The organism is Streptomyces sp. NPDC093149, assembly GCF_044754145.1.
Classification (GTDB): domain Bacteria; phylum Actinomycetota; class Actinomycetes; order Streptomycetales; family Streptomycetaceae; genus Streptomyces.
In genome coordinates this window covers 1-56,875 of sequence record NZ_JBIVON010000012.1, presented here as the reverse complement: position 1 = coordinate 56,875, position 56,875 = coordinate 1, and the positions used below count along the sequence as shown (strand labels likewise).

The 56,875-nt window shown below is 71.5% G+C and carries 47 protein-coding genes and 2 pseudogenes (1 of these 49 cut by a window edge); 15 read left to right on the top strand and 34 right to left on the bottom strand.

Annotated elements, in window-relative coordinates:
• The 8 genes and pseudogenes from ACIQCZ_RS30475 to ACIQCZ_RS30440 form a co-directional block, all read right to left on the bottom strand.
• Positions 1–422 carry the 5' portion of an ABC transporter permease gene (locus ACIQCZ_RS30475; RefSeq protein ID WP_402286831.1) on the bottom strand. The gene continues 628 nt to the left of window position 1, outside the view, so only the first 422 of its 1,050 coding nucleotides appear in the window; the start codon lies at positions 420–422; its stop codon lies off the left edge, out of view.
• Positions 419–1,945, bottom strand: a complete 1,527-nt coding sequence (locus tag ACIQCZ_RS30470; protein WP_402286828.1) for a sugar ABC transporter ATP-binding protein — start codon at positions 1,943–1,945, stop codon at positions 419–421. Before ACIQCZ_RS30470 ends, ACIQCZ_RS30475 begins: the two co-directional genes overlap by 4 nt.
• Before the next feature lie 239 nt (positions 1,946–2,184).
• A complete protein-coding gene (locus ACIQCZ_RS30465; RefSeq protein WP_351083038.1) occupies positions 2,185–3,366 on the bottom strand; it encodes an ROK family transcriptional regulator in 1,182 nt (393 codons plus the stop codon).
• A 200-nt stretch (positions 3,367–3,566) separates the two neighbouring features.
• Complete coding sequence (locus ACIQCZ_RS30460; RefSeq protein WP_402286825.1) at positions 3,567–4,232, bottom strand: NUDIX domain-containing protein; 666 nt, start codon at positions 4,230–4,232, stop codon at positions 3,567–3,569.
• Positions 4,229–4,357, bottom strand: a complete 129-nt coding sequence (locus ACIQCZ_RS30455; protein WP_402286823.1) for a hypothetical protein — start codon at positions 4,355–4,357, stop codon at positions 4,229–4,231. Before ACIQCZ_RS30455 ends, ACIQCZ_RS30460 begins: the two co-directional genes overlap by 4 nt.
• Before the next feature lie 32 nt (positions 4,358–4,389).
• Positions 4,390–5,175, bottom strand: a complete 786-nt coding sequence (locus ACIQCZ_RS30450) for a DeoR/GlpR family DNA-binding transcription regulator (protein ID WP_402286820.1) — start codon at positions 5,173–5,175, stop codon at positions 4,390–4,392.
• 102 nt (positions 5,176–5,277) lie between these two features.
• Positions 5,278–5,478, bottom strand: a pseudogene (locus tag ACIQCZ_RS30445) (GntR family transcriptional regulator); the annotation flags it as partial.
• A gap of 57 nt (positions 5,479–5,535) precedes the next feature.
• On the bottom strand, positions 5,536–6,486 hold the full coding sequence (locus tag ACIQCZ_RS30440) for a beta-ketoacyl-ACP synthase III (RefSeq protein WP_402286817.1): 951 nt from the start codon (positions 6,484–6,486) through the stop codon (positions 5,536–5,538).
• A 187-nt stretch (positions 6,487–6,673) separates the two neighbouring features.
• On the opposite strand from ACIQCZ_RS30440, the pseudogene ACIQCZ_RS30435 reads away from it, so the two are divergent.
• Positions 6,674–6,852: pseudogene (locus ACIQCZ_RS30435) on the top strand (Fe-S-binding domain-containing protein); the annotation flags it as partial.
• An 11-nt stretch (positions 6,853–6,863) separates the two neighbouring features.
• The gene (gene fdhD, locus ACIQCZ_RS30430; RefSeq protein ID WP_402286814.1) at positions 6,864–7,712 is read left to right on the top strand and encodes a formate dehydrogenase accessory sulfurtransferase FdhD; all 849 of its coding nucleotides are present in this window, start codon (positions 6,864–6,866) and stop codon (positions 7,710–7,712) included.
• Positions 7,713–7,826: 114 nt separating this feature from the next.
• Here the strand turns inward: fdhD and ACIQCZ_RS30425 are convergent, their stop codons facing one another.
• Entirely contained in the window at positions 7,827–8,870 is a 1,044-nt protein-coding gene (locus tag ACIQCZ_RS30425) for a bile acid:sodium symporter family protein (RefSeq protein ID WP_402286811.1), read from the bottom strand.
• A 118-nt stretch (positions 8,871–8,988) separates the two neighbouring features.
• Between ACIQCZ_RS30425 and ACIQCZ_RS30420 the strand changes: the two genes are divergently transcribed.
• Both ACIQCZ_RS30420 and ACIQCZ_RS30415 read left to right on the top strand, forming a co-directional pair.
• Positions 8,989–9,891 carry a LysR substrate-binding domain-containing protein gene (locus ACIQCZ_RS30420; RefSeq protein WP_402286809.1) on the top strand — a complete coding sequence of 301 codons (903 nt, stop codon included), beginning with the start codon at positions 8,989–8,991 and terminating at the stop codon, positions 9,889–9,891.
• A gap of 349 nt (positions 9,892–10,240) precedes the next feature.
• A complete protein-coding gene (locus ACIQCZ_RS30415; protein ID WP_402287233.1) occupies positions 10,241–12,040 on the top strand; it encodes an AMP-dependent synthetase/ligase in 1,800 nt (599 codons plus the stop codon).
• A 98-nt stretch (positions 12,041–12,138) separates the two neighbouring features.
• Here the strand turns inward: ACIQCZ_RS30415 and ACIQCZ_RS30410 are convergent, their stop codons facing one another.
• Positions 12,139–14,202 (bottom strand): PQQ-dependent sugar dehydrogenase, encoded by a 2,064-nt coding sequence (locus tag ACIQCZ_RS30410; protein WP_402286807.1) that lies wholly within the window; start codon positions 14,200–14,202, stop codon positions 12,139–12,141.
• 11 nt (positions 14,203–14,213) lie between these two features.
• Positions 14,214–15,572, bottom strand: a complete 1,359-nt coding sequence (locus ACIQCZ_RS30405) for a glycosyl hydrolase family 8 (protein ID WP_402286805.1) — start codon at positions 15,570–15,572, stop codon at positions 14,214–14,216.
• 358 nt (positions 15,573–15,930) lie between these two features.
• Here ACIQCZ_RS30405 and ACIQCZ_RS30400 point away from each other — a divergent pair, with 358 nt between their 5' ends.
• A complete protein-coding gene (locus ACIQCZ_RS30400) occupies positions 15,931–16,767 on the top strand; it encodes an aldo/keto reductase (protein ID WP_402286803.1) in 837 nt (278 codons plus the stop codon).
• Positions 16,768–16,855: 88 nt separating this feature from the next.
• Positions 16,856–17,356: an RICIN domain-containing protein gene (locus ACIQCZ_RS30395; RefSeq protein ID WP_402286801.1), complete on the top strand. Its 501-nt coding sequence runs from the start codon at positions 16,856–16,858 to the stop codon at positions 17,354–17,356.
• Positions 17,357–17,900: 544 nt separating this feature from the next.
• Here the strand turns inward: ACIQCZ_RS30395 and ACIQCZ_RS30390 are convergent.
• The 5 genes from ACIQCZ_RS30390 to ACIQCZ_RS30370 form a co-directional block, all read right to left on the bottom strand.
• Complete coding sequence (locus ACIQCZ_RS30390) at positions 17,901–18,455, bottom strand: hypothetical protein (protein WP_402286799.1); 555 nt, start codon at positions 18,453–18,455, stop codon at positions 17,901–17,903.
• 402 nt (positions 18,456–18,857) lie between these two features.
• Positions 18,858–20,015, bottom strand: coding sequence for a CaiB/BaiF CoA transferase family protein (locus tag ACIQCZ_RS30385; RefSeq protein ID WP_402286796.1), 1,158 nt, complete (start codon positions 20,013–20,015; stop codon positions 18,858–18,860).
• On the bottom strand, positions 20,012–20,383 hold the full coding sequence (locus ACIQCZ_RS30380; RefSeq protein ID WP_402286794.1) for a hypothetical protein: 372 nt from the start codon (positions 20,381–20,383) through the stop codon (positions 20,012–20,014). The genes ACIQCZ_RS30385 and ACIQCZ_RS30380 overlap by 4 nt, the downstream gene beginning before the upstream one ends.
• Positions 20,384–20,444: 61 nt before the next feature.
• On the bottom strand, positions 20,445–20,897 hold the full coding sequence (locus tag ACIQCZ_RS30375) for a hypothetical protein (protein ID WP_402286792.1): 453 nt from the start codon (positions 20,895–20,897) through the stop codon (positions 20,445–20,447).
• Between the two features lie 141 nt (positions 20,898–21,038).
• Positions 21,039–22,007, bottom strand: a complete 969-nt coding sequence (locus ACIQCZ_RS30370) for an AraC family transcriptional regulator (protein ID WP_402286789.1) — start codon at positions 22,005–22,007, stop codon at positions 21,039–21,041.
• An 81-nt stretch (positions 22,008–22,088) separates the two neighbouring features.
• Here ACIQCZ_RS30370 and ACIQCZ_RS30365 point away from each other — a divergent pair, with 81 nt between their 5' ends.
• A complete protein-coding gene (locus ACIQCZ_RS30365) occupies positions 22,089–22,958 on the top strand; it encodes an NmrA family NAD(P)-binding protein (RefSeq protein ID WP_402286786.1) in 870 nt (289 codons plus the stop codon).
• A gap of 58 nt (positions 22,959–23,016) precedes the next feature.
• Here the strand turns inward: ACIQCZ_RS30365 and ACIQCZ_RS30360 are convergent, their stop codons facing one another.
• Positions 23,017–23,760, bottom strand: coding sequence for a class I SAM-dependent methyltransferase (locus tag ACIQCZ_RS30360; protein ID WP_402286784.1), 744 nt, complete (start codon positions 23,758–23,760; stop codon positions 23,017–23,019).
• 80 nt (positions 23,761–23,840) lie between these two features.
• Between ACIQCZ_RS30360 and ACIQCZ_RS30355 the strand changes: the two genes are divergently transcribed.
• Positions 23,841–24,803 carry a LysR family transcriptional regulator gene (locus ACIQCZ_RS30355; RefSeq protein WP_402286782.1) on the top strand — a complete coding sequence of 321 codons (963 nt, stop codon included), beginning with the start codon at positions 23,841–23,843 and terminating at the stop codon, positions 24,801–24,803.
• Between the two features lie 414 nt (positions 24,804–25,217).
• Here the strand turns inward: ACIQCZ_RS30355 and ACIQCZ_RS30350 are convergent, their stop codons facing one another.
• Positions 25,218–25,523, bottom strand: coding sequence for a 4a-hydroxytetrahydrobiopterin dehydratase (locus ACIQCZ_RS30350; protein WP_351085095.1), 306 nt, complete (start codon positions 25,521–25,523; stop codon positions 25,218–25,220).
• A gap of 63 nt (positions 25,524–25,586) precedes the next feature.
• On the opposite strand from ACIQCZ_RS30350, the gene ACIQCZ_RS30345 reads away from it, so the two are divergent.
• A complete protein-coding gene (locus tag ACIQCZ_RS30345; protein ID WP_402286779.1) occupies positions 25,587–26,504 on the top strand; it encodes a helix-turn-helix domain-containing protein in 918 nt (305 codons plus the stop codon).
• Between the two features lie 479 nt (positions 26,505–26,983).
• Here the strand turns inward: ACIQCZ_RS30345 and secD are convergent, their stop codons facing one another.
• The 8 genes from secD to ACIQCZ_RS30305 form a co-directional block, all read right to left on the bottom strand.
• Positions 26,984–29,332, bottom strand: coding sequence for a protein translocase subunit SecD (secD, locus tag ACIQCZ_RS30340; RefSeq protein ID WP_402286777.1), 2,349 nt, complete (start codon positions 29,330–29,332; stop codon positions 26,984–26,986).
• Positions 29,333–29,961: 629 nt separating this feature from the next.
• Entirely contained in the window at positions 29,962–30,786 is an 825-nt protein-coding gene (locus ACIQCZ_RS30335) for a rod shape-determining protein MreC (RefSeq protein WP_402286775.1), read from the bottom strand.
• A gap of 155 nt (positions 30,787–30,941) precedes the next feature.
• Positions 30,942–33,053: an NAD-dependent DNA ligase LigA gene (ligA, locus tag ACIQCZ_RS30330; protein WP_402286772.1), complete on the bottom strand. Its 2,112-nt coding sequence runs from the start codon at positions 33,051–33,053 to the stop codon at positions 30,942–30,944.
• A 27-nt stretch (positions 33,054–33,080) separates the two neighbouring features.
• Positions 33,081–35,183 carry a phage holin family protein gene (locus ACIQCZ_RS30325; RefSeq protein ID WP_402286769.1) on the bottom strand — a complete coding sequence of 701 codons (2,103 nt, stop codon included), beginning with the start codon at positions 35,181–35,183 and terminating at the stop codon, positions 33,081–33,083.
• Between the two features lie 99 nt (positions 35,184–35,282).
• The gene (locus tag ACIQCZ_RS30320; RefSeq protein ID WP_402286766.1) at positions 35,283–35,696 is read right to left on the bottom strand and encodes a hypothetical protein; all 414 of its coding nucleotides are present in this window, start codon (positions 35,694–35,696) and stop codon (positions 35,283–35,285) included.
• Positions 35,697–35,859: 163 nt separating this feature from the next.
• A complete protein-coding gene (locus ACIQCZ_RS30315) occupies positions 35,860–37,299 on the bottom strand; it encodes a gamma-aminobutyraldehyde dehydrogenase (protein WP_402286764.1) in 1,440 nt (479 codons plus the stop codon).
• A 157-nt stretch (positions 37,300–37,456) separates the two neighbouring features.
• Positions 37,457–37,858: a YybH family protein gene (locus tag ACIQCZ_RS30310; protein WP_376219789.1), complete on the bottom strand. Its 402-nt coding sequence runs from the start codon at positions 37,856–37,858 to the stop codon at positions 37,457–37,459.
• A gap of 45 nt (positions 37,859–37,903) precedes the next feature.
• Positions 37,904–39,445, bottom strand: coding sequence for a purine-cytosine permease family protein (locus tag ACIQCZ_RS30305; RefSeq protein ID WP_402286761.1), 1,542 nt, complete (start codon positions 39,443–39,445; stop codon positions 37,904–37,906).
• 98 nt (positions 39,446–39,543) lie between these two features.
• Between ACIQCZ_RS30305 and ACIQCZ_RS30300 the strand changes: the two genes are divergently transcribed.
• From ACIQCZ_RS30300 to ACIQCZ_RS30290, 3 genes are all read left to right on the top strand, one after another.
• Positions 39,544–40,995: a PucR family transcriptional regulator gene (locus tag ACIQCZ_RS30300; protein ID WP_402286759.1), complete on the top strand. Its 1,452-nt coding sequence runs from the start codon at positions 39,544–39,546 to the stop codon at positions 40,993–40,995.
• 318 nt (positions 40,996–41,313) lie between these two features.
• Positions 41,314–42,096: an MBL fold metallo-hydrolase gene (locus tag ACIQCZ_RS30295; RefSeq protein WP_402286756.1), complete on the top strand. Its 783-nt coding sequence runs from the start codon at positions 41,314–41,316 to the stop codon at positions 42,094–42,096.
• On the top strand, positions 42,093–42,713 hold the full coding sequence (locus tag ACIQCZ_RS30290; protein WP_402286753.1) for a DedA family protein: 621 nt from the start codon (positions 42,093–42,095) through the stop codon (positions 42,711–42,713). Before ACIQCZ_RS30295 ends, ACIQCZ_RS30290 begins: the two co-directional genes overlap by 4 nt.
• Here the strand turns inward: ACIQCZ_RS30290 and ACIQCZ_RS30285 are convergent.
• The 3 genes from ACIQCZ_RS30285 to ACIQCZ_RS30275 all read right to left on the bottom strand — a co-directional run bounded on the left by ACIQCZ_RS30285 (position 42,703) and on the right by ACIQCZ_RS30275 (position 46,068).
• A complete protein-coding gene (locus tag ACIQCZ_RS30285; RefSeq protein ID WP_402286751.1) occupies positions 42,703–43,761 on the bottom strand; it encodes an MBL fold metallo-hydrolase in 1,059 nt (352 codons plus the stop codon). The two genes, ACIQCZ_RS30290 and ACIQCZ_RS30285, sit on opposite strands and share 11 nt — an antisense overlap.
• A gap of 48 nt (positions 43,762–43,809) precedes the next feature.
• Complete coding sequence (locus ACIQCZ_RS30280; RefSeq protein WP_402286749.1) at positions 43,810–45,087, bottom strand: aminotransferase class I/II-fold pyridoxal phosphate-dependent enzyme; 1,278 nt, start codon at positions 45,085–45,087, stop codon at positions 43,810–43,812.
• A 129-nt stretch (positions 45,088–45,216) separates the two neighbouring features.
• Positions 45,217–46,068, bottom strand: coding sequence for an SMP-30/gluconolactonase/LRE family protein (locus ACIQCZ_RS30275; protein ID WP_402286746.1), 852 nt, complete (start codon positions 46,066–46,068; stop codon positions 45,217–45,219).
• A gap of 517 nt (positions 46,069–46,585) precedes the next feature.
• On the opposite strand from ACIQCZ_RS30275, the gene ACIQCZ_RS30270 reads away from it, so the two are divergent.
• The 3 genes from ACIQCZ_RS30270 to ACIQCZ_RS30260 all read left to right on the top strand — a co-directional run bounded on the left by ACIQCZ_RS30270 (position 46,586) and on the right by ACIQCZ_RS30260 (position 49,445).
• Complete coding sequence (locus ACIQCZ_RS30270; RefSeq protein WP_402286744.1) at positions 46,586–48,094, top strand: bifunctional phosphatase PAP2/diacylglycerol kinase family protein; 1,509 nt, start codon at positions 46,586–46,588, stop codon at positions 48,092–48,094.
• A gap of 163 nt (positions 48,095–48,257) precedes the next feature.
• Positions 48,258–49,067: a methyltransferase domain-containing protein gene (locus ACIQCZ_RS30265; protein ID WP_402286742.1), complete on the top strand. Its 810-nt coding sequence runs from the start codon at positions 48,258–48,260 to the stop codon at positions 49,065–49,067.
• A 24-nt stretch (positions 49,068–49,091) separates the two neighbouring features.
• Positions 49,092–49,445, top strand: a complete 354-nt coding sequence (locus ACIQCZ_RS30260) for a VOC family protein (protein WP_402286740.1) — start codon at positions 49,092–49,094, stop codon at positions 49,443–49,445.
• A 130-nt stretch (positions 49,446–49,575) separates the two neighbouring features.
• On the opposite strand, the gene ACIQCZ_RS30255 is transcribed toward ACIQCZ_RS30260, so the two are convergent.
• The 5 genes from ACIQCZ_RS30255 to ACIQCZ_RS30235 all read right to left on the bottom strand — a co-directional run bounded on the left by ACIQCZ_RS30255 (position 49,576) and on the right by ACIQCZ_RS30235 (position 56,656).
• Positions 49,576–51,555 carry a DUF5107 domain-containing protein gene (locus ACIQCZ_RS30255; RefSeq protein WP_402286737.1) on the bottom strand — a complete coding sequence of 660 codons (1,980 nt, stop codon included), beginning with the start codon at positions 51,553–51,555 and terminating at the stop codon, positions 49,576–49,578.
• 200 nt (positions 51,556–51,755) lie between these two features.
• Positions 51,756–53,603 (bottom strand): asparagine synthase (glutamine-hydrolyzing), encoded by a 1,848-nt coding sequence (gene asnB / locus ACIQCZ_RS30250; protein WP_402286735.1) that lies wholly within the window; start codon positions 53,601–53,603, stop codon positions 51,756–51,758.
• A 373-nt stretch (positions 53,604–53,976) separates the two neighbouring features.
• On the bottom strand, positions 53,977–54,663 hold the full coding sequence (locus tag ACIQCZ_RS30245) for a response regulator (RefSeq protein ID WP_402286733.1): 687 nt from the start codon (positions 54,661–54,663) through the stop codon (positions 53,977–53,979).
• Positions 54,664–54,671: 8 nt separating this feature from the next.
• The gene (locus ACIQCZ_RS30240; protein ID WP_402286730.1) at positions 54,672–55,898 is read right to left on the bottom strand and encodes a sensor histidine kinase; all 1,227 of its coding nucleotides are present in this window, start codon (positions 55,896–55,898) and stop codon (positions 54,672–54,674) included.
• Positions 55,899–55,921: 23 nt separating this feature from the next.
• The gene (locus tag ACIQCZ_RS30235; RefSeq protein ID WP_402286728.1) at positions 55,922–56,656 is read right to left on the bottom strand and encodes a hypothetical protein; all 735 of its coding nucleotides are present in this window, start codon (positions 56,654–56,656) and stop codon (positions 55,922–55,924) included.
• Positions 56,657–56,875: the final 219 nt, after the last annotated feature.

The window sequence follows — 56,875 nt, the reverse complement described above, 5'->3', positions numbered from 1 at the left end:
CCGTTCACCAGTCCGGCACCGAGTCCGACGATCACCGCGGTGAACAGGATTCCGGCGAAACCGTACTCCTGGGTGGCGAGCGTGGTCGCCCAGACGGAGGCGAGCGCGACCATCGCACCCACCGACAGGTCGATGCCGCCGCTGGTGATGACGAAGGTCATGCCGACGGTGACGACGCCGATGACGGACGACTGCGTGAGGATCAGCTGGAGGTTCCCGGTGTCCAGGAAGGCGTCGGGCTCGGTGATTCCACCGACCACGATCAGTGCGGCGAGGACGCCCAGGAGCGAGAGGTTGCGGACGTCCGCGCGCAGGCCGAAGGCGCGCGGAGGTCCGTCCTTGCTCCGTGGTCCGGCGACCGGGGCGGGGGCGGCTCCCTCGTCCGGCCCGCCCTGCTGCGTCGAGGAGACGGGCTGCGTCATGACGTCGGGCTCCCTTCCATCACTAGGTCGAGTACGCGGTGCTCGTCGAGCTCCCGGGCATCCGCCGCGTGCACGACGCGGCCCTCGCGGAGCACCAGCACCCGGTCGGCGAGGCCCAGCACCTCGGGCACCTCGCTGGAGACGAGCAGGACGGCGAGGCCTTCGTCGGCCAGCCGTCGGATCACGGCGTAGAGCTCGGCGCGGGCGCCGACATCGACACCGCGGGTCGGTTCGTCGAGCAGCAGGACCCGACAGCCCCGCAGCAGCCAGCGCGCCAGGACGGCCTTCTGCTGGTTGCCGCCGGAGAGCGTCCGGACGGGGGTGTCCGGGTTGTCGGGCCGCAATGAGAGTTCGCGGGTGGCGGCGCGCGCCGCCCGGCGCTCGGCCCCGCGGTCCATCCAACCGGCGCGGGAGAAGCGCGACATCGTGGACACGGAGACGTTACGGGTGACGGATTCGAGCATCAGCAGGGCTTGCGCCTTGCGTTCCTCGGGGGCGAGTCCGATCCCGGCGGCGACGGCCGCGCGTACGCTGCCGGGCCTGAGCGGTGTGCCGGCCACGGTGACATGTCCGGCGCTCGGCCTGCGGGCGCCGTAGACCGTCTCCAGGATCTCGGAGCGCCCCGATCCGACGAGGCCGGCCAGGCCGACGATCTCGCCGGGCCGAAGCTCCAGGTCCACCGGGTCGAATTCCCCCTTCCTGGTCAGCCCCACGACTTTCAGTACCGGCTCCGTCGCCGTCGCTGCCGCGCCGTCCGTGGTGCGCGGCGGGAAGACGTACTCGACATTGCGGCCGGTCATCATCGCAACGATGTCGCGCGTGGGCGTGGACTTGGCGGGCAGCCCCACGGCGACGGCGCGGCCGTCCTTGAGCACGGTCACCCGGTCGCCGATCCTGCGGATCTCCTCCAGGCGGTGCGAGATGTACACGACGGCCACCCCGTCGGCCGTGAGGGAGGTGACGATGCGGAAGAGGTTGTCGACCTCGTCGGGGTCGAGTGCGGCGGACGGCTCGTCCATCACGATGAGCCGGACGTCGTGGGAGAGCGCCCGCGCCATGGAGACGATCTGCTGCTGTGCGGCGGACAGCTCACCGACGGCCCTGGAGGGGTCGATCTCCGGATGACCGAGACGTCTCAGCAGCGCGGCCGCCGCCGTGCGGCCCTCCCGGGTGCGGACGACGAAGCGGGCGGTGGTGGGTTCATGGCCGAGGAAGACGTTCTCGGCGACCGACAGCCCCTCGACCAGGTCGAGTTCCTGGTAGATGGTGGCGATGCCCAGGCGCATCGCGGCCATGGGCGACTTGAGCACGGCCGGTGCGCCGTGCCAGGTGATCTCGCCGCCGTCGGGCTGGTGGGCCCCGGCGAGCACCTTGATGAGAGTGGACTTGCCGGCGCCGTTCTGCCCGAGGAGACAGTGGACTTCGCCGGCCTGGACCTCCAGGTCCACGCCGTCGAGGGCGCGCACTCCGGGGAACGATTTGGTGATGCCGGACATGGTGAGCAGGGGTGGTTCTGGTGCCATGACGAATCCCCTCGGCGAGTGCGGTCTCCCCTGTTCGAGCGCAGCCGAGAGCTCGGGGAGGGCCGGTGAGTGGGCAGGGCGGTACCAGGTGCGGTGGTGCGGGTGTTGTCGGTGTGCGGATGCTTGCCCGGGGGCGCTGGTGTGCGTGCTTCCGGTGTGCGAGTGCGTGCTGCCTGAGTGTGCGAGTGCGTGCTTGCCGGGTGTGGTGGTGGGGTTGCCCAGGTGCTGCCGGCCCGGAGTCAGGCCGGTGAGAACAGGTGGTCGCTGATGAGCCGGGCGGCGCCGATCACTCCGGCGGCCGGTCCCAACTCGCCCAGAACGATGGGGAGATTGCCGGTGGCCAGCGGCAACGACTGCCGGTAGACCTGGGTCCGGACGCTGGCGAGGAGCGTGTGCCCGAGGCCGGTGACACCTCCGCCGATCACGACCAGGCCGGGATTGAAGAAGCTGACGAGTCCCGCGATGACCTGACCGACCCGGTTGCCGCCCTCGCGGATCAGGTCGAGCGAGGTGGCGTCACCGGCCGCCGCGGCGGCTGCCACATCGGCGGCGGTGAGCTTTCCGGACGCCTCCAGCCGGCCCGCGAGTTCCGCCGACTGCCCGGCACGCGCCGCGTCCTCGGCGTCACGGGCGAGCGCGGCACCGCTGAAATGGGCTTCCAGGCAGCCCCGGTTGCCGCACGCGCAGGCGCGTCCTTCGGGTTCGACCTGGATGTGGCCGATGTCCCCGGCGCTGCCCGTCGTACCGCGGTGGACCTCGCCGCTCACGACGATGCCGCAGCCGATGCCCGTGCCGATCTTGACGCAGAGGAAGTCGCCCACGGAACGTGCGACGCCCGCGTGCTGCTCCCCCATCGCCATCAGGTTCACATCGTTGTCGACCATGACGGGGCAGCCCAGTTCCTGGCTGAGCGCCTCGCGGACCGGGAAGCCGTCCCAGCCGGGCATGATCGGTGGCGCGACCGGTACGCCTTCGGGGAAGCGGACCGGGCCGGGCACGCCGATGCCCGCGCCGTCGAAGCCCTCGGCGAGCCCGGAGGCCCGGAGCTTGGCGGCCATGGCCAGCACCTGCTCGAAGACGGCGACGGGGCCTTCACGCACGTCCATGGGGTGGTTGAGGTGACCCAGGACCTCCAACTCGGCGTTGGTGACGGCCACATCGACGGATGTGGCACCGATGTCGACGCCGAGGAAGCGCAGTTGCGGGGCGAGCCGGATGTTGTGCGAGCGACGCCCGCCGCGGGATGCGGCGAGTCCGTCGGCCACGACGAGTCCGGTCTCCAGCAGCCGGTCGACCTCGACGGCGAGCTTGGAGCGGGAGAGATCCACCTGATCCCCCAGCTGTGCCCGTGAGTTGGGCCCGCCGTCGCGCAACAGCCGGAGCAGTCGCGCCTGATGCGCATTCGCGGGTCGTGCCGTCATACGTCTCACGCGCCTCTCCCCGCCACATCGGCCTGTCCGTCGGGCTTTCGAGGGGAACGTAGCAGCGGTTGCCGGGAGTGGGAAGAAGTTGCGCAGGAATCCGCTACAACTTTCTCCACACCGAGGACAAAGCCGTTCGACCGAATCACGCGCCCGCTGCCGATGCGGCCTCCCGACCGGTGGCGCGTGCGGGTCGGGGGTCAGCGCTGCCGGTAGGGGCCGTCCAGGGCCGCCCACTGGAGCAGCATGATGGTCTTGGCATCGGCGATGGCACCGCTGCGGACCATGGAGAGGGCCTCGTCGAAGGGGAGTTCCACGGTTTCGATGTCCTCGCCCTCGGCCGCGACCCCGTGTCCGTACCCGTCGGCGGTGTCGGCCGTCGAACGGTAGGGGGCGGCGAAGAAGTGCAGGCGTTCGGTGACCGAGCCGGGGCTCATATAGACGTCGAAGACCCGCTGGGGGGCGCCCACGACATGTCCGGTCTCCTCGGCCGCCTCCCTGCGGATGGCCTCCTCGGGACTGTCGCCGTCGAGCAGCCCGGCGGGGGTCTCGATCAGCATCCCGTCCCGGTGCCCGTTCACGTAGGCGGGCAGGCGGAACTGACGGGTCAGCACAACGGTGCGGCGATCGGGTTCGTAGAGCAGGATCGTGGCGCCGTCGCCCCGGTCGTAGGTCTCGCGCTGTTCGGTGCTCCAGTGGCCGTCGCTGTGCTGATAGTCGAAGGTCGTTCTGCGCAGGACGTACCAGTCGCAGGACAGCACCTCCACGTCCCTGATGCGCACCCGCGGATTGCCGGCCAGATCGCGGCCGTGCCGGTCCAGGCCGGTGCGCCCGCGGCGGTCCGGGGTGTCCACGCCCGCGGTCACCGTGCGGCCGGGACGTCGTCGATGGCGGTGTGGGCGTCCAGGCCCCGGGCCCGCGCGACCATCCGGTCCGCGCAGTGCGAGGGGTCGGCGACCGGAATGATCAGCGGTCGTGGAACAGCGGTCATGAGCTGCACTCCTTGCGGTGGATCCGATTTCCTCAGGCCAGGACGGTGCGGACGCCCGCATCGCGCAGGGCCGCCAGCGTCGACGGGCCGTTGGGGTGGGTGTCGGCGTCCTGGGCCGCGCTGTCGGTGACGAACACGTCCACCGCGCCCACGGCGGCGACCTGGCTGAACGCGCGCACCCCGAGCTTGGTCGCATCGGCGACGGCGATGGTCCGGTCCGACTGCGCGAGCGCGGCCTGTTTGACGGCCGCGTCGTCCAGCGAGAACTCCGACCAGCCGTACTCGGCGTGCACCCCGCCGATGGACAGTACGAAGCAGTCGAAGGCCAGCGCTTCGAGGGTGCGCAGGGCCGACGGACCGACCAGTGACCGTTCACCGGGGCGGGACCGGCCGCCCACGACCAGCAGGTCGATCCCAGGCCGGTCCGCCAGACGGACAGCGGCCTGAAGACTGAGCACCGCCACGGTCAGGGGGGCCCGTTCGGCCAGATACCCGGCGACGTGCACAGTCGTGGTACCTGCGTCCAGGAGCACCCGCGATCCCGGCTCGATCATCGCGGCCACGGCCGCACCGAGCCGGTCCTTCGTAGCGGCCTGCCACGGCTCACGGGCCGCGAAGCCCGCGCCGTCCTCGCGTGAACGCGTGGCGACCGCACCGCCGCGCACCCTGCGCACCAGCCCCTGGCGCTCCAGTACGTCGAGGTCCCGGCGGACGGTCATCTCGGAGACCCCCAGACGATGGGAGAGCTCCGACACGGAAACCCGGTCGGAGCCCTGCACCAATCGCAGGGTCAGGTCCAGACGATTGGCGACACCCATGACTCATTTCTAACACATCAATGTTCGATTGAACATCGATGTGTGCGAAAGTCGGGGCGGCATCGGAGCGACCCGGCGGCGCGGAACGCGGAAAAGGGCCGAGGCTCGAAGCCCCGCCGCGGCGGGACGGGCGGCCTCGGCCTCGGCCTCGGCCTCCGGGAGGGTGCGGACCGAGAGCAGTTGGTCCGCCTCGTCCTCCGTGGGCTCGTGCACGGACGCGCCCTGCGCGGGCCGGAGGTCGACCCGGCCCTCGGTGTCGAGCCGCTGCAACGCCTCCCGTACCGGTTGTCCGGACAGCCCGAGACGACGCCGGGAGCCCGCTCGCCATGTGCACCAGGCCGTTACCGAGCGCAACGTCCCTCAGGGGCAGCGGATGACCTGACCCGCGTACGAGAGATTCCCGCCGAAGCCGAACAGCAGCACCGGCGCACCACTGTGCACCTCGCCGCGCTCGACCAGCTTGGACAGGGCCATCGGGATCGAGGCCGCGGACGTGTTGCCGGAGTCCACGACATCCCGGGCGATGACCGCGTTGACCGCGCCGATCTTCCTGGCGACCGGCTCGATGATCCTCAGGTTGGCCTGGTGCAGTACCACCGCGGCCAGATCCTCGGGGGCGACACCGGCCTTCTCGCACACCTTGCGGGCGATCGGCGGCAACTGCGTGGTGGCCCAGCGGTACACGGACTGCCCCTCCTGCGCGAATCGTGGGGGCGTCCCTTCGATCCGCACCGCGTTCCCCATCTCCGGCACCGAACCCCACAGGACGGGTCCGATCCCGGGCAGGTCCCCGCCGCCCGGGTCGGCGACGACGACCGCCGCGCCGGCCCCGTCACCGAGCAGCACACAGGTGCTGCGATCGGTCCAGTCGGCGATGTCCGCCATCTTGTCGGCGCCGATGACGAGGACGCGGTCGGCCGCGCCCGCCCGGATCGCATGGTCGGCGGTGGCGAGGGCGTGGGTGAACCCGGAGCAGACCACATTGATGTCCATCACCGCGGGGGATCCCATACCGAGGCGGGCGGCGACCCGCGCCGACATACTCGGCGAACGGTCGATCGCGGTGGAGGTGGCGACGAGAACCAGATCGACCTCGGCGGGCTGCAGCCCCGCCGAGGCGAGCGCCTTGGCCCCCGCGTGCGCGGCCATCTCGTCCACCGGCTCGTCAGGACCTCCGACGTGTCGGGTCTTGATGCCGACGCGGCTGGTGATCCACTCGTCACTGGTGTCGACCATGGCCGCCAGATCGTCGTTGGTGAGCACCCGGGCGGGCTGATAGTGGCCGAGCGCCACGACGCGTGAGCCGGTCATGTACAGGATCCCCTCGCTACATATGGCAGGAACCATCCAGTCTTGGTCGCTACCGCCCGGTACAGGGGCACGTGATCCCACAGGAATCACCGCCGCTCATTGGAGGCTTGGCAACAGCCTTGACCACTCGGAAAGCATTCTGTAGACAATTCTGGCGACTTCGGATCGTGCGCTGCCCCCACCCCTGGCCCGGGCCCGGACCACCGAGGTCGGCGCGTACTGCGGCGTCGGCTGCAATGTCACACTCCACGTGCGGGACAATGAGCTCGCCGAGCTCACCTCACCGCACGACGATCAGGGGTGACCTGCGGCAACCTCTGCATCCAGGGCCGGTTCGGCTTCCGACGACACCACGTACAGAATCGGGTTTCACCGCTATGGGACGGGTCACCGAGCGTCGACGCACCATTCGCATCCGGGACGGGAAGGTCTCGACGCGCCCCGACACGCTCGTCGCCGAGGAGCCCCTGGAGATCCGGCTGAACGGCAAGCCGCTCGCCATCACGATGCGGACGCCGGGCGACGACTTCGCACTGGCGGCGGGCTTCCTGGTGAGCGAGGGCGTGATCGGCGACGGATCCGAGGTGCAGCAGATCGTCTACTGCGCCGGGGCCACGGCGGACGGCGTCAACACGTACAACGTGGTGGATGTGAGACTCGCCCCCGGTGTCGCTGTCCCCGACATCACGCTCGAACGCAACGTGTACACCACGTCGTCCTGCGGGCTGTGCGGCAAGGCGAGCCTCGACGCGGTGCGCACCACGACCCGGCATCCCATCGCCGACGCTCCCCCGGTCCGGGTGGAGCCCGCCCTGCTGGCCGCCCTCCCCGACCGGCTGCGCGCCGCGCAGCGGGTCTTCGACCGGACGGGGGGCCTGCACGCGGCGGCCTTGTTCTCCGAGACGGGTGAGCTGCTCGACGTCCGGGAGGACGTCGGCCGGCACAACGCGGTCGACAAGCTGGTGGGCCGCGCCCTGACGGACGGCCGGCTGCCGCTGTCCCGCACGATTCTGCTGGTGTCGGGACGGGCCTCTTTCGAGCTGGCCCAGAAGGCGGTGATGGCCGGCATCCCCGTGCTCGCGGCGGTCTCGGCACCGTCGTCCCTCGCCGTCGACCTGGCGGCCGAGACCGGACTGACCCTGGTCGGTTTTCTGCGGGGTCCTTCCATGAACGTGTACGCGGGCGAGGAGCGCGTCGCCCTGGGGACGACGGCCGACCGGGGCTGAGGCTCCCCGCCCGGCCGCACGGGCCCGAGTGCCGACCGGCAAGGAGCACTCCCCGCGCCGACCGGGCCCGTCTTGTGGCGTGCACATCCGCGAGGGCGCGTTCCCGGGGCGGTCTCAGCCCACCGCCAAGGACTCCTCCGTCGCCGGACCGCTCGTCCGCGCCGCCCCGCCGGGGTTCTCCTCCAGCGGATCGCGCGAGCGGCGCTTGGCGATCACCGCACACACCATGAGCTGCATCTGATGGAAGAGCATCAGCGGCAGCACGGCAAGGGACGCCTGCGCCCCGAACAGGACGCTCGCCATCGGGAGCCCGGAGGCCAGGCTCTTCTTCGAACCGGCGAACTGGATGGCGATCCGGTCCTCCCGGTCGAAGCCGAGCCGCTTCGCCCCGTACCAGGTCAGGATGAGCATCAGCGCGAGCAGCACCGCCTCGGCAGCGAGCAGCGCCCCGAACCGGGCCGGGGTGACCTGGTACCAGATGCCCGCGACCATGCCCTCACTGAACGCCGTGTAGACGACGAGCAGGATCGAGCCCCGGTCGACACGGCCGAGGACTTTCCTGTGACGGGTGAGGAAGCCACCGATCCAACGGCGCAGCAACTGCCCCGCGACGAACGGCAGCAGCAGTTGCACCGCGATCTTCAGCAGTGCGTCCGCCGAGAACCCGCCGCCGCTGTTGCCGAGCAGCACGGCCGCGAGCAGCGGGGTGAGGAGGATTCCGGCGATCGAGGAGAAGGAGCCCGCGCAGATCGCCGCCGGCACATTGCCGCGGGCGATCGAGGTGAAGGCGATCGAGGACTGGATGGTCGAGGGGACGAGGCAGAGAAAGAGGAAACCGCTGTGGAGCTGCGGCGTCAGGACGTACGGCACCAGCCCCCTGCCCGCCAGGCCGAGGAGCGGAAATGCGACGAAAGTGCAGACCAGGACGGTGAGATGGAGACGCCAGTGCTTGAGGCCGTCGAGCGCCTCGGCGGTGGAGAGGCGGGCGCCGTACAGGAAGAAGAGAAGGGCGACCGCTCCGGTGGAGGCGCCGCCCGCCAGATCCGCGGCGGTCCCCGACGCGGGCAGAACCGCGGCGAGCACGACCGTGCCGATCAGCGCCAGGATGTACGGGTCGATCGGCAGCCAGGTCGGCAGCTTCGAGGTGCGGCGGCTCATGTGCTCCACATGCTTCTGTCGGTCCGGTCGTGCCCTGCCCATCCTGCTCTCGATCAAGGCGATCGGGAATCCCGCACACCGCTCTCACTGTCATCACGGTTCGCGATAGCCTGGCCTCATGTACGACCCCGCGCAGCTGCGCACCTTTCTCGCCGTGGCCCAGACGCTGAGTTTCACGCAGGCCGCCCGCCGGCTCGGGGTACGGCAGTCCACGGTCAGCCAGCATGTGCGGCGGCTGGAGGAAGCGGCGGGGCGCCAGCTGTTCGCCCGGGACACGCACCGGGTCGATCTCACGCCGGACGGCGAGGCGATGCTCGGTTTCGCCCGGACGATACTTGAGGCCCATGAGCGGGCCGCGGCCTTCTTCGCCGGCACCCGGCTGCGCGGGCGGCTGCGGTTCGGGGCCTCCGAGGACTTCGTACTGACCCGGCTGCCGGAGATCCTGGAGTCGTTCCGTCGCGACCATCCGGATGTCGAGCTGGAGCTGACGGTGGAGCTGTCCGGAACGCTGCACCAGCGACTGGCGGCGGGCCGGCTGGATCTCGTCCTCGCCAAGCTGCGCACCGGCGACACGCACGGAGAACTGGTGCGGCACGACGCGCTGACCTGGATCGGCGCGCCCCGGCTGCGGATCGACCCGGACCGTCCGGTTCCACTGGTGCTCTTCCCGCCGCCGGGCATCACCCGGGCCCGCGCGCTGGAGGTCCTGGAGGAGCACGGCCGGTCCTGGCGGATCGCCTGTACGAGCACCAGTCTCAGTGGACTGATCGCGGCGGCCCGCGCGGGGCTCGGCGTGATGGCTCACAGCCGGGGTCTGATCCCGCCGGGCCTGACGCCGGTGCCGGCCAGAGCGGGGCTGCCGGACCTCGGCGACGTGGACTTCGTCCTGCTGCACGGCCGCCGCCGGGACGGAGCCCAGGAGGCCGCGGACGCCCTGGCGGCGGCGATCCTGGCGGGCGGCGACCGGCTGATCCGAGACGTCGGCACGATCGGTTCGCTCAGCGGCCGGGTCGATGCATAGCGGTACGCCGTCACGGGGAGAGCGGACGGCAGCCGCGGTGGCGAGGCCGACCCGGCGCGGGCCGACGGGCGTCGGACCATCCGCGGACCAATGCCCCCGTATCCACCCGGAACGGCAGTGACCGCGACGTACAGATTCGGTGGAGATTCCGCCTCCGGCCGCTTACTCCGTGGTCCCAGCCGCGCCCGAGCCTTGCCCATCTGGCCGGATTTCGGTGGCTGACCTGTGCATATGCCACGTTGTCCGCCGGTTCGGGCCCCTCCCGCCGCGCCGTCCCGTGGGGTAGCGTCACGGCGCTGTGCGGAGCGCCACAAGGAGCAGGTCATTGCGCGAGTTCACTGTCCCGCCCATGGCGGCCGCGCCCCTCGTGGGCGGGTTGGCCGATGTGGTGTTCGACTACGCCGAGGAGGATCCGCACCGGGTCGCGCTCGGCCGGAAGGACGAGAACGGCCACTGGCGGGATGTCGCTGCGGCGACATTCCGCGACGAGGTGCTGGCCCTCGCCAAGGGGCTGATCGCGCACGGCGTCAGGTTCGGCGACCGGGTGGCCCTGATGTCGCGTACGCGCTACGAGTGGACGCTCTTCGACTTCGCCCTGTGGACAATCGGTGCCCAGTCCGTACCGGTCTACCCGACCTCCTCGGCCGAGCAGGTCTTCTGGATGCTGCACGACGCCGATGTGTCCGCCGTCATGGTCGAGCACGAGGACCACGCCATGACGGTCGCCTCGGTGATCGACCGGCTGCCCCGGCTCCAGCGGCTCTGGCAGCTCGACGCGGACGCGGTGACCGAGCTCGTCGGCGCGGGTGCCCATGTCGAGGACGAGGTGGTGCACCGGCACCGGCGCGCGGTGACACCCGAATCGGTGGCGACCATCATCTACACCTCGGGGACGACCGGACGCCCCAAGGGCTGTGTGATCACGCACGCCAATTTCATGTTCGAGACGGACACCATGGCCTCCCGCTGGCAGTCGGTCTTCCGCTCCAGGCCGGGCGACGAGGCCGCCACGCTGCTCTTCCTGCCCCTGGCGCACGTCTTCGGCCGCATGGTCGAGGTCGCCGCCGTGCGCGGCCGCGTGAGGCTGGGCCATCAGCCGGAGCTGTCGGCGAAGGCTTTGATGCCGGACCTGGTGTCGTTCCGGCCGACGTTCATCCTGGCGGTGCCGTACATCTTCGAGAAGGTCTTCAACGCGGCCCGGCGCAAGGCGGAGGCCGAGGGGCGCGCCGGGCCGTTCGACAAGGCCGTGGACATCGCGGTGAAGTATGCCGAGGCGATGGAGGAACGGGCCTTCGGGGCCGGTCCCGGGCCGTCCGCCGGACTGCGGGTGCAGCACCAGTTCTTCGACAAGGTCGTGTACAGGAAGGTGCGCGAGGCGATGGGCGGCCGGATCCGGCACGCCATGTCCGGCGGTTCGGGGATGGAGCGGCGGCTCGGGCTGTTCTTCGAGGGCGCGGGCGTCACGGTGTACGAGGGGTACGGGCTGACCGAGTCGACCGCGGCGGCCACCGCCAATCCGCCGGAACGCACGCGGTACGGCACGGTCGGGCAGCCGATCCCCGGCACCACGGTGCACATCGCCGAGGACGGCGAGGTGTGGGTGCACGGCGCCAATGTGTTCGCGGGCTATCTCGGGGCGCCGGAGGCCACCGACGCGGTGCTGCGCGACGGCTGGCTGGCCACCGGGGACCTGGGGGCGCTCGACGAGGAGGGCTATCTGACGATCACCGGCCGGAAGAAGGAGATCCTGGTGACGTCGGGCGGCAAGAGCGTGTCACCGGCCGGTCTGGAGGAGCGGGTACGGGCACATCCGCTGGTCGCTCAGTGCATCGTCGTCGGCAACGACCGGCCGTACATCGCGGCACTGGTCACGGTGGACCAGGAGGCGGTGGACCACTGGCTCGTGATGCAGGGGCGGGTGCCGATGAGGACGGAGGAGCTGGTGCGCGATCCGGACCTGGAGATGGAGGTACGGCGGGCGGTGGTGGCCGCCAACACGGCCGTCTCGCAGGCCGAGTCGATCCGTACGTTCCGGATCCTGGCGCATCCGTTCAGCGAGGAGCACGGTCTGCTCACCCCGTCGCTGAAGCTGAAGCGCAAGGCGATCGAGACGGCGTACGCGGTGGAGGTCGACGCGCTGTACCGCTGAGAGCCTGTCGGGTGGCCTCGGATCGGACCGCTTCCGCCCGGTCGGAGTTCACCCGACAGGCTCTGAGGCACGGTCGTGCCCCAGCGGTGGAGCACGGGCTACGTGATCGAGATGCGGAACAGCTTGTCCGAGCCGTCCGGCTGGTTCCCCTTGTTGTCGCAGTTGGTGGTGGAGAGCCAGAGCTGGTCCTGGCCGGGCACCTGGGTGACCGTGCGCAGTCGCCCGTAGGTGCCGACGTAGTAGGCGCTCGGCGTGCCGAGGTTCTCGGTGTCACCGGTGATCGGCACCCGCCACAGCCTCTCGCCCTTCAGCGCGGCCATGTAGATGACGTTGCGGACGATGGCGATCCCGCTGGGCGAGGCTTCGGAGACGCTCCAGGTCTTCTTCGGGTTGGTCATTCCGGCGGTGGAGCAGCTGCCCTCGCAGACGGGCCAGCCGTAGTTGTTCCCCGGCTTGATGAGGTTGAGCTCGTCCTTCTTGCTGTCGCCGAACTCCGCCTCCCACAGGCGGCCGTTGCGGTCGAACGCGAGGCCCTGCGGGTTGCGGTGGCCGTAACTGTAGACGTAGTTGCCGAACGGGTTGCCGGGAGCGGGCCTGCCGTCCGTGGTCATCCGCAGGATCTTGCCGTTCAGCGAGTTCTTGTCCTGGGCGAGGTCGGGGGTCTGGGCCTCGCCGGTCGAGGCGTACAGATAGCCGTCGGGGCCGAGGACGAGCCGTCCGCCGTTGTGGTACCTGCTCTTCTTGATCCCCTGGAGCAGGACCGTGTATCCGCCGAGCGAGGTGCCGTCGTACGTCATGCGGGCGACCCGGTTGCCCTCGGACGCGGTGTGCATGAAGTACACGTAGTGGTTGGTGGACCACTTGGGGTCGACGGCGACGCCGAGCAGGCCGCCTTCGCCGTCGGTCGTGACGGCCTGGGGCACGGTGCCGACCTGGGTCCTGGTGCCGCCGGGGGTGACCTTGAAGACCTTGAAGCTGTCCCGCTCGGTCACCAGCGCGGTCTTTCCGTCGGGCATCCAGTAGGTGCCCCAGGGGATGGACCAGCCGGTGGAGACGGTGGCGATGCCGGACGGTACGCCGCCGTCGGTGGCGCAGGCCGGGGTGGTGAAGGTGACGGTGTTGCCGGGCGGCGAGGCATTGCCCGCCGCGTCCTTGGCGACGACGTCCAGGGCGTAGGGGCTGGCGCAGGCGAGCCCGGTGAGGGTGGTCGTGGTGGCGGGCGGGGTGCCGGACACGGTCTTGTAGACGGTGCTCCCGCTGCGGACCTCATAGGCGGTGACGGCCCTGTCGTCCGTCGAGGCGCCCCACTTCAGGACGACGCTGTTGGCGGTGAGGCCCGAGGCGGACAGGGTGCCCGGCACGGAGGGCGCGGTGGTGTCGGAGCCGGGCAGGGTGGTGCAGTCCACGATCGGACTGACCGACGACACATTGCCGGCCGCGTCACGCGCGAACACGGTGATGTCGTACGTGGTCCCGGCCGTGAGCCCGGTCAGGCTCTTCTCGGTGACGTTCCCGGCCGCCTCGGCGAGCTTGTTGCCGTGTTCGTAGATGTCGTACGCGGTGACGCCCACGTTGTCCGTCGCGGCGCCCCAGTTCAGCGTGAGGCTGTTCTCGGTGATCGCCGAGCAGCTGGGCTGCCCCGGTGCGGTGGGGGCCTCGGTGTCCGGCGGGGCGACCGTGAAGTCGACGTAGTCGAGGTTGGGCAGCCCATCGGCCGTCGTGGACGTCAGCCGGATCTTGTTGCTGCCCGCCCTGACCGGGGTGGTCAGAGTGGAGGTGGCCCAGGTGTTCCAGTCGGTGGTGGCGCCGAAGGGGCGGGCGGCGGAGACGACCGTACCGTCGACTGCGACATCCGCGGCCCGGCCGGCCGTCGTCCCGTTGGAGTACCGGACGGCGATCCTTCCGGTCCCGGCCGAGGCGGCGGTGACGGTGAACTCCACGTAGCTGCCGACGACGTTGTCGCCGTTGACGAAGCCGGTCCCGGAGTAGCCGGAGTGATTGGACTCCACGGCGCCCCGCACGACCGTCGCGGACTCCGCCTCGTACCGGGTGGCTGCCGCGGAGGCGGATTGCGGGACCGCCTGCACCAGGGCGGTGCACAGCAGCGCCACCACCGGCACGGCCGCCCTTCTGCGTAACGCGGTGAGTGTTCCGATCTGCATCTGAACCTCCGTCAGGGAACCCAGTAGTTGCCGGATGCGACGATCATCGACTGCAGTTGGACGCTCCCGCCGTAGTAGAGCCGCGGGTCGACCGAGGTGCCGGCGAGCTTGTTCCAGAGAGCGTCGAGCCAGGCCTGGGAGCCGGAGTCGGTCAGCGCGGTCACGACGAACGGGGCGGTGAACGCCATGTCGTCTCCGCTGTCGAAGGAAGTGCCGTCGAGGTGGTATCCGGTGACGATCTTCTTCGGGTCGCCGCCGGTCTTCGACTTGATCCAGGAGTTGAGCTTGCGTGCCGAGGCGAGCGAGGCGGCGTCCCCGCTGGTGACGGCGTCGGTGCCGATGCGCCACGGGTCGCGGCAGGCGTTCCAGGAGTAGTCGCCGTCGTTGGGGCCTTCGAGCACCTCGCCGGCGGCGGGCCTGGGCGTGCTGTTGGTGTTGACGACGAAGTCCGCCAACAAGCCCGTACTGCCGGCGTACTTGGACTGCTGGCCGGTGATCAGATTCTGATGGGCCGTGCGCACGATGTCCCAGGCACTGTCGCCCGTGGCCTTCTTGAAGGCGCGGAAGTGATCGATCATCCAGTCCGAGGAGCGGGTCATCCAGTAGTGGGACTCGCCGGAGTCCGACCAGTCACCGAGCAGCATGAGGTGGGTGGTCGGGTTGACCTCGCTCTTCTTGATGGCGTTGATGTGCTTGACCGCGAGATCCTTGTAGTTGTACGTGCCCGTGGAGCCCCACTGCTTGTCGGCGAGAAGCAGGCCGTAGGCGACGTCGAGGTCCCCGTCGGTCGCCGAGTCCGAGCCGTCGACGCTCTTGCAGGAGGCGTCCTGCTCGGCGGCGAGGAGGTTGGCGTTGTTGACCGAGGGATGCGCGAGCATGTACTTCACCATGCCGTCGAAGACGGTCTTCGCCTCCGGGTCCGCCCCCGCCATCGTCGCGGTGACGACCATGCCGTAGCCCTGGGCCTCGGCGACGTAGGGGTGGTCGGCGTCCGGCGAGATGACCTCGTACCAGCCGTTTCCGCAGTTCTTCCTGACGAACGCGGACTTCCAGGCGTTGTACGTCTTGATCACGGCCTGGTCGAGCGTCGACTGCGAGCCCGACGGCTTCAGCGTCCCTGCCGCGTAGGGGAATCGATGGCTGCCGAAGGGCACCGCGGGACCACCGGCGGCGGGGGCCGCGATGTCCAGGTAGTCGAGGTTGGAGCCGCCGTTCGCGGTGGGCGCGGTGGCGGCCGGGGAGCCGGCACCCGGAGCCCGGTCCGCCGTGGCCGCGGTGGCCTTCGGAACATGGGCGAGCAGAGGCAGAAACAGACAGCTGAGGCCCGCGAGGACGGCGACGGTACGGCGTGGGGGTCGGTCAACGTGCACAGGTGCTCCCTTCCGATCGACGTTAGGAAAGGTTCCTAACCATCAGTGCATGGGATTCCCCGGAGAACGATCTGTCAATGCCTCGCGTGGGCCCAAATATCAAAACCCGTAAGTGAGTTCGCAGAATTTCGGACAGCTCGGGCACGAACCGACGATGTCGCGTCACGTCCGGGACGAGGCCGGGCGTCGCCGAGTGGGGCCCGGACGCGGCGGGGCCGACGGCCCGGGACCTCCGTGGGCCGGGCAGGGGGCGGCCCACGGACATCGGCCTCGCGGGGAATGTCTCGCGGGGAATGTCCGGCCCTCCGTGATCGTTGACCTGGAGAATGCCAACCGACGACGTAAGGATCGACCGCTCGTGAGCAAGGTCCCCTCCATCACCCTCAACAACGGCGTCGAAATGCCGCAGCTCGGTTACGGTGTCTGGCAGGTCCCGGACGACGAGGCCGCGAGGACGGTCGCGACAGCCATCGAGGCCGGGTACCGGAGCATCGACACCGCCGCGATCTACGAGAACGAGCAGGGCACCGGCCGGGCCGTGGCGGCCTCCGGCGTCGCCCGCGAAGAGCTCTTCGTCACGACGAAGCTGTGGAATTCCGAGCAGGGCTACGACTCCACCCTGCGCGCCTTCGACGCCTCGCTCGACAAGCTGGGTCTGGACTATGTCGATCTGTATCTGATCCACTGGCCGGTCCCGGCCAAGGACGCCTACATCGACACGTACAAGGCGTTCGAGAAGATCTACTCCGAAGGCCGGGCGAAGGCCATCGGCGTCTCGAACTTCCTTCCCGAGCACCTGGAGCGCCTGCTCGGCGAGACCTCCGTGGTCCCGGTGATCAACCAGATCGAGCTCCACCCGCAGCTCCAGCAGGCCGAGTCGCGTGCCCTGCACGCCAAGCACGGCATCGCGACCGAGGCCTGGTCCCCGCTGGGCCAGGGCAAGGGGCTCCTGGAGGTCCCGACGGTCGTCGCGATCGCCCGGAAGCACGGCCGCACACCGGCCCAGGTGGTGCTCCGCTGGCACATCCAGACCGGCAACGTGGTGATCCCGAAGTCCGTGACGCCGTCCCGGATCGTGGAGAACCTCGATGTGTTCGGCTTCGAGCTGGACGCCGACGACCTGGCCGCGTTCGCCGCGCTGGACGAGGGCAAGCGCCTCGGCCCGAACCCGGGCGAGTTCAACCTCGGCGCCTGAGCCGCGCCACCGCACATCGACGGCGACACCGACCGCCGCCCGGCCGACGAGCCGGGCGGCGGTCCGCCACGCAAGGAGGAACGAGAGCATGAGCGGGGACGGCGCACCGGTCGTCGCAGGGGACGGCACACCGGTCGTCGCAGCGGGCCGCTACCGGCTGCGCAACGTGGGCAGCGGTCTGCTGCTGGAGGTGTACGGCTCCGCCAAGGGCGGCGGCGCCCCGGCACAGCAGGGCGAGGAGAACGGTTCGGCGGCCCAGCACTGGCAGCTCTCGCCCGTCCACGAGGGCGCGGCGCTCTACCACCTGGTCAACGAACACAGCGGCAAGCGCCTGGACGTCGCCAACGCCTCCACCGAGAACGGGGCCGTGGTCCAGCAGTGGCGCGCCAACAACTACGGCGCCCAGGAATGGCTGATCGAGCGGCACCTGGAATCACCGGGGGTGGTGACGCTGGTCAGCTTCATCAGCGGGCTCGTCCTCGAAGTGGCTGAGGGCAGCACGGCGGACGGCGCCCGGGTCCAGCAGTGGGAGGACACCGACTCCCCCGGTCAGTGGTGGCAGTTGGAGCCGGCGCCGGACAGCCCCTGAGGGGTTACGGGACGGCCCTCAGGGTCTTGCGTCCGGATCACGCCGGACGGGTCACGGATCAGGGGGCGGACGGGCTGCACACTTCGAGGGCTGTGCGGCCGCGCCCCTTCACCCGTCCGGACCAAAGTCCGCTGTTGGGGGCGTGTCGGGGCGACGCGCGATTCCCGGGGCCTCCACGTCCGCCTCCCGGTGCCGATCGGCCCGTCCACGGGAGCGGCCGGGTTCCCGACGACCGTGACGTGGGGCGGCGTCCGCCGCGTCGGCATCGGGTTCCGCGCCCTGCCGCCGGTCCCTGCCGAGAGCCCAGGGCCGCAGGCCACGCGCGACGCGGCCCTCATGGCCCGCTGGCAACGCCTCATCCTGCGGCTTTAATATGGCTTGGCAGGTGAATGGGTTGTCAGCGTTGGTCAGGTGTGGGCGCCTGGAACCGGCGTGCACCGGTTCCAGGCGCCCGGCTGGAACCCCGGCCCGATTCCGGCGGGCCGGGGTTCTACGTCAGGCCGGTGACGGGGTCACCGACCTTGGCTCGGTACGACGGGTCCGGTCACCACTTGCCCTCGTGGCGCTCGAGCACCCGGAAGCTGCCCACCACTCCGTTCTTGACCCACACGCCGCCCCAGACGTGGCCCGGGAACACGCCGTCGCTGGAGCTGAAAGGTCCGACGGTGGCGATGGGGGCACCGTTGTCGCAGGTGACCCCGCGGAAGACCTCGACGGTCCGGCGACTGTCGTTGCGGATGTTGAGGCTGGTGGAGCCGAGGCCGCTGACCACGGTGATGCAGCCACCCGGTTCGTCGGAGTACGTGCGCTCGTTGATGTGGATCCGGCCCTCGTAGTGGTCACGGCCCTCGTAACCACGACCCTCGTAGCCACGGCCCTCGTAGCCACGGCCCTCGTTGCCCTTGCCCTCGCCGCCCTTGCTCTCGTTGCCCTTGCCGGCGTCGCCGCCGTCGAGAGCCGAAACGGGAGCGGCCTGCTGGGCAACCGCGGCGGCCAGGGCCGACGCGGAGGGGGCAGCGTAGGCGTAGGTGATGCCGGTGGCGGCCAGGGCCGCGGCGGCCGCGACGGCGGCTGTAACGATGGTGGAACGGGTAACCATGTCGCTTCTCCTGTCTCAGAGAGGTCGGCTGAGCAGTCGACTCGGGATGAACGTACTGACGGCTCCCATGACTTTCATTTCGGACACGTTGGAGGCCGACGCCGGGGCGCCGATCGAGGGACAAAAAGTACACCAAATGCTATTTCCATATAATTAGATAAGCTTCCAATCGCCTTTCTCTGTAGGCGAATTGATGTCCAGTTAGCCTGTAAGGGCGACTTTCTGACACCCACTCACTCCGGCAGCAGCGTGTCTCCTCTTGACACGCCCGGGCGAGGCGGCGAGCGCTGCGCCGGAGGAGTCGAGCAGGCCAGTGAAGACCGGCCCACCCGGGAACTTTCCGGCACACGCGTACCCCGGTCGTGGGCCGAGAGGGGTACGGAAATTGCGCCGGCCGGCGGTTCAGCTCTCCAGCCAGCGCCTGAGGTCGTCGGTGTGCTCGCCCAGCCTCGGCGGACGCCGCTCGTAGCGCGGCGGGGTACGGGACAGCCCGATGGGGTTGGCCACCAGGCACAAGGGATCGTCGGGGTCCGAGTCGGCCGGTGTGACACGCGGGGACAGGCCAAGGCGTTCGGCCAGGTCGAAGGCGCCCGCGAGGTCGTTGACCGGACCGCAGGGCACCCCGAGCGGGGTGAGCAGGTCGAACCACTCGGCGGCGGTGCGCAGGACGAGCCGCGCGGAGAGCTCCTCGGCCAGCGCGTCGACGTGTGCGACACGGTCCTGGTTCGAGGCGAATCGAGCGTCGTCGGCGAGTTCCTCGGCACCCAGGCCGCGGCACAGGGCGAGGAACTGCCGGTCGTTGCCGACGGCCACGACCAGCGGCCGGTCCGCCGCCCGGTAGACCTCGTACGGGGCGATGGACGGATGCCGGTTGCCGAGGATGCCCGGTATCCGACCGGCCAGGGTGTATCCACCCGCCTGATTGACCATGCTCGACAACAGCGTGGACAGCAGGTTGACCTCGACGTGCTGGCCCTCGCCGGTCGCGTCGCGATGGCGCAGCGCCGCCAGGACCCCCACGGCCGCGTGCAGGCCCGTGAGCACGTCGACGAGTGCCACGCCCGTCTTGACGGGCTGCCCCGGCGCGGGCCCGGTCACGCTCATCAGCCCGCCGACCGCCTGCAGCAGCAGGTCGTAGCCGGGCAGCGCGGCGCCTTCACCGGCTCCGAATCCGGTCACCGAGCAGTAGACGATGCCGGGATTGAGCGCGGCGGCCTCCTCGTAGGAGAGCCCGTGCCTGCCCATCGTGCCGGGACGGAAGTTCTCGAAGAGCACATCGGCGCGGCGCACCAGTTCGTGGGCGTCGCGGCGTCCTTGCTCCGTGCCCAGATCGATGGCGAGGGACCGTTTGTTGCGGTTCACGGAGAGGAAGTAGGTGGACTCGTCGTGGGCACGCGGCGGGCCCCAGGCCCGGGTGTCGTCGCCGGAGCCCGGACGTTCCACCTTGATGACGTCGGCGCCCAGGTCCGCGAGGAGCATGGTGGCGTAAGGGGCCGCGAGCACCCTCCCGAAGTCGGCTATCACCACTCCCGACAGAGGGCCGGGGGCGGCGGCGTTCACCGGGTCACCGCCCAGGGGCCCCGCGCGTGCATCGCGGTCGTGGTGGTGAAGAACTCCCTTACGGAGAAGCTCTGTTCACACACACCGAGGGACATGCGCGCAGCATCTCCGGCCGTCTCGGGATCGATGTGCGTTGTGCGGGCGTCGAGATGTCGCACCGGTGCCTCGACGGCGCGCCGGGCGTCGGTGGGCACGGCGGCCGAGCACCCGAACTCGCTGTCGACGTACGGGGCGAACTCCCCCTCGCCGTCGCCGCGGTGCGCCGCGGCGACAGGACCGGACAACTCGCGGTCGGGCGCGCGGTGGCCCGCGAGCACGGCCGGGCCGGGTTCGTGGCGGCGGGTCGACCGGTTCAGGAACTCACCCACGCGTCGGCCTCCCGCACCCGCCCGGCGGACCGGCCTGTCCGGTCCGTCGTTTCCCGGGAACCTAGCAGGTCGGCATCGGTCGGTCCTTCCGGCCCGGGTGCACCGTGCGTGCCATGAGCAGGAAGACGTCGGGGCGGTGACGCAGCCCGGCCGGGTCGTCGGGGTCGAGCAGGCGGTCCGGTACCGCGATGTCCTCGGCGGAGAGGGCTTGTCCGAACATCCCGCGCCGACGGCTGATCTCGGCGACGACGTGGTCGAGCGCCGGCCCCGAGAGCGGTGCCGGAAGGTCGAGCAGGAAGCTCCGGGTGCCCTGCGGGTCCGGCCCCACCGCGGTGAACAGGGCGCCCCAGTCCTCGATCTCCCGCTTGGGGCCGGGCGGTGCCGCCCGCACGTCCTCGAACCACTGCGCGGTGATCGCGTCGAGCCCGGCCTCAGGCAGGAGAGCACGCCGGGGCCACTGCCGATGTCGAGCACCCTGCGGACCTCCGGCGCCGTGGGCGGGCCGGCGATCCAACGGGCCGCCTCCGCGACTGCCGGCCGCTGAGTTCGGAGTTCTGCTCCGGCGTCGGGCCCATGACGTCCCAGTCGGATTCGGTGCCGTCGTGGTGATGACCGGGATCGGTGTGCCGGCTCATGCGGACAGCCTCACCGCACGTCACCCGCCCGGCAAGCTCTGTTGTCGGTTCGGCAGGCCGCCGCTCCGGTACTCCTGTGGGCTGACGCCCCGGACGCGCTTGAACGCGGTACTGAACGCGAACGACTGGCTGTACCCGACCCGTCGCGCCACCGACTCGACCGTGGCGTCCGTCTCCCGCAGCAGGTCGGCGGCGACGGCGAGACGCCAGCCGGTCAGGTATGCCATCGGGGGCTCCCCGACCAGCTCCGTGAAGCGCCGGGCCAGCCCGGCCCGGGAGACCCCGGTCCGGGCGGCGAGACCGGCGACCGTCCAGGGGTGGGCAGGGTCCCGTTGCAGCAAGCGCAGAGCCTGTCCGACGACCGGATCACCCATGGCCCGGTACCAGGCGGGGGCTTCGGCGCCGGGTCTGGCGAACCAGGTCCGCAGCGCGGCGATCAGCAGCAGATCGAGAAGACGGTCCAGGACCACGCTCTGGCCGGGCTCGTCCTTGGAGATCTCCTCGTCGAGCAGCGTCAGCAGAGGGCTGCCCCGCCCGTCCGAGGGCAGGTGGAGCAGCGGCGGCAGGGCATCGAGCAGCCGTCGGCTGATCTCGCCGTCCAGCAGATAGGTGCCGATGAGCATGGCCGCCGAGCCACCGGGGGCGTTGCCCCAGGTGCGCACCCCCAGCTGCATGGATTCGGAGAGCGGCTCCCCGCGCAGAGTGGTGCAGGTGCCGCCGGGTCCGATCACGGCGTGCGGCGCGGTGCCGGGGGTGTGGGCGACGGTGTACGGATCCGGGCCGCGCGCTATGGCGATGTCACCGGGCCGCAGCAGCACGGCGTCCGTGCCGGTGGCCGGAACGATCCAGGCCTCCCCGTCGGTCACCGACATGAGACAGAGCGGGGCCCGGTCGGCTATCCGTACGGACCACGGGGGCTCCATCACCATCCGCAGCAGGAAGGCGCCCTTGGCCCTCGGCCCGTCCAGGAGTCCGGCGAGTGCGTCCATGCCCAGCAGCGTAGACGCACGCGTATGGAGCTGAGCGGCACGGGGATGTCGCGGACGGCGCCGCCGGGCGAGCCTTGAGCCATGACACAGAACACGGAGAACGTGCAGCGGGAATCGGTGCTGGTGACGAGCGGTACGGGAAAGACCGGCCGCCGGGTCGTGGAGCGGCTGGCCGCTCGCGGGGTCCCGGTGCGGTCCGGTTCGCGCGGTGGTGAGGTCCGCTTCGACTGGGCGGACGAGTCCAGTTGGGCGGAGGCGCTGCGGGGTGTGGACGCGTCATATGTGACGTACTACCCGGATCTGGCGGCGCCCGGTGCGCCGGAGGCGATGGCAGCCTTCGGGCGGATCGCGGTGGAGAACGGGGTGCGACGGCTGGTACTGCTGTCCGGACGGGGCGAGCCACAGGCGGTGGTGGCGGAGGAGAGCCTGCGCGCGTCGGCGGCCGGGGTGGAACTCACCGTCGTCCGGTCGGCGTTCTTCGCTCAGAACTTCAGCGAAGGCGCGATGCTCGACGGGGTGCTCGGCGGCGAGGTGGTGTTCCCGGCGGGCGGGACCGCCGAGCCGTTCGTGGACGTCGACGATCTCGCCGACGTGGTGGTGGCCGCGCTCACCGAGGACGGCCATGCGGGCGCGGTGCATGAGCTGACCGGGCCGCGGCTGCTGACGTTCGACGAGGTCGCGTCGGAGATCGCGCGGGCCACGGGACGCACGGTGCGGTATCTGCCGGTGACCGGACCGGAGTACGCGCGCATGCTGGAGACCTACGGTGTGCCGGGACCCGAAGCCGGTTTTCTGGCCGACCTGTTCACCACGCTGCTCGACGGGCACAACGCGACGGTGACCGAGGACGTGAAGCGAGTGCTCCGGCGCGATCCGCAGGACTTCGGGGCGTTCGCCCGTGCGGCGGCGCGGGCGGGTGCGTGGGAGGCCCCTGGCGCGCTCGGGGAGTAGCACCGTCGGCCCGTGGGGCGGCCGGGAGCATCGGCACGCACGCGTGGAGGCGCCGGAGTCAGTCTCCGCGTCGCAGCGCCAGCAGCCGGTAGCACGGATCGGGGCGCGGCCGGTCGGGCTCGGGCAGCGCCGTCAGTACGGCCGCGAGCCTCTCGGCCGCCGCCCCCGGCAGGTGCAGGCGCGAGGCGTAATAGCCCTCGCGCACCGCCTGTGCCGCGCTCAACGGGGTCCGGCCCTGGCCATGCCCCCGGAAGCGGGCCTCCCCCACCACGTCGAGACCGGCCTCCGATCCGTACCCGACGACCAGGTCCGTGGAATCGGACGGATCGCCGGCGAGATAGGGGGCGAAGGCCTCGTCGATGTCGCTGCCCACGTCGTGGGCCGCGTCCTTGTCGACGGTGGTGACGAACACACCACCGGGCCGCAGCACCCGCGCCGCTTCGGACACCACCGCCCGCACATCCCCTTCGCCGCGCAGCACATGCAGCAGCCAGATCGCGCCGACCGCGTCCACCGCAGCGTCCGGCAGCGGCAGCCGGCGCGCGTCGGCGAGCGCCACCGCGCCGATCCGCTGCCGGGCCATCCGTGCCATGCCGTACGAGGGGTCGGTACCGAACACGCCGAGCCCGGGACGGGCGAGGGCCATGCGCTCGGCGACCAGGCCCGTACCGCAGCCGATGTCCAGCAGGGTGCGGGCGGTGGACGGGACCAGTTCGAGCACCGCCGCGGCCGCCGCCTCGGCTCGGGGCACGCCACCGCGGGTGGCGTCGTAGGCAGCCGCCTCAATGTTGTAGTTCAGCACCTGGCCGACTCTAGGACAGACCTCCGCCGAATGGGCACCGGCATGTTGCCGGTGGGCCGCTGGGCCCATAACTTGCGTTTATGGAGCTGGAGTTGCGCCATCTGCGAACCGTACGTGCCATCGCCGACACCGGGAGCCTGACCAAGGCCGCCGCGGCCCTCGGGCTGGCCCAGCCGGCGCTGAGCGCGCAATTGCGACGGATCGAGAGGGCTCTCGGCGGCCCGCTCTTCGAGCGCGACCACACCGGTGCGCGGCCCACGCTCCTCGGTGAGCTGGTGCTCGAACGGGCCCGGGTGGTGCTGCCCGCCGTGAGCGAGCTCCAGGAGGAGGCGGTGCGGTTCGCCAATGCCTGCGGGACGATGGAACGCTTCCGGCTCGGTGGCACGCACGGACCGCTGCTGGGCGGCCTCGTGGACCGTCTGGTCGCCGCGCACCCGACCGCGCCCGTGTCGACGTTCACCTCCTGGTCGGTTACCGAGATCGCCGCCCAACTGGTCGACGGGAGGCTCGACTTCGGTCTCATCGGGACCTGCGGGGAGAGCTCGCCACCGGCGAACGACCGGCTGACGTGGCAGGTGGTCGGGGTCGACCCGGTCTTTGTGATGCTGCCGGACTCCCATCCGCTCGCCGCCGAGCCGGAACTCGACCTCTCCGCGCTGGCGGGCGAGTGCTGGGCGGACGTGCCGGGCGAGGGTTGCTTCGCCGACTGTTTTGTCGGCGCCTGCGCGCGGGCAGGCTTCAGCCCGGTGTCGGTGTACGAGACGGACACGACGTCCGTCGTCCATCTGGTCCAGGTCGGGCGGGCGGTCGGGCTGTGCCGTGCGACCTTCCCGCCGACGCCGGGGGTGGTGACCCGCCCGCTCTCCGGTTCACCGCTGAGCTGGCGCCATCTGCTGGGCTGGCACCCCCGCTCGACTGCGGCCGCAGCCGCGTCCGGAGCGGTGAGCGGACACACCCGGGCGGCGTACGCGGAGGCGGCCGAGCGCAGCGAAAGCTATGCCCGGTGGCTCGCCGGGCATCCGCGCTTCGGCGCCGTGATGTGAGATGTCCGCGATACGACATGGCATCGCGAGTCGACGGATCGGCGCCGCGTGTGACGGGTCAACGCATACCGACATACCGATGGGTCGCATGGCGATGCGGCATGACCCCACGCGCCGGCATCGCGGTGTGACATGCCACCGCACGCCGGAAGATCGGATATTGCAATGTGACATGTCATCGTGCACGGCTCGACCGGGCCCCACGAAGGCACCCGGCCCTGGCGGATCCACCGCCCCGGAACAACCGCCCCGGAACCACCGCGGCCGTGCTCCCTGCCGCCGCGAACATGCGGTGCGCGCCGCGGCTGCGCGGCGCCCACTCGCGTCACCCACCCGAGTCGCCCGCCCACGTCACCCCGACCCCCGTCGGACGCCGGGCCCGGTACCCCGGTTCTCGACGGCGTGCCCGCCCGGCTATCTCACGCCGTGTCCGGGGGCGATCGCCACCACCCGCGCGGCCAGGTTGAGATCGTTCTCGGTGACCACGCCACCCGCGTCATGGGTGTTCACGGACAGGGTGACGGTGTTGTAACCGAGGGTCAGATCGGAGTGGTGATTCAGTTCGTCCTGGATCTGGGCCACGTGCACGGTCAGCCCGACCGCGGCGAAATGCGTGTGGAGCCGGTAGGTACAGGTGATGCTGTCACCCTCCAGCGACCAGCCGGGCAGGTCACCCAGACGGTCCTCGATCTCCTTCTGCGACAATGGTGCGGCAGGCATGCTGAGACTCCCTCACGAGCGTTCGGTGCCGGTCGACGGTGCCGGTGACGTTACGGTCTTGGTATGACAACTGTCGCGCTTGACACGGGGGTAGGGCCGCTGCTGCGCAGCTGGCGGGAGCAGCGTCGGATCAGCCAGCTGGAACTGGCCCTCCGCGCCGATTCCTCGGCCCGGCACATTTCCTTCATCGAGACGGGCCGCTCCCGCCCCAGCGAGGACATGATCCTGCGGCTCGCCGAGCACCTCGACATCCCGGTCAGGGAGCGCAACGCCCTGCTCGTGGTGGCCGGTTACGCGCCCCGATACGCGCAGACCGCGCTCGACGACCCGGCGCTGGGCGCGCTGCGCGAGGGGATGGAGCGGCTGCTCCAGGGGTACGACCCGTATCCGGCGCTCGTCGTCGACGGCATGTACAACGTGGTGGCGGCCAATCGGGGTATCGCGATGCTGCTGGAGGGCGTGGCCGGGCATCTGCTGGTCCCGCCGCTGAACGCCATGCGGCTCACGCTCCATCCACAAGGCCTGGCCCCGCGCATCCGTAACCTTCCGGAGTGGCGGGCCGATCTGCTGGCGCAGATGGACCGCCAGATCGCCCTGGCCCGATCGGCGGAGCTGCGTGAGCTGTACGAGGAGGTCGCGGGCTATCCCGCACCGGACGGCACCGGCACTGCCGGGAGCTGCGGGGGCGCCGCAGCCGCCGGGACCCCCGGAAGCGGCGGGAACAGCGGGGTCATCGGCGCAAGCACGGACGGGAACGGGGACGGCGGCGGCCCCGGGGACGACAAGGCGGTCGGCCCCGCGTCACCTCTGCCCTTCGCGTTGCCCCTGCACATCGAGCACGGCGGGCAGGTGCTCTCGTTCGTCTCCTCCATCGCGACGTTCAACACACCGATGGACGTGACGGTGGCGGAACTGGCCATCGAGACCTTCCTGCCCGCCGACCGGGCCACCGCCGACCATCTGCGGTCCCTCACTTCCTGACGACGGGGCGCGTCCGGACGCGCCAGGACGGCGGCGACGGTGCTCGCGACGACCGGCACCGCCACGGCGGGCAGCAGGGGAGGACTCGGGTGCCCGTGCAGCACGGCCGCGGCGCCGACGAGCGCGCCCCCCAACCCCCGGCGGGCGCGCGACGACAGCTGCGGCACCTCGCCGCGTTGTCGGAACGTCCACATGGATCCAGTGTGCGGACCTCCCTCCGCCTTGCGATGCACCGCATCCGACGCCGCGCGCTGCTCCACCGGGGGCCACCGGACACCCCTGGGGCCTTTCGTTTGGATCACGCCGGGCTCGCGTGCCCCGGCACCTCGCCTCGCCGCGTTGTCGTCGGTCGCCATGGCTCCTTCCCCAAGCTCTCGACTCCGCTCGAGCAGGGGAGACCCCATCAGCTCCCTCCTCCGCCTTGCGACCCACGGCCCCGGGCCCCGCTCGCTGATCCGGCCTGATCCAAACGAAAGACCTTAGACGCGTGCTCCGTTGTCGAGCGGGTCGCGGCGCGCCGTTCGCGAACCGGAACGGCGGCTCGGCCCCCTCTTCCGGGCGGGCGGCGGGGCCTTGCTGCTCCGCTCCAGGACGAGCGCGGCCGGTACGGCGGTCAGCACCGAGGAGTACGTCCCGACGCAGATGCCGATGAGCAGGGCGAGCGCGAAGTCCGCGAGGGAATCGCCCCCCAGCACGGCGAGAGCGGTCAGGATGAACAGGGCTCCCATCCCCGTGTTGACCGTTCTGGGGACGGTCTGCAGAACGGCCTGGTTGGCGATCGTGCCGACCGGTGTGCGACGGGCCTTCGCCCACAGTTCCCGCAGCCGGTCGAAGACCACCACCGAGTCGTTGACGGAGTATCCGATGACGGTGAGGAGCGCGGCGAGGAAGATGCCGTCGACGGTGCGTCCGAGCCAGGCGAAGGCGCCGACCAGGATGATGACGTCGTGGACCAGCGCCCCGACCGAGGCCAGGGCGAACGTCCAGCGGAACCGGATCGCCAGATAGGCCAGCTGCACGAGGACGGCGATGCCGAGGGCGATCAGGGCATTGCGCCGGAGCTCGTCCCCGAGGCTGGGTCCGATGAGTTCGTCACGGATCTTGGTCGTTTTGCCGCCTTCCTCCGCGAGGGCCGCGCGCAGGACCTGTTCGCCGTCGTCGTCGAGTTTTCCGGTACGTACCGAGAGGTCGCCCGCGCCGGCCGTGGTGACCTCGGCGTCGCCGAAACCGGCGTCGGCCAGGGCGCTGCGGGCGCGTTCGACATCTACTGGCCGGCTGGTCGAGTACTCGACCAGCCGGCCACCGGTGAACTCGACGCCCAGGTTGACGCCGCGTACGACGATGCCGAGGACCGCGACGGCGATCAGTGCCGTGGAGATCAGCAGCCAGCGACGCGGGGAGCGCATCAGCTGGGGGTTGCGACGGGTCAGCCAGGTCCGCACCCGGCCGGGACTGGCGATGCCGTTGACGCTCCGGTAGTCGTTGACGAAGCGTGAGCCCGAGGCGATCTCGGTGAGCGCACGGGCGATGACGAGGGCGGAGAACATCGAGGCGATCACACCGATGGCGAGTGTGACGCCGAAGCCCTTCACCGGTCCGGAGCCGAGGAAGAAGAGCAGGCCGGCCGCGATCAGTGTCGTCACGTTGGAGTCGGCGACGGCGCTCCAGGCACCGCGGAACCCGGCGGTCAGCGACGAGCGCAGCGTGCGGCCCGGACGCTGCGCGTGTTCTTCTCTGGCCCGTTCGAAGACCAGCACGTTGGCGTCGACCGCCATCCCGATGGCCAGGACGAATCCCGCGAGGCCGGGCAGGGTGAGGGTGACGCCGAGGGCGACCAGGGCCGCGTAGGAGATCAGTCCGTACGCGGCGAGCGCGACGGCGGCGAGCGCGCCGAAGAGCCGGTAGACGACGGTGATGAAGAGGGCGGTGGCCGCGGCGCCGATGAGCGCGGCACGGGCGCTGGCGTCGATGGCGGCGGCGCCCAGCGTCGGGCCGACGGTCCGCTGCTCCACGATCTCGACCGGGAGCGGCAGTGCGCCGCCCTTGATGAGCAGGGCCAGTTCCCTCGCCTCGTCGGCGCTGAAGGAGCCGGTGATCTGGGTGGAGCCCGACGGCAGACCCACGCCGCAGCCGACCGAGGGGGAAACCTGCGGCGAGGAGATGATCTGCTGGTCGAGGACGATGGCGACGCGCCGCCGCTCGTCCTGGACCGGATGGCAGGCGGCCTCGCCGGTCAGCCGGGTCCAGTCCCGGCCCGCCTTCTTGTGGAAGTCGAGGGAGACGGTCCAGCCGGCGCCCTGTTGGGCGTCGAACACGGCGGTCGCGTCCTTGACTCCGGCGCCGGAGAGCCGGGCCGGGCCGAGGTCGAGGGAGCGGCCCTGCTCGTCGGCGAGCGTCGGCCCGCCGTCGGCCGGGTCGTCCGTCGTGCCGTCAGCCCCGCCGTTTTCCGGTGTGCCGGGGCCGTTGTCCGGTGTGCCGGGGCCCTGAACGGCGTGGAAGCTGAGCTGGGCGGTTCTGCCGATGACTTCGGCGGCCTTGCGCGGGTCCTGGACGTCCGGGAGTTCGACGATGATCCGGTCCTCACCGGAACGGGTCAGGGTGGGCTCGGCGACGCCGAGGGAGTCGATGCGCTGGCGGAGCACCTCAAGAGTGCGGTCGGTGCTTTCCCGGTCCGCTTTCGCGGTGTCGGAGTCCTTGGCCTGGAGCACCATTCTGGTGCCGCCCTGAAGATCGAGGCCGAGTCGGGGTGACATGGTCAGCGTGATGAGCGCGGAGACGAGCAGAACGGCGGCAGCCAGAACCGCTCGCACCGTGGTGGCGCGAGTCATGGGTTTCCTCCGAGGGGGCGCCGGACGCCCTCACCTCGGCAAGGACGGGACGGCGGTTCTGTGGGACGGGCCCGGTGGCAGGACCGGTGGCCGGTGAACGGCCGTCCCCGGAGGTCCGCGTACGCCGGGAAGCGCGACGCGGAAGCGGCCGGTGGCACGAGGAGGTGCGGCGGGGGGCCGCCGGAGGGTGTGGTGCGGCGGGCGGACGGTGGGTGGGCCGGACAGCAGGATGTCGGTGCCGGGCGGCGGAAGTTGGTGTGCGGTCCGTGCGTGGTCCGTGCCGGCCCTGGGCTGGGGAGCGGTCGTGGGCGCCGGCCGGTGACGGTCGGTCGCCGTGGCCGTGCGGGTGCGGCGGGTTTCATGGACGGTGCTCGTCCGGGCGGTCCGGTCGGTGTGCGGGGTGGGCTGATGGGCACCGGGCGAGGACGCGGCGACGGGCGGCACACCGGCGAACGGCCGGGCGGGGAGGACGGCTCCGGCGGCTGCGGGGGCGCCGCCCACGACGGTGAGCACGGAGAGCAGGAGGGCGACGAGGAACTGCCGGGCCGCCGGTACGCGTGCGCGATGCGCCGGGGTGCCCGGCCTTGCCCTCGGGGGCGCGTTCCCCGGGGGCGGCCCCGGGAGGGGGGTCACCTCTGTCGGCCGGGCAGGGCCGGTGCCGCGTCGGCGCGGCGGAGCACGGAGTCGAGGATCAGCCCGGCGCCGCGTACGACCGTGGTCGCCGGGTCCTCGGCGAGACGTACCGGAACGCCGAGCCGGGCCGCGATCCGGTCGGTTATGTCGGGGCGGGCGGCACCGCCCCCGGCGAGCAACGGGCCCTTGCGCAGGGCCCCCAGGACGGCGCCGTGCCGGTCCTGCTGCCACATCGCCATGACCATGTCCGAGACGGTGCGCACGACGGCGGTGGGTGGCTCGCAGGGGTCGAGGTCGCTCAGTCCCGTCTCGGCCTGGCGGGCGTCACGGACCAGTCCGTCGACGAGAAGGGTCACCTCGGTCAGCTCGGCGCCGAGGTCGACGACGAGCAGCGGGCCGCCGTCCGGCGGTCCGGCGCAAGCGGCGGCGGCCCTCGCGCTGTCCAGGGCGATGACGCCGATCGGCCCGAGTGCGGCGATCAGCTCCCTCGCGACGGCGCGGTGCTCGGATCCGGCGAGGACGGGATGGCTGAGGACGATCACGCTGTCGGTGCGGTCCGCGCCCAGTGCCCTCTCCGCGATACGGCCGAGCATCCGGCCGCAGGACACGGGGTCGACGATGCGCCCCCGCCGGACGGGACGCCCGTGCCCGGGTTCGGTGCCGGGGTCGCCGCAGGCTCCGAGGTCGGCGATGACGCCGTGTCCGGGCAGCCAGGCACGGGTCCGGGAGCTGCCGAGGTCGAGCGCGAGGCCGCGCGTGACTCCCCGGTACCCCCGGTGGATGGACGGGTCGATTCGCGGTCCGTCGTGCAGCGAACGCATCGTCCCTCCCCCGGCCTGCCACCGCAGCCGTTCATACACCCATGGACCCGCTGATAGCGAGGCATGGCCGAGCCCTCACTATGCAATAGGGAGGCAAAGAAAGCCACTCCCAGGTAAATCCAAGGGCTCGGCGATGCGCGGTCCCGGTCCTGTCGTCAGACCTCCGACGGAAGAAATCCGGAGATCAGTTCGGCGAACTCGTCCGGCGCGGCGATCCGGACACCGAGGTCCTCGGCCTTGGTGCGCTTGGATCCGGCCTTCTCGCCGGCCACGAGGAGGGTGGTGCGCTTGGAGACGCTGGACGAGGACTTCCCACCGGCCCGCTCGATCAGTTCGTTCATCTGATTCCGGGACAGCTTCTCCAGCACACCCGTCATGGCTCCGGTGACCACCACGGTCATTCCGTCGAGGGGCAGCCCGGCGGCCCCCGCCCCGTCCGCGGCGGCGGCCGCTTCCGTGTCCTCCTCGCCCGGCTCGGGCGGCGGCGTCGCCCCGGGCTCCGTCATGTTGACGCCGGCGGCCACCAGCTTCTCGATGAGCGGGGCCAGCTCCACCAGCTCCGCGACAACGCCCGCGGCCTTCTCCTTTCCGATGCCGTCGACCCGCTGGAGCTCCTCGGCGTCCGCGGCCCTGATCCCGGCCATGTCCGCGAAGTACCGGGCGATCCGCCGTGACATGGAGCGCCCGGTGCCGCGTACCCCCAGCGCGCAGAAGACGCGGGAGAGCGGCTGGGTCCGTGCCGCTTCGATGGCGGCCAGAAGGTTGTCGGTGCTGGTCTCGCCCATTCGCTCCAGGCCGAGCAGCTGCTCCCGGCCGAGAGTGAAGAGGTCGGCGAAATCGGCCACCAGGCCGGCGTCGACGAGCTGGACGACCCGGGTCGCGCCGAGGCCCTCGATGTCGAGCTGGTCGCGGCCCGCCGCGTACGAGATGGACGCGACGAGGCGGCAGTCGCGACCCCGGACACAGCGCCAGCGCTGCTCACTGGTGTCGATCTCCGAGCCGCACTGCGGGCACGCCTCGGGGAAGACGACGGGCTGCTCGTCACCGGTCCGCAGGTGGGCGACGGGCGCCTCGATACGGGGGATGATGTCGCCCGCCTTGTAGACCATCACCCGGTCGCCGATGCGCAGATCGCGGCGGGTGATGTCCGCAGGGTTGTGCAGCGTGGCGTAGCCGACGGTAGAGCCGTCGATCTCGACCGGTTCCAGTACGGCGCGCGGTGCGATGATGCCGGTCCTGCCCACGTTCCATTCCACGCCGAGGAGCCGGGTGACCTTCTCCACGGCCGGGAGTTTGTAGGCGATGGCCCAGCGCGGCGCCCTGGTCCCGGAGCCGGCCTCGCGCTGGTCGGCCGCGAGATCCGCCTTGATCACGACGCCGTCGATGCCGAACGGCAACGACGCGCGCAGGGCCGCGACCTCCTCGACCCGGGCCTGCGCCTCCTCGACGGCGGTCACGGTGCGCGGCGCCACGTCCGTGTCCGCCGCGGTGTGCACGCCCAGCGCGGCGACGTGGGAGAGGACCTCGCTGTGCGGGAGTTCGGCGAGGGTGTCGGTCAGCTCTCCGGACTCGGGCAGTGGCAGGGCGCCGTAGGCGAAGAACGTCATCTCCACCGTGTACGCCCGGTCCTTGGCACGCAGGGTGCCCGCCGCGCCGTTCCTCGGGTTGGCGAAGGGGGCGCCGCCGTGCTCGGTACGTACGGCGTTGGCCTGTTCGAACTGCTCGTTCGTCATGAGGATCTCGCCGCGTATCTCGATCGTCACCGGCTCGGCGAGTTGCTCGGGGAGGCCGGACACGGTGCCGATCGCGTGCGAGACGTCCTCGCCCGCGGTGCCGTCGCCCCGGGTGATCAGCCGTTCCAGACGGCCCGCCCGGTAGCGGGCGGCGACCGCCAGGCCGTCGAGCTTCGGCTCCACGCTCCACGCGGCGACGGGCCTGCCGATCCGGCGTTCCAGGGACGCGGTCCAGGTGGCGAACTGCTCGGCGGAGAAGACATTGTCCAGCGAGAGCATCGGCGCCGTGTGCGGCACGTCGCCGCTCGCGGCGCCGCCCGCCACCTTGCCGGTCGGCGAGGTGGCCAGAACCTCCTGCGGGTGCTCCTGTTCGTATGCGGCGATCCCCCGCACCAGCCGGTCGTACGCGTCGTCGTCGAGCGCGCTCTCGCCCGTGGCGTAGTAAGCGGCGGCGGCCTGCGACGCTTCTTCGACCGCGGCGGCGTAGGCGGCGGCATCGGCGAGCAGAACAGCTGAGTTCGTCATGGCCCCCATCCTGCCGCCCACCACTGACAACGCCCCTCAGCCGACCGCCGGAACCGTTCCGTCCGCCTCGTCGGCGCCATGCGTCGCACCCGGCGCCATCAGCGGTATCTGTGGTCCCGAGCACTCCCGGAGCCAGCGCCGCAGCACCTCGTGCACCTGCTCGGCCCCGACCAGCTCCATGCCTTCCGCCACCGGTGCCGAGAGGTCCGCCGGCCAGAGCAGGAACGGCCGGGACTGCTCACCGCCCAGACCGCCGTGCGAGCCGATCTGTTCCTCGAAGGCGTGCACACGGCCCGTGGATCCGTCGTACATCGAATTCACCATGATGTCGGCGACGTGCGGGAAGGTGTCGGTGCGGCGCACCGCGGCCGCCGCGCCGGGCCCGAAGGACGCCAGCGGCCCCTCACCGTCCTTCAGTTCCGACAGCGGGATCTCGACTCCGCCGCGGCCCAGCACCACCGATCCGTGGCGCTCGCTGCGCACCAGCAGAAAGCCGATGCCCGGGTGGTTGGCGAGGGTGCCGAGCAGTGCGGGCCGGCTCCGGTCGAGCTGTTCGCGCGAGGCCCGCCCCGCTATGTCGGGGAAGGAGATCAGGCCGAGGTTGCCGGAGGCGAGGACGACCGGGTCGGACGGTTTCGCGCGGTGCTCCGCCTCGCCCTCCTCGACCGGCCGGCGGTGCAGGGCGATCCGTACCGCGTCACGCGCCTCCGAACCGCTGCGGGTGCGCTGTGCCCGACGGGGCACGGGCAGCCCGCAGCCCGCCCGCACCAGGTCCTTGAGCGTCAGCCCGTACGCCCCCGCGAAGGTCTGTCCGGGGCTCTGACCGTGGTCGGAGAGCAGCACGATCCGGTACCTGCGCGGGGTGTGTTCGGCGACCTTGACGATCAGGGCGAGCGACCGGTCCAGGCGCGCGAGCACCTTCTCCGCGTCCCGGCTGTGCGGTCCGGAGTGGTGCGCCACCTCGTCGTACGCGACCAGGTCGGCGTAGACGGCGGTGCGTCCGGCGAACATGTCCCCGATGACCGCGGCGACCACCACATCGCGTTCGACGACGGTCGCGAAGGCGCGGATGAAGGGGTAGAGCCCACCGCGCTTGATCCGGGGGGCGTCCTTCCGGATCCGCGCCCGGGTCGACTGGCCGATCTCGCGGCAGACCTCGGCGACGAACGACACCGCGGTACGCACGGCATTGGCCGGGTCGGAGAAGTAGGCGAAGTATCCCGCTCTGGAGCGACGGCCCTTGCCGAGCCGGGCGGCCATGGACAGAACGAGCGCCAGCTGGTCGGCGCCGCCGCTGAAGAGGTTGCCGCGGCTGGCTCCGTCGACCGTGAGCAGTCCGCCGTCACGGGTGCGTGCGACGGCCCGGCGCTGGAGTTCGAGGGCGCTCGCGGGGCGGCTGGAGACCATGACGTCGCCGGTCTCCTTCTCGTACCAGCGGAAGGCGGGGATGTCGTGGTTGCTGCCGTGCAGGATGCCGAGCTGGCTGGATCCGGTCTGGCTGGACCAGTCGGTGCGCCAGGGAATGAGCCGGTGGCCGTCCTCGTGCGCGAGCCACCGCGCGACGGTCGGCATCAGGCCGGACTCGGCGGCGTCGGCGAGCACGTCGTGGCCGACGCCGTCGAGCTGGATGAAGACGGTGCCCGGCGGTCCGCTGCGCCCGCTGTCCGCACCGCTGCGCCGTCGGCGACGGTCCGCGAGCCGGGAGAGGCGGCGCCGGTAGGCGTTGTCGTCACGGACGGCGAGCGCCGTGGAGGTCGCCGAGGCGACGGCGGACATCACCGCCGCGACGACGACCGCGGTCTCCGGGTTGGCGGCTCCGCGCCCGTCCGGGATGAGCCGCAGGGCGAGCAGCAGCAGCGAGCCGTTCAGGAAGAAGACGAGCATCCCGAGGACGAGGGCGGGCACGATGAGCAGCGCCCGTACCAGGACGGGCCAGACCAGTGCGGAGAGCAGTCCGAACGCGCCGGCGCCCCAGGCCGCGGTGAACGCGATCTTGGTGATGCTGTCGCCGTCGTCGGACTGGAGCTGGAAGTCCGGCAGAATCCCGGCGAGTGCCAGCATCGTGAGCGTCGATACCGCCCACACCACAACCACTCGCATCAGGGCGTTGCCGGCTGTTCGCCATCGCCCGTCACCCACGCCGTTCCCACCTCACGTCCGGACCCCTCCGATCCGGGCCCTCGCGCCCCAGCCTTTCACAGCGGGGCCGCGGGCCTCGACGACGGCGGTCGGGGGCGGTCAGCAGCCGTCGTATCCTGCGGTCGGCATGGAGAGCCGGCGGTGCACGCTGGCCTTCGTGCGGGCGCTGTAGGGCGGCTCGTCGAGTCCCGCGAGCTCCAGGCGCACGCCGCGCCGCTCGCACTCCGCCGCGAACTCGGGCACCGAGGTGAGGGCCCGCGCCAGCACCCGGTCGTTGGCGGCGACGAACAGTTCGACGTCGCCGCTCTCGACGTCCGCCCACAGGGCGTGGTGGTCGGGTCGCATCCCGTAGAAGCGCAGCTGCCGGGTGACGACGTATCCCTTGTCGGCCGCCCAGCGGGCGCACATGTCGTGCTGGCCGCGGGTGTCCACGAGGAACGGATCGCGGTCCAGCTCTTCGAGCGGTGTGAGACTGGCGATGGCCGCCACCCGGACGTCCTGCCCGTCCCCCATGGCCGTTCCCCCCGTGCTAGGCGTACGGGCGACCCTACTCCCCCGGCTCCCGCGCAAAAAGGCGCGTGCGGGAACGGAGGGAGCGCGGAGCACGGACACGGAGCGGCAGTGCGCCCCCGCGCCGGGCGGAACCGGGCGGGGGGGCGCATGTGGGAGGCAGGGGTCAGAGCGACGTCATGACGTGCTTGACGCGGGTGTAGTCCTCGAAGCCGTACGCGGAGAGGTCCTTGCCGTAGCCGGACTTCTTGAATCCGCCGTGCGGCATCTCGGCCACGAGTGCCATGTGGGTGTTGATCCACACGCAGCCGAAGTCGAGGTTCTTGGACATCCGCATCGCCCGTGCGTGGTCCTTGGTCCATACGGAGGAGGCCAGGGCGTACTCGACGCCGTTGGCGTACGCGACGGCCTGGGCCTCGTCGGTGAAGGACTGGACCGTCATGACGGGGCCGAAGACCTCGTTCTGGATGATCTCGTCGTCCTGCTTGAGGCCGGAGACGACGGTCGGGGCGTAGAAGTAGCCCTTCTCGCCGACCCGGTGGCCGCCCGCCTCGACCCTGGCGTGCTCGGGGAGGCAGTCGATGAAGCCACTGACCTGGGCGAGCTGGCCGGCGTTGTTGAGGGGGCCGTACAGCACGTCCTCGTCGTCCGGCTGTCCGGTCTTCGTGTCGGCCGCGGCCTTGGCGAGGGCGGTGACGAACGCGTCGTGGACGGACTCGTGGACCAGGACCCGGGTCGCGGCCGTGCAGTCCTGGCCCGCGTTGAAGAAGCCGCCGACGATCAGGTCCTCGACGGCCTTCTCCAGGTCGGCGTCCTCGAAGATCACGGCCGGGGCCTTGCCGCCGAGCTCCAGGTGGACCCGCTTGACGTCCTTGGCCGCGCTCTGCGCGACCTGGATGCCTGCCCGCACCGAACCGGTGATGGAGGCCATCGCCGGGGTCGGGTGCTCGACCATCGCACGGCCCGTCTCGCGGTCGCCGCAGATCACGTTGAAGATGCCGCGGGGCAGCTCCAGATCCTCCAGTACGCCGCCGATGATCTCGGCGATCAGAACGGTGGAGGCGGGGGTCGTGTCGGAGGGCTTGAGCACGACGGCGTTGCCCGCGGCGAGCGCCGGGGCGAACTTCCACACGGCCATCAGCAGCGGGTAGTTCCACGGCGCGACCTGCGCGCAGACGCCGACCGGCTCGCGGCGGATGATCGACGTCGTCCCGTCCATGTACTCGCCGGCCGAGCGGCCTTCGAGCATCCGCGCGGCGCCCGCGAAGAAGCGGACCTGGTCGATGGCCGGGGCCAGCTCCTCGGTCCGGGTGAGGTGGAGCGGCTTCCCGGTGTCACGGCTCTCGGCGGCCACCAGCTCGTCGGCCCGTGCCTCCATGGCGTCGGCGATCCTCAGCAGGGCCAGCTGCCGTACGGACGGCGTGGTGTCCCGCCAGACGGGGAACGCGGCAGCGGCGGCGGCCATCGCCGCGTCGACGTCGGCCTCGCCGGAGAGCGGGGAGGTCGCGTAGACCTCGCCCGTGCTGGGGTCCACGACGTCGAGGGTGCGGCCGTCCGAGGCGTCCGCGAAGACGCCGTCGATGTAATTGCGGAACGTGGTGCTCATGGAACCGGTCTCTCTCGTGGTCGGGCTCATGGTCGGGCGGCGCCGGGCCGTTTCCGACAGATCCCGCCCGGCGCGCGACGGGCGAGCGGCGGCATGTGTCGGACACGGCCCGGGGGTGGGACGTGTGGTCGTGCGGCGATCCCGGGGGGAGGCACCGTCACTCGGCCGTACGGGCGGACAGGTGCTCGTGCACGGCGGGCCAGCTGCCGTCGGCGGCGCGGGCGAACACGATGGTCTCCCGCTCGTGGACGGTCTCCTCGCCGGCCCTGGTGGCGATCGTGGTCTCCACGTCGTGGCTGAAAACGGCCGTGGAGCCGTAGTGCTGGACGAGCTGTCCGGTCGAGACGCAGCGCACGACGCGGAAGTCGTCCTCGGTCACCCACCGCTGCCACAGCGCCCGGTACTCGGCGGTGGAGCCGAGCCGCTGCGGGGTGGAGTGGAAGACGAAAGTGGCGTCCGGGGCGAAGGACCCGAAGTAGTCGTCGAGGCGGCCGTCGGCGAAGGCGGCGATCAGCGCGTCGGCCGCGGCCCGGACTTCCTGGACGGGGGTGGTGCTCATGTACGGCTCCTGGTGACGGGGCGGTGGGGTGGGGGGCCGGGCCGATCAGCTCGCGGTGGCCGGTGCGGCGGCGACGGTCTCGTCGTCCGGGGCGCCCGTGATGGGCGGAACAGCCGTGTCCGACGCCCTGACGAGGCGGGGGCCGTCCGGGCCGTACACCCCGCGCGGTTCGGGGAAGAGGGTGAGCAGGCCGAGGTAGACCACCGCCGCGAGGCCCAGGGCGACCGGCAGGGAGATGTCGGTGCCGTTCGCCAGGTTGCCGAGCGGTCCGACGAACTGGCCGGGCAGGTTGGTGAACAGGAGCGCCACACCGGCGGAGAGGAACCAGGTGGACATCCCCCGCCAGTTCCAGCCGTGGTTGAACCAGTAGCGGCCACCGGTCTGACGGCGGTTGAAGACCTGGAGCGCGTCCGCGTCGTACCAGCCGCGCCGGGTGACGTAACCGAGTGCCATCACGATCATCCACGGGGCGGTGCAGGTGATGATCAGGGTGGCGAAGGTGGAGATGGACTGCGCGAGGTTGAGCGCGAAGCGGCCGAAGAAGATGAAGGCGATCGACAGGGCGCCGATGAAGAACGTCGACTGCACCCGGCTGAATCGGGTGAAGACGCTGGAGACGTCGAGGCCGGTGCCGTACAGCGCGGTCGTGCCGGTCGACAGGCCGCCGATCAGGGCGATCAGGCAGAGCGGCAGGAAGTACCAGCCGGGCGAGATGGCGAGCAGTCCGCCGACGTAGTTGGGGGCGGCGGGGTCGAGGTACTTGCCGGCCTTGGCCGCGATGATCGAGGCGGTGGCCAGGCCGAACACGAAGGGCAGCAGCGTGGCGATCTGGGCGAGGAACGCGGCGCCCATCACCCGGCGGCGGGGTGTGGTGGCCGGGATGTAGCGGGACCAGTCGCCGAGGAACGCGCCGAAGGAGACCGGATTGGACAGCACGATCAGCGCGGCGCCGATGAACGACGGCCAGAACAGCGGGTCGGCGGTCGAGGTGAAGGTGCCCGCGTAGCCGGCGTCGAAGTCGCCCGCGAAGGCGAAGGCGCCGAGGACGAAGAGTGCCGAGGCGGCGACCACCGCGATCTTGTTGACCATCAGCATGAAGCGGAAGCCGTAGACGCAGACCACCAGGACGAGCCCGGCGAAGATCGCGTACGCGATGCCGTAGGTCACGTCGGACTCGGGCAGACCGGCGAGCCGGTGGGCGCCGCCGACGAGCGCGTCGCCCGAGGACCACACGGAGATCGAGAAGAACGCCACCGCGGTGAGCAGCGAGAGGAACGAGCCGACGATCCGGCCGTGCACACCCAGGTGGGCGGAGGAGGAGACGGCGTTGTTGGTGCCGTTGGTCGGGCCGAACAGCGCCATCGGGGCGAGCAGGAGCGCACCCGCGACGAGGCCGAGCAGTGTCGCCGCGAGTCCCTGCCAGAAGGAGAGTCCGAACAGGATCGGGAAGGCGCCCAGGACACAGGTCGCGAAGGTGTTGGCGCCGCCGAAGGCGAGCCGGAAGAGGTCGACCGGACGGGCCGTGCGGTCGGCGTCGGGTATCCGCTCGACACCATTGGTCTCGACTTCGGTGATCGAGGCAGTCACGGGCGCTCCACCTTTTGTTCATGGGGACGGTCCCACAGTCTGTGGCCCATGACGACGGTCGACAATTGTGCAGATCACAGAGCCGTACGCTGTTGTCTGTGGCCGAAAACAAACTCACCGTGGAGGATCTGCTCTCCTTCCCCGCTCTCCAGCTCTCCGTGAAGGCGGGCAGCAGTGGGCTGGGGCGCTCCGTTTCCTGGGCGCACGCAAGCGAACTCGCCGATCCGACGCCCTGGCTGCTGGGCGCCGAGGTGATCATGACGACGGGCCTCGCGGTGCCGCGCACCGCCGCCGGGCAGCGCGCCTATCTGGAGCGGCTCGACGACGCCGGTGTCTCCGCGCTGGCGCTCTCCGCGCAATTGCACATGCCACCGCTGCACGACGCGTTCTTCCGGGCGGCCGAGGAGCGTGGCTTCCCGGTCCTGGAGGTCCCGCTCGCCGTCCCGTTCATCGCGGTCTCCCAGGAGGTCGCCGCCTCGGTCCAGGAGGACGCCCGGCACCGGCTCGGCGCGCAGCTCCAGGTCTTCGGCTCGCTGCGCTGGCTGGTCGCCGAGGACCTGGACACGCCGACGCTGCTGCGCCGCCTGGAGCGCCTGTCCGGTTACGACGTGTACCTGTGCACGCCACAGGGACGTCCCCTCCTGCCCGGTGTGCCGGTGCCCGAGCCGGGCGTCCTGCCCGCTTCCGTGGACGCCCCGCCGACCGTCCCCGGCGGGTTCGTGCTGCCCGTTCCGGCGCCCGGCGGCCCGGCGGGGTTCCTCGTCGCGTACGAACGGGAGGGTGCCCAGCCCGCCGGGCTCGCCGTCGTCCAGCACATCGCCACCGTGGCGGCGCTGCGGGTCGCGATGGTGCGCAACGAGCGCGAGACGCTGCGCCGGGAGGGCGCGGAGACCCTGGCCGAGCTGCTGCAGGAGGTACTGGACCCGGAGACGGCCCGGCGCCGGCTCGCCCGGCACGCGATCGAGGGCGACACCGTGCTGATCGTGGTGCGGCAGACCACGGACGAGGCACTGCTGCGCTGTCTCCAGGACCATCCGCATCTGCTGCTCACCTGGGGGACGGACCGGTATGTCCTGGGCGCGCCCCGGCTGGCGGGGGAGATCGGTGGACTGCCGGACGTGGCGGCCGGGATGAGCCGCCCGTTCCTGCCCGGCGCCGCGCTGCGGGTGGCCCAGCGCGAGGCGCTCTGGGCGGTTTCCAAGGCGGTCGAGTCGGGGCGCTCCGTGGTCCGCTACGGCGACGACTCCCTGGGCCGCTGGCTGCCCGAGGACCCCGCGGTGCTGACCGCGCTGGTCGAGCATGTGCTGGGCGAGGTCCTGCGCTACGACGAGGCCCACGACTCCCAGCTGCTGGTCTCCGTCCGTACGTGGATGGAACGGGACCGCCGCACGGAGACGGCTGCGGCCGCGCTGCACATCCACCCCAACACGCTCGCCTACCGGCTGCGCCGCTTCGGCGCGCTGACCGACCGCGACATGGCGTCGACGGGTGCGCTGACGGAGGTCTGGCTGGCCGTCCAGGCGGCCGGGGCGCTGGGCCTCACCGACTGAGAGCCTGCCGGGTGGCCTCGGACCGGATGGCGGACGCGGTCCGGCGCGTGCGGTTCCGAGGCGCAGGAGGGAGTCGGATGGGGTCTCCCCTGCTCGAACGCAACCGAGAGCTCGGGGAAGGGATGCCGGCGACCGACGACGACGCGGGAAGCGTGCGTGCCGGGGCGTGACCGCCCGGCCGGAGGTCACCCGACAGGCTCTCAGGGCGACCGGCCGGACGGAATCGGCCGGATGGAGCCGGGTCACCCGATCCGGTCACGGCACTAGGCTCGATGCAGGGCGGGAAGCAAGAGAAACCCGGAAACGAGGAGGCACCGCGTGCCGGTGGAAGTCACCTGGTGGGGTCATGCCACCTGCACGATCGAGGACTCCGGGGTCCGGGTGCTGACCGATCCGCTCTTCGTACGGCGCTTCGCGCATCTTCGCCGCCGGCGCGGGGATCTGCCCGGCCCCGAGGCCGCGCTCGCCGATGTCGTGCTCGTCTCCCATCTGCACTCCGACCACCTGCATCTGCCGTCGCTGGCCCGGCTCGCCCCCGGGAGCCGGCTGGTCGTGCCGACGGGAACGGTGCGCTCCGTGCCGGGGCTGAGGATGCTCCGCGCGGTGCGCGGGCTGCGCATCACCGAGGTGGGACCGGGCGACGTGGTCCGGGCCGGCGAGGTGCGGGTACGGGCGGTTCCCGCACTGCACGACGGCAGGCGCCTGCCCATGGGCCCGCATCGCTCCCCCGCGCTCGGCTATGTGGTCGAGGGCGAGGCGCGGACGTACTTCGCCGGTGACACCGGGCTGTTCGACGACATGGCCGGGGCCGTCGGCCCGGTGGACGTGGCACTGCTCCCGGTGGGCGGCTGGGGTCCGTATCTGGGGCACAGCCATCTGGACGCCGGGCGGGCCGCGCAGGCGCTGGCCCGGCTGGCACCTCGGTCGGCCGTGCCGGTGCACTACGGCACGTACTGGCCGGTCGGGATGGACGCGGTCAGGCCCCACGAGTTCCACTCACCGGGCGACGAATTCGTCCGCAAGGCGGCCCTGCTGGCACCGGAGGTGGCGGTGCACCGGCTTTCGCACGGCGAACAGGTGCGGCCGGAGGCCGCCAGGTGATCCAGGAGGTCGTGAGACAGCTGCCCCCCGAGTCGACACAGCAGGCCGTCGGATATCCGTCCCTGTTCCTGCTCGTGGCGCTGGGCGCACTGGTGCCCGTGGTGCCGACGGGTGCGCTGGTGAGTTCGGCCGCGGTGGTGGCGCTGCACCAGTCGTCGCCGTTCTCGCTGCTGATCGTCTTCGGGGTGGCGTCGGCCGCCGCGTTCCTCGGTGACATCTGTCTGTACTGGCTGGGTCAGCGCGGGGTGCGGTCGAGGAACGGTTCGAAGTGGCTGCGGACGATCCGCGACCGGGCCGCTCCGGAGCGGCTGGCGCAGGCGCAGCAGAAGCTGGACGAGCACGGCGCGATGGTGCTCGTCCTGTCGAGGCTGGTACCGGCGGGCCGGATTCCGGTGATGCTGGCCTGTCTGCTGGGCCGGATGCCGCTGCGCCGGTTCGCCCGGGGGGATGTGCCGGCGTGCCTGGCGTGGGCGGCGACGTACCAGCTCATCGGCATACTCGGCGGTTCGCTCTTCCCCGAGCCGTGGCAGGGCGTGGTCGCGGCGGTGGCCTTGACGCTGCTGATCAGCGGGGCGCCCGCGATGTGGCGCAGGACGCGGGCCCGGTTCAGCCACTGATCGTGCGGGGCACCGGCTCCAGCACGCGGGAGCCGCCGATCGGCAGGTCCCAGAGCCGTGTCCGGGGGTGTCCGGCCCGCTGCCAGGCGGTGCGCAGCCGGGCCAGCGGTTCGAGTACGGGCTCCGCGGAGAGCACGAAGGTCGCCCAGTGCATGGGCGCCATCGCGCGGGCGCCGAGGTCCTCGTACGCCTGCACGGCCTCCTCCGGATCGGTGTGCACGTCGCCGAGCCACCAGCGGGGTTCGTACGCCCCGATCGGCAGCAGGGTCAGATCGATCCCGGGGTACCGGCGGCCGATCTCGCCGAACCAGTGGCCGTATCCGCTGTCCCCGGCGAAGTGGATGCGCTGCCCGCCACGGTCGGCGGTGTCGATGATCCACCCGCCCCAGAGGGAGTGGCAGGTGTCGGTGAGGGTCCGCTTGGACCAGTGGTGGGCGGGCACGAAGTCGAAGCGGACGCCGCGCAGGCGGGCGGATTCCCACCAGTCGAGTTCGGTGACACAGGTGAAGCGGCGACGGCGGCACCAGCGGCCGAGTCCGGCGGGGACGAACAGCGGGGTGTCCCTGGGCAGCCTGCGCAGGGTGGGGGCGTCGAGGTGGTCGTAGTGGTTGTGACTGATCACGACGGCGTCGACGCGTGGCAGGTCCTCCCAGCGGACGCCGACCGGCGTGATCCTGGGCGGGGTACCGAGGATGCGCCGCGACCAGACGGGATCGGTGAGGACGGTCAGTCCGCCGGTGCGGACGATCCAGCTGGCGTGCCCGGCCCAGGTGACGCAGGTGGTGTCGGCCGCCGTGTCCGGCAGGGGTTCGGGGGCGTACGGGAGCCGGTGGACGCCGCGCAGTCCCTCCGTGTCGGGCCGCAGCGCGCGTTCACGGGCCAAGCGGGACATGCTCATGACACCAGGGAGCGGCGCGGTGAGCCGGTCGGCGAAGGATCTGGGCCAGACCCGGACCTCACCGAGCGGGCGCGGTCCGACGACCTCGCCATCGGCGATCCGACGCGTGGGGGCGGCCCCCTCGGAGGAGCGCTCGGTCTGTTCCGTCATCGAGAAACTCCCGTCTCGGTTCGGCGTCCCGGTACCGGCGCCCGTCCGTCATCGCAGTTCGTCGAGAGCCGCTGCGAAAATGCTCAGGGCTTGAGCCACGTGCGGCAATTCCAGGGGCTCCACAGCGGTGAGGGACTCCGTCTGCTGCTCCGGCGTCGACCCGAGCAGCGTCCCGGTGCCCAGCCGTACGCGCAGCGCACCGAGTTCGTCGCCGAACCGGTGTCCGCCGGGCGTCGGTGTGCCGAGACGTTCCGTCAGGTACTCCTCCAGCTCCAGCGAGTCCGTGACCCCCCGGTCCGCCAGCCGGGACCTGAGCGGTCCGAGATCGGCGTAGAGATGGCGCCCCGCCTGCGGAGGCCTGGCGAGCGCACCCGCCGCGAGGACCGCGCGGTGGGCCGCCGCGGCGATCCGCGCCTGGAGCGCGGCGGCCCGGCGGACCCGCTCCGTGACGGCATCCGGTTCGCGCAGCGCGTGGGCGGCGGCCATGGCGACCGGTCCGGCGACCAGCGCACCGAGTGCGGTGAGGATGTCGAGGGTGCGGGCATGGCGCACCGCCGCCCGCTCGGTGTCCGGGAACCGGGCGACCGCGACCGGCCAGGCGGACGGGGTCAGCGCACCGGCGAGGTCGCAGACGACCGTGACGTCGTCCGGGCACATCTCGGCCGGGCTGAGCAGGACCGTGTCGTGCGGCCGGTGCAGGGTGTCGCGCCAGGTCTCGTCACTGACGATGTGCAGGCCCTCGGCGACCGCGGCCTCGCACGCCTCGCGCACGAGTTCCGGCGGGGCGACGGTGGCGGTCGGGTCGTCGACGACGGAGATCAGCAGCAGCCGGGGCCTCCCTCCCTCGGCGCGCACCCTGCGTACGGTCTCCAGCAGCGCGTACGGATCGGGCACGCCGCCGCACTCGGCCGGGGTCGGCACATGGTAGGCGGGCCTGCCCAGCAGCCGGGCCTGCGGAATCCAGGTGGCCGTGCAGGGGCGGGGCATGAGCACGTCGCCACCGTGCGCGGCGATCAGCGCGAGCAGCAGCGGCGAGGCGCCCGGGGCGGCGGCGACGCGCTCCGGGGTGCCGTGCAGTCCGCGCCGCTCCCAGTAGGCGGTCGCGGCCTCGCGCAGGGCGTCGCCGCCACCGGTCGGTTCCGGTGCGCCGCGGCCGGCCGCGGCGGCGAGCACCTCGGCCAGCTCGGACACGACGGGCAGACCGGGATCGGGGGCGGGCGGCCCGTACCGGACGGGGCCGCGATCCTCCCGTACCCGGCGCGCTCCCCCGCCGCCCTTCTGCCTCCGCCCCGCCCGTCCGGTCCGCTCGGTCCGCTCCCGCGCCATCCGGGCCTCCTTCGCCACTGCCCCGTCGTCTCGCGCTCAGGGCCCTTGAGCACTCAGGGCCCTTTATACGAGGGATCCATCGGCGGCGCCCGCCCAGCGGAACCGTCACCGGTGGCCTGGGAGCCGGGCTCAGCCCGCGAAGGCCGTACCGGGCAGCCCGCGCCCCGCGTCCGGCAGCACCAGCAGCGAACCGGAGAGCGGATGCGGTGCGGCGAGCCCGGTGCGGGCCGAGGTGATGTACAGATCGCGCAGGTCCGCACCGCCGAAGGCGCAGGCCGTCGGGCGCCGCACCGGCAGGACGACCGTCCGGTCCAGGACTCCGTCGGCCGTGTAGCGGCGGACCGCGGCGCCGTCCCACAGCGCGACCCAGACAGCCCCCTCGACATCGACGGTCAGACCGTCGGGGAATCCCGCGCCCTCCTCGACGACGGCGAACGGACGCCGGTTCACGGCGCGCCCGCCGTCGAAGTCGAAGACGTCGATACGGCGTGTGGGGGTGTCGATGAAGTACATCAGCCGCCCGTCCGGGCTCCACCCGATGCCGTTGCTGCAGGCCACGACGGGGAGCACCGGGGTGACCGCGCCGTCGGGCGCGATGCGGGCGAGACTGCCGCCGGTCTCCGCACCGTCGTCACGCATGGTGCCCGCCCACAGCGCCCCGTCCGGGGCGACCGCCGCGTCATTGCCACGGCGTCCCGGTTCGGGATCGTGGACCAGCCAGCGGAAGCGGCCGTCGGGGTCGTACAGTCCGATGCCGTCCCGCAGATTGACCACGAGTCCGCCGCCCGCGCGCGGTTTGGCGGCTCCGACGTGCTGTTCGGTGGCCATGACCGTACGACGGGCACTCACCGGGTCGTAGGTGTGCACCCGGGCGGAGACGATGTCGACCCAGATCAGCCGGCCGGTGGCCGGATCCCAGGTCGGTCCCTCGCCGAGCTCGGCCTGCTCCTGTACGGCCACATCCAGGCCTGCGGTGGTCATCTCTGCCCTTCGTGGTGGACGGACCGGCCGGGGAGTGCGTCGGCGCCGTGGAGCACGGAGTCCGCAGGTGCCTCCCCGCGCTCCTCGGCCCGCGGATCACGGGTACGGAAGGGGAGAACGCGACGACGCCCGTGCGGTCCCGCGACGACGCGGCGCCACGGCCGGCATCGGGAACACAGAGTAGTCGCGCGCCACATGCCGCGACAATGCCGACACCTACGGGCGATGGACAGGAGCAACGAAGGGTCTCGCGCCCGTCGGGAAGGCCGGCGCGAGCGGTCGGGAGGCCGGCGCGAGCGGTCGGGAGGCCGGCGCGAGCGGTCGGGAGGCCGGCGCGAGCGGTCCGGCCGGCGCGAGCGGTCCGGCCGGCACGTCGGCTCCCGACGAGGCCCCGTCCGATGGAGCGGGAATCCTGCCGGCGGACGCAGGCCGCCACGGGGCCGTCCTCCCGGCCCGGTGGCCCGTGCGCGGACGCGCCCGCTGGTTCGCCGCGCCCCGGCGGGGTAGGCGGTGTTCCATGTCCGCACCACGCCGTACTCCGTTCACCGGTCCGTCGTCCACCTCGCTGCGCGGCCGGCTGCACCGCCGGGATCTCGCCGTGTTCCGGGCCCTGGCCCACCGCGACTGGCCGGGCGCCGGGCCCGTGCTGCCACGGCTGAGCCGCAGCGCCGATCACGGGCTGCTGTGGTTCGGGGCCGCCGCGGGCCTGGCCGCGCTGGGCGGCAGCGCACGGGCGCGGCGGGCCGCGCTGCGGGGGATCGCCTCGCTGGCGGTCGCATCGGCCACGATCAACACGATCGGCAAGGGCGCGGTGCGCAGGGAGCGCCCGCTGCTGGACACCGTGCCGGTGATGCGGCGGCTCGGGCGCCAGCCGTTCACGACGTCCTTCCCCTCCGGACACGCCGCGTCGGCCGCGGCCTTCGCCACGGGCGTGGCTCTCGAATCGAAGGGCTGGGGCGCCGTCGTCGCCCCGCTCGCCCTGTCCGTCGCCGCCTCCCGCGTCTACACCGGAGTCCACTATCCGAGTGATGTGCTGGCGGGTGCGGTGCTCGGCGTGGGGGCCGCGCTGGCCCTGCGGGGTGTCGTGCCGACCCGCGGACAGCTCCCGGCACCGGGGCGACCGCCGGGCCACGCGCCCGCGCTGCCGGCCGGCCAGGACCTGGTGGTCGTCGTCAACCAGGAGTCGGGCACGGCGACCGCGACGGCCTCGCTGGTACGGGACGCGCTGCCGCGCGCCGAGGTGGTGGAGTGCGCCCCCGGGGAACTCCGGGCCGAGCTGGAGAAGGCCGCGGACCGGGGCCGGGCGCTGGGGGTCTGCGGCGGGGACGGCACGGTCGACCGGGCCGCGGCCGTCGCCGCCGCGCACGGTCTGCCGCTCGCCGTGTTCCCCGGCGGAACACTGAATCATTTCGCGTACGACCTGGGCATCGAGACAGTGGACGACACGTGCGCCGCACTGGCCGAGGGCGATGCGGTCCGGGTCGACCTCGGCCGCTTCCGGCCCGGACCCGAGGGACCGGGAGGCGCGCACGGCTGTTTCCTCAACGCCTTCAGTCTCGGTGTCTATCCCGAACTGGTGCGGACGCGTGAGCGCTGGGCCCCGCGTATCGGAGGCTGGCCGGCGGGCCTGGTGGCGGCGTGGAAGGCGCTGCGGGGCGAGCGTCCGCTGGAGGCCGAACTGGAGGGGCGGCGGCGCCCGCTGTGGCTGCTGTTCGTGGGCAACGGGCTGTTCCAGCGGGTCGGTCCGGCACCCGGGCGGCGGCACAACCTCGGGGACGGCCTGCTGGATGTGCGAGTGGTGCACGGTGGCCGCACACCGGGCCTGCGGCTCCTCGCCGCGGCCGTCGCGGGTCCGCTGACCCGCTCCCCCGTGCATGCGGCGGAACGGCGCAGAGGGGTGCGGATCGCCGGCCTGCGACCCGGTACGCCCTACGCGTACGACGGCGAAGTGGCCTACAGCAGCACCGAATTGATGATCGACAAGCTTCCGGAGGCACTGACGGTGTACTGCCCGATGGCGGGATGAAGGAGTCTGCCGGAATCCGCCGCGCACGGGCGAACCAGGCATGGCCGACTGCCCGTCGCCACTCCGGCTCATCGAGCTTGTCCACATATCAAGACCTGTATCTCATCATTCGACATCCGAGCGTACGGTGGCCGTACCGATCAGCGAGAAAGGATCCACGGCCATGCCGAAGGAGACCGCCGTCTACACCCACGGCCACCACGAGTCGGTGCTGCGCTCGCACCGCTGGCGCACCGCCGCCAATTCCGCGGCCTACTTGATCGATGAGCTCCGCCCCGGCATGACCGTGCTGGACGTGGGCTGCGGACCCGGCACCATCACGGCCGATCTGGCCGCACTGGTCGCCCCCGGCCGGGTGACCGGCGTCGACCCCGCCCAGGAGGTCCTGGCCCGCGCGGCCGAGGAAGCGGCCGAACGCGGCCTGGAGAACGTCGAGTTCGCCACCGCCGACGTGCACGCCCTGGACTTCCCCGACGACTCCTTCGACGTCGTCCACGCCCATCAGGTGCTCCAGCACGTGGGCGACCCGGTGCGGGCGCTGCGCGAGATGCGGCGCGTCTGCCGTCCCGGTGGCATCGTCGCCGCCCGCGACAGCGACTACGCGGCGATGACCTGGTACCCCGACCTGCCCGGCATGGACTCCTGGCAGGAGCTGTACGGCCGGGTGGCCCGAGCCAACGGCGGCGAACCGGACGCCGGACGCCGACTGCTCTCCTGGGCCCGCCGGGCCGGCTTCACCGACATCACCGCGACCGCGGCCACCTGGTGCTTCGCCACCCCGGAGAACCGCGCCTGGTGGAGCGGGCTGTGGGCGGACCGTACGGTCGGCTCGGTGTACGCGGAGCAGGCCGTGGCCGGCGGCCACGCGAGCACCGAGGAGCTGGCGGCGATCGCCGCGGCCTGGCGGGAGTGGGGCGCGCGGGACGACGCCTGGTTCATGGTCCCGCACGGCGAGATGCTCTGCCGGGCCTGATCACCGCCAACTACCCTTGTGCACATGGATATTCTGGGAACCACGCTGCGCATCTGTGTCGACGACCTGGAGGCCGCGGTGGCCTTCTACGAGGACCTCACAGGCAGTTCCGCGCTGCGCTTCGAGCGCGGCGGGGTCTCGGTCGCCGCGATCAGCTGCTTTCTGCTGATGAGCGGCCCGGAGTCGGAGCTGGAGATCCTGCGCAAGGTGACGGCGACGATCGCGGTCAAGGATGTCGACGAAGCCCACGCCTCCCTCACCCGTGTCGGCGCCAGGATCCTCGCCGGGCCGGTGCCGACGCCGGTCGGCCGCAACCTGATCGCCGTGCACCCGGACGGCTCGGTCTTCGAGTACGCCGACCGGAACCCGACCGTTTGACGGGCGACCGTCCGGCCCGCGAGCACCCGACGGGGATCGCCCGCCCCACGGCCGTCGCGGCGGCGGCCGCCCCGGCCACACCGCCAGGCCCGCACCCGTGGAGGCGGTGCGGGCCGGGCGGTCTTCGCCGTCACGCCCTGGGGCGCATCCGGTAGTTGTATCTGTCCGGAAGCGGCTCGTCGGTGAGCTCGGCCCACACCTCGTCCAGGATTTCCGCGCCCTCCCGCAGATCCGCCACCTCGAAGCCCTCGTCGAAGACGGCCCGGGCGGCGGCGCGGTCGCCCTCGGCGATCAGCAGCCGCGCCTCCAGCAGGCGGAAACGGCCGCGCTGTCGATGCTCCGCGCACAGGCCGTTCCACACCGTCCGGGCCGCTTCGGGGCGCCCTGCCGTCAGCAGCACCTCCATCGCCTCGCGCGCGAGCGCCGCCGTGGCGGACATCCAGGCGTCTCGGTCGCCTTCACTGTCGGGGCGTTCCGCGCACAGGCCGTCGAACGCCTCGGTGTAGAGGTCCGCGGCCCTGTCCCAGTGGGCGCCCTCCTCGGCCGCCACGGCGAGGCAGCGCAGCAGCGGCCAACGCGACGGGGCGAGGGACAGTCCGCGCTCCCAGCTGCGGACCGCCTGGGCGCGGTCGCCCGCGTGCCACTGGGCGACGCCGAGGTGGTACTCGGTAAGAGGTTCGGCGGAGGCCGTCTCCAGCATGTCGCGCCAGTGCGGGGAGACCAGGGAGGGGCCGGGCGGGACCGGCCCGCGCGGTTCGGGAAAGGCGCCCTGTTCCAGCAACTCCAGCCAGGGTTCCTGCTGTTCGCCGAGAGTCGACTCGGCGAACGGCGTGCCGGGGAGCCGGTACGTGCCTCGCCGGACTTCGAGGGCGCCCCAGCCGGAGCCGGTGGCGAGCGACTCGCCGGGCTCGGTGTCGGCACACGGACGCCAGGCCGCGTACGCGGCGTCGACGTCGGCGCGCGGCAGTGCCTCGGCGAGCCGCCGCTCGGTCTCGGCGCGGGCCGCCGCCCAGTCGTCGCCGTGCACGGTCGCGGGGTCCGCGGACAGCGGTCCGTACGACTCCAGCCAGCTGAACTCGGCGCCCGGTGCCAGGGGAATGTGTTCCAGCTGGGTACGGGCGAGTCCGGCCTGGATCTCCGCGTAGCCGACGGTGCCCGGCTCGGTGAGCCACTCCTGCCAGCGCCGCCCGCCCGGCCCGCTCCCCCACAGGAACAGCTTCCGGCCGCGCAGCAGATCGGTGGACGTCTGGACGAGTCCCCTCCCGTCCTCGTCGAGGGAGGCGATCCAGCGGCGCGAGCCGTCGGGCACCTCGTAGAAGTAGTCGGCGGGGAAGTCGCCGCGCAGGGGGTACGTACGGTCGACACGGCCGGACTCGGGGACCGGGACCCGGGTCAGGGTCCGCTCATAGCCGAAGTGCCAGGCCTCGTCGGCCGGGGCCAGCACGCGGGTGCGTTCGCCTTCGGGGACGGCGATGTTGGACCACCAGTAGACGGGTGCGGTGTGCTCGTGCGGATTGCGTATCCGTACGCCGACGTGCAGGAAGTCCGAGTCCTCGGGCAGCCAGAGGTCCACCTGGAACGGCAGGTCGCGCAGCCGCTCCCACTCCCACAGGCGGACCATGTCCCCGCCGTCGGGCGCGGGCACCCGGGCGGCGTGCACCGGGGCGCAGGACAGGGTGGTGTGGCCCGTGGCGCCGATGTTCCATTCGATGCCGCCGGAGAACCAGGCACCGTTGAGCGCGAAGTCGGCGGGCTGCAGGACGGGGTTGGTGTAGAGGAGTTCGCGGCCGGTGGGCTTGTGGTGGAGGGAGTGGATGCGTCCGCCGAGTCCGGGCAGGACGGTGGCCCGCAGCCGCTCGTTCTCGATGACGATCGCGTCCAGCGTGGTGGGGACGCGTCGGCGCCCGTACCCGTCGAGGACGCGCACCGGCAGCACGGTGGCCAGTGGCTCGTAGCCGATCTGGCGTGCCATGTCACGTGGCAGTCCGGCCCGGTCACGGTCGTCGACGACATGCATCTCGTCGAGCGGCCGCAGTGCGGGCAACGGGTTCTCCGGGCCCAGTGGTGCGGCAGGCAGAGTCAGTACGGCACGTCGTACGGTCGTGGCCAAGGCAACCTCGCTCCCTCGCGCGGGCCGCCGCAGGTCCGGGCGCCCCCCGATGACCATGGAACACGCTGGACAGCGGCCCGGCCAGAGGGGTCGCCGTCAGACTTCGGCAAAAGCGGGGCCCGGTCCAGGCGGCCGGAGGCCATGGACGTGCCGCCCGGAACCGCTCCCGCGTGAGAGAGACTGCGCCGGTACGGGCCCGTTCAGCCGAGATCCACCTCCGGCTCGTACAGGTCCAGCCACATCGCGAGGTCCAGGGTGCGCTCCAGCCCGCGACGGGAGGCCGAAGTGATCCCCGGTGCGTCGTGTTCGGCCGCCCGTCGCAGCCGGTCGCGGTCGATGAGGTCGAAGACCCGGTGGTCCGGGCGCGCGAGCAGGTCGTGGGCGTGCTCCTGCAGCGCGACGGCGTACTTCGGGTCCTGTGTCGACGGATAGGGGCTCTTGGTCCGTTCGTACACGGACCGTGGCAGCAGGTCCGCGGTGGCCTCGCGCAGCAGGCTCTTCTCCCTGCCGTCGAAGGACTTCAGGGCCCAGGGGGTGTTGTAGACGTACTCGACGAGCCGGTGGTCGCAGAACGGCACGCGGACCTCCAGGCCGACGGCCATGCTCGCGCGGTCCTTGCGGTCGAGCAGGACGCGTACGAACCGGGTCAGGTGGAGGTGGCAGATCTTGCGCATGCGGTACTCGAAGTCGCTCTCGCCGGTGAGCCGTTCGATGCCGGCGACGGCGGAGTCGTAGCTGTCGCGGATGTACGCCCGCAGGCCGAGTGCCTGGTTCACGTCGTCGCGGAGCATGCCGTCGTCCTCACCGAAGTGCTCGGCGAAACGCACCAGCCAGGGGAACGTGTCGGCGTTCCTGGCCTCCTCGTCGAAGAACTGGAGGTAGCCGCCGAACACCTCGTCGGCCGACTCCCCGGACAGCGCGACGGTCGAGTGTTCGCGGATCGCCCGGAAGAGCAGGTAGAGCGAGGCGTCCATGTCGCCGAGACCCATCGGGATGTCCCGGGCCCTGATCATCCGGGCGCGCACCTCGGGGTCGGCGAGAGTGTCCGGGTCGAGCACGATGTCACGGTGGACGGTGCCCGCCTGTCGCGCCACGTCGTGGACGAACGGGGTGTCGGGAGTGGTACGCAGCTCGTCGGCGACGAAGTTCTCGGTCCGCCCGACGAAGTCGACGGCGAAGGTGCGGACCTTCTCACCGCTCATGGCGAGCTGTCGGGCGGCGAGCAGGGTGACCGCGGACGAGTCGAGGCCGCCGGAGAGCAGTACGCAGCGGGGTACGTCGGAGACCAGTTGTCGGCGCACGATGTCGTCCAGCAGCGTCCGTACCCTGGCCACCGAGGTGTCCTGGTCGTCGGTGTGCGGGCGGGTCTCCAGCCGCCAGTAGACGTGCCGGCGCAGGCCGCCGCGGTCGACGGTGACGACCGTGCCGGGCTGTACCTCGTACATGCCGTCCCACACGGCGTGGCCGGGGGTCTTGACGAGGGTGAAGAGCTCCCGGAGCCCGTCGAGGGTCACGCGGGGCCGGGCCAGCGGGTTGGCGAGGATGGCCTTGGGTTCCGAGCCGAAGAGCACTCCGTCGGCCGTCGGCCAGTAGTAGAAGGGCTTGACGCCCATCCGGTCGCGGATCATGACGAGCTTGTCGTGGCGGCCGTCCCAGAGGGCGAATGCGTACATGCCGTTGAGCCGTTCGGCGAGGGACTCGCCCCACTCCAGGTAACCGTGCAGCACGACCTCGGTGTCCGAGTCGGTGAGGAACCGATGCCCGCGGGCGGTCAGTTCCGTGCGCAGTTCAGTGAAGTTGTACGCCTCACCGGAGTAGACCAGGGCGACTTCGCCCTCCGGTGTACCGACCGTCATGGGCTGGCGTCCGCCGGGCAGGTCGATGATCGCGAGCCGACGGTGCCCGAGCCCCGCGTGTTCGACCGTCCAGGTCCCCCGGTCGTCGGGACCCCGGCAGGCCATGGTCTCCGTCATCGCGTCCAGCGTCGCCACGTCCGCGGCTGCCCGCAGATCGCGGTCGAACGAGACCCAGCCGACGATGCCACACATATGCGTCCTCCCGATTCGGTCCCGGCCGGGAGTGCGGCCCGTACGCACGGTGCCGCCCCATGGGCGGCATGCCGAAGGCGGGGCCCGGCAGAACCAGTTGTAACTAGCAGCTATATGTCGAGCCTGTGCCTGCGATCGAGTACGGTCAACACGGTCGTCACATGGATGGAGGCCGGCTCCTCATACTTTCGGCCGCCGCTTTCCCCTTCCTATACGGGACCGCCATGCTTCGCAGCCCGTACGGAAAGGGCCCACGGGCTCCGAAGGCGGCCCGAATCGGCCACGGGCAAAGACTTTCCCAATCCGGGGTGCGCCGGTGGAGTGCATGCGGCGGATCCGCGGGCAGTCCGGTGCGGCCGATCGGGGGCCGTGTTCAGGAATCGGTCGATCGTCGAGCGGCGCTTACGAGCCCTGACTCGTAGGCGGTGATGACCAACTGCGCACGGTCCCGCGCCCGCAGCTTGCTCAGCAGCCGGCCCATGTATGTCTTGACGGTGCCGCTGCTGAGGTGGAGGTACTCGCAGATGTCGGCATTGGAGAGGCCACGTGCCACGAGCACCAGGACCTCGCGCTCGCGCTCCGTGAGGTTCTCCAGCGAGGAGCCCGGCGCATGGTGCGCAGGGGGAAGACGAGCGAACTCGGCGACGAGGCGTCGGGTCACCGAGGGCGCGAGCAGGGACTCTCCGGCGGCAACCGTGCGGATACCTGCCAGCAGGACCTCGGGAGAGGTGTCCTTGAGGAGAAACCCGGAGGCCCCGGCGCGCAGCGCGCCGTAGACGTACTCGTCCAGATCGAACGTGGTGAGGATGAGAACGCGTGTCCCGGCTGTCCCGGGAGCTCCGGCTATGCGCCGTGTCGCCTCGATGCCGTCCATGACGGGCATCCTGATGTCCATCAGTACCACGTCCGGGCAGAGCCGCTGCGCGCTCTCGACGGCTTCGGCGCCGTTGCCCGCCTCGCCCACCGCCGTCAGCCCGGGGGCCGTGTCGATGAGCACCCGGAAGCTGCCTCGGAGCAGGGGCTGGTCATCGGCGACGAGTACCTGGATCGGTTCGGTCACGCGGTCCTCTACTTCCGGTTCGGGGCCATGCCGTGAGCGGGTTCGGGCGGGAGACGAGCAGACACGGCGAACCCGCCGCCGGACCTCGGCCCGGCGGCCAGCGTCCCCCCGTACATCATCACGCGTTCACGCATCCCCACGAGTCCGTGACCACCTCCGAGTTCCGCCCGGTCGGACGCGGCCGCGTTCCCGGCCCCGTCATCCACCACCTCTATATGCACATCTCCTTGCGGGTCGACCCTGATCGTCACCTGGCACCGTGTTCCGTCGCCGGCGTGCTTGACCACGTTCGTCAGCGCCTCCTGCACGATCCGGTAGACGGTCAGCGCCCTCCCCGCGGGGAGGCCGACGGCCAGCCCGGCGCGGAGCTCGGTACGGACTCCCGCCCGCTCGGCACGCCGGACAAGAGCCGGCAGGTCGTCCAGCCCGGGAGGGGGAGCCGTCTCCGCCGACCCGGGCTCTCGCGTGCGCGGTCCGGCAGTGTCGCCGCGCAGCACTCCCAGGGCACGCCTCATCTCCGTGAGCGCCTCCCGTCCGGTCTGCTCGATCGCCCGGACGGCATCGCGCGTCTCCTGGGGGCGGGCCTCGGCCACATGGTTGGCAACCGCTGCTTTGACGACGATCACGCTGAGACCGTGCGAGACGATGTCGTGCAGTTCTCTGGCGATGCGCAGGCGTTCTTCGGCCAGTGCCTCCTCCGCAAGGCGACGGTCCCTTCGGACTGCTCGGGCTCTCCGTTCGCGCACGACACGGCCTGCGACCCACGCCGCCCCGATGACCAGCCAGACGAGGACGGCAGTTCCGGCGGCGTCCGTCCACGGACCGGAGGGCGTCAGAACCGCTTCACCGGTGAGGACCGCGGCTGCCGAGACCACCAGGGTCAGGACGAGCGCAGCCCCGGCCCGGCGTGCCGGCTCGATGAGCGCCACCGCGTAGACGGCCAGGGCCGCAGAGATGTAAGGGTCACGAGTGATGTCGAGCAGTGTCGCCGCCGCCGAAGCACCCAGAACCAAGGCCAGGGCAGGTAGGGGCCACAGGCGCCGGACGGCCAACGGCACTCCCACACAGACGGCCACGAGACGGCCCAGCCACCACGGGCCGGAGAACCGGGGCAGACCGTCCGGGACACCTTGATCGGCCAGTGCCAGGTACCCGGCTGTCACGACGGCCGCCACGCAGGCGTCGATCACCGACAGATGCGCGCCGGTCTGCAGGCGCCGCCCCATTCTGTGCATCGCTCGACGATACCGATGGCCGCTCATCCGGCTTGCCCGAGGAGAAACATCGCGGTACCCGCCGCGACCAGCAGGAGAAGCCTTCCGGCGACCGTGGCCGCCCGTGGGGTCGGCCCGTTGCGCAACGCGGCCACGCCCAGCGGAACGAGCGCGAGGCACAGTCCCGCAGCGGCCGCGACCGATACAGGGGTCGTTCCCTTCAACACCCCCAGCGGCATCGCCGATGCCAGGGCCAGGGCCGTCGCACGCAGCGGTCCCAGCGCTCGGGAGCGGTAGGCGCCGATGGCCAGCAGGAGCCAGCCACCCATGATGGCTGCGTTGAGCGTGCTGAAGATGTGGAACGCGCCGTAGGTCTCGCTCACCGTTCGCGTCGCCGATGCCGTCCCCTGGACAGCCACCAGCTGGAAGGCCAGGTGGTCCACACCGGCGTGAAATGCGCGGGCGAAGAGGCCGAGGACCGTGAGCACGCCGCCCCACAGAGCGAGTTCCCGGAACCTCTCGCCGATCCTTGCGGCGAGAAGCACGACTCCCGGCCAGAGCAGCACCCACCCGGCGGACACAGAGCTGTACGAGGCCGTCATGAGGTCCGGATGGTGCCGGGACGCGCTCAGTTGCGCTGGGAAGAAGAAGTCGAAGCGCAGGCGCAGCAGTATGCCGGTGAGCAGCAGCAGGGGGCCGAGGACGAGGGAGGCGCCGCCCACCCAGCGTCCCGGAAGGACAGGACTGGGAACGGCGATTGACGGAGTTGTGACGGTCATGGGGCCACGATGCTGCCGTCGCACGTACCGCGTCGTCGGAGCGTGGTCCACACTTTCGGATCGGACCGTGGTCGTACCGCTCGCCTCGTGTTCGCTTCCGGTCCGATCCGAACGGCAGAGCTAGCTTGATCTTTAACCTCGGGGTCCGAACGACTCCTCGTACTTGATCACTCGGAACGGTAACTGCCCTGCACGTAAGCGGCCTTCGGCTGAGCATGT

Excerpts from the sequence above, each read along its gene's own strand:
- ACIQCZ_RS30345 (WP_402286779.1), top strand. The coding sequence starts at position 25,587 with ATGACAACTGTCGCGCTTGACACGGGGGTAGGGCCGCTGCTGCGCAGC.
- ACIQCZ_RS30415 (WP_402287233.1), top strand. The coding sequence starts at position 10,241 with ATGGCGGCCGCGCCCCTCGTGGGCGGGTTGGCCGATGTGGTGTTCGAC.
- ACIQCZ_RS30365 (WP_402286786.1), top strand. The coding sequence starts at position 22,089 with ATGACACAGAACACGGAGAACGTGCAGCGGGAATCGGTGCTGGTGACG.
- ACIQCZ_RS30260 (WP_402286740.1), top strand. The coding sequence starts at position 49,092 with ATGGATATTCTGGGAACCACGCTGCGCATCTGTGTCGACGACCTGGAG.
- ACIQCZ_RS30270 (WP_402286744.1), top strand. The coding sequence starts at position 46,586 with ATGTCCGCACCACGCCGTACTCCGTTCACCGGTCCGTCGTCCACCTCG.
- ACIQCZ_RS30240 (WP_402286730.1), bottom strand. The coding sequence starts at position 55,898 with ATGCACAGAATGGGGCGGCGCCTGCAGACCGGCGCGCATCTGTCGGTG.
- ACIQCZ_RS30235 (WP_402286728.1), bottom strand. The coding sequence starts at position 56,656 with ATGACCGTCACAACTCCGTCAATCGCCGTTCCCAGTCCTGTCCTTCCG.
- ACIQCZ_RS30315 (WP_402286764.1), bottom strand. The coding sequence starts at position 37,299 with ATGAGCACCACGTTCCGCAATTACATCGACGGCGTCTTCGCGGACGCC.
- ACIQCZ_RS30335 (WP_402286775.1), bottom strand. The coding sequence starts at position 30,786 with ATGCGTTCGCTGCACGACGGACCGCGAATCGACCCGTCCATCCACCGG.
- ACIQCZ_RS30310 (WP_376219789.1), bottom strand. The coding sequence starts at position 37,858 with ATGAGCACCACCCCCGTCCAGGAAGTCCGGGCCGCGGCCGACGCGCTG.
- ACIQCZ_RS30285 (WP_402286751.1), bottom strand. The coding sequence starts at position 43,761 with ATGACGGAACAGACCGAGCGCTCCTCCGAGGGGGCCGCCCCCACGCGT.
- ACIQCZ_RS30390 (WP_402286799.1), bottom strand. The coding sequence starts at position 18,455 with ATGGTTACCCGTTCCACCATCGTTACAGCCGCCGTCGCGGCCGCCGCG.
- fdhD (WP_402286814.1), top strand. The coding sequence starts at position 6,864 with ATGGGACGGGTCACCGAGCGTCGACGCACCATTCGCATCCGGGACGGG.
- ACIQCZ_RS30350 (WP_351085095.1), bottom strand. The coding sequence starts at position 25,523 with ATGCCTGCCGCACCATTGTCGCAGAAGGAGATCGAGGACCGTCTGGGT.
- ACIQCZ_RS30355 (WP_402286782.1), top strand. The coding sequence starts at position 23,841 with ATGGAGCTGGAGTTGCGCCATCTGCGAACCGTACGTGCCATCGCCGAC.
- ligA (WP_402286772.1), bottom strand. The coding sequence starts at position 33,053 with ATGGGGGCCATGACGAACTCAGCTGTTCTGCTCGCCGATGCCGCCGCC.
- ACIQCZ_RS30455 (WP_402286823.1), bottom strand. The coding sequence starts at position 4,357 with ATGACCGCTGTTCCACGACCGCTGATCATTCCGGTCGCCGACCCCTCG.
- ACIQCZ_RS30470 (WP_402286828.1), bottom strand. The coding sequence starts at position 1,945 with ATGGCACCAGAACCACCCCTGCTCACCATGTCCGGCATCACCAAATCG.
- ACIQCZ_RS30465 (WP_351083038.1), bottom strand. The coding sequence starts at position 3,366 with ATGACGGCACGACCCGCGAATGCGCATCAGGCGCGACTGCTCCGGCTG.
- ACIQCZ_RS30265 (WP_402286742.1), top strand. The coding sequence starts at position 48,258 with ATGCCGAAGGAGACCGCCGTCTACACCCACGGCCACCACGAGTCGGTG.
- ACIQCZ_RS30420 (WP_402286809.1), top strand. The coding sequence starts at position 8,989 with ATGTACGACCCCGCGCAGCTGCGCACCTTTCTCGCCGTGGCCCAGACG.
- ACIQCZ_RS30320 (WP_402286766.1), bottom strand. The coding sequence starts at position 35,696 with ATGGGGGACGGGCAGGACGTCCGGGTGGCGGCCATCGCCAGTCTCACA.
- ACIQCZ_RS30275 (WP_402286746.1), bottom strand. The coding sequence starts at position 46,068 with ATGACCACCGCAGGCCTGGATGTGGCCGTACAGGAGCAGGCCGAGCTC.
- ACIQCZ_RS30425 (WP_402286811.1), bottom strand. The coding sequence starts at position 8,870 with ATGAGCCGCCGCACCTCGAAGCTGCCGACCTGGCTGCCGATCGACCCG.
- ACIQCZ_RS30440 (WP_402286817.1), bottom strand. The coding sequence starts at position 6,486 with ATGACCGGCTCACGCGTCGTGGCGCTCGGCCACTATCAGCCCGCCCGG.
- asnB (WP_402286735.1), bottom strand. The coding sequence starts at position 53,603 with ATGTGTGGCATCGTCGGCTGGGTCTCGTTCGACCGCGATCTGCGGGCA.
- secD (WP_402286777.1), bottom strand. The coding sequence starts at position 29,332 with ATGACTCGCGCCACCACGGTGCGAGCGGTTCTGGCTGCCGCCGTTCTG.
- ACIQCZ_RS30370 (WP_402286789.1), bottom strand. The coding sequence starts at position 22,007 with ATGGACGCACTCGCCGGACTCCTGGACGGGCCGAGGGCCAAGGGCGCC.
- ACIQCZ_RS30410 (WP_402286807.1), bottom strand. The coding sequence starts at position 14,202 with ATGCAGATCGGAACACTCACCGCGTTACGCAGAAGGGCGGCCGTGCCG.
- ACIQCZ_RS30450 (WP_402286820.1), bottom strand. The coding sequence starts at position 5,175 with ATGGGTGTCGCCAATCGTCTGGACCTGACCCTGCGATTGGTGCAGGGC.
- ACIQCZ_RS30280 (WP_402286749.1), bottom strand. The coding sequence starts at position 45,087 with ATGGCGCGGGAGCGGACCGAGCGGACCGGACGGGCGGGGCGGAGGCAG.
- ACIQCZ_RS30395 (WP_402286801.1), top strand. The coding sequence starts at position 16,856 with ATGAGCGGGGACGGCGCACCGGTCGTCGCAGGGGACGGCACACCGGTC.